56 protein-coding genes are annotated in these 56,392 nt (G+C 67.1%); 17 read left to right on the top strand and 39 right to left on the bottom strand.

The genetic code is table 11. The features are described 5' to 3' along the window. Positions 1-77 precede the first annotated feature (77 nt). From ACFWU5_RS23750 to ACFWU5_RS23740, 3 genes are read right to left on the bottom strand one after another with little or no spacing between them, the layout of a single operon-like run. Complete coding sequence (locus ACFWU5_RS23750) at positions 78-1,106, bottom strand: 2-dehydropantoate 2-reductase (protein WP_379243205.1); 1,029 nt, start codon at positions 1,104-1,106, stop codon at positions 78-80. After that, entirely contained in the window at positions 1,103-2,080 is a 978-nt protein-coding gene (locus tag ACFWU5_RS23745; protein WP_379268927.1) for a helix-turn-helix transcriptional regulator, read from the bottom strand. The genes ACFWU5_RS23750 and ACFWU5_RS23745 overlap by 4 nt, the downstream gene beginning before the upstream one ends. Further along, entirely contained in the window at positions 2,077-3,072 is a 996-nt protein-coding gene (locus ACFWU5_RS23740; RefSeq protein WP_379243209.1) for a helix-turn-helix transcriptional regulator, read from the bottom strand. The genes ACFWU5_RS23745 and ACFWU5_RS23740 overlap by 4 nt, the downstream gene beginning before the upstream one ends. A 98-nt stretch (positions 3,073-3,170) precedes the next feature. Here ACFWU5_RS23740 and ACFWU5_RS23735 point away from each other — a divergent pair, with 98 nt between their 5' ends. The 3 genes from ACFWU5_RS23735 to ACFWU5_RS23725 all read left to right on the top strand — a co-directional run bounded on the left by ACFWU5_RS23735 (position 3,171) and on the right by ACFWU5_RS23725 (position 4,363). Then, positions 3,171-3,473 (top strand): MTH1187 family thiamine-binding protein, encoded by a 303-nt coding sequence (locus tag ACFWU5_RS23735; RefSeq protein ID WP_379268925.1) that lies wholly within the window; start codon positions 3,171-3,173, stop codon positions 3,471-3,473. 70 nt (positions 3,474-3,543) lie between these two features. Further along, positions 3,544-4,029: a hypothetical protein gene (locus ACFWU5_RS23730; RefSeq protein ID WP_379268923.1), complete on the top strand. Its 486-nt coding sequence runs from the start codon at positions 3,544-3,546 to the stop codon at positions 4,027-4,029. Between the two features lie 46 nt (positions 4,030-4,075). Continuing rightward, a complete protein-coding gene (locus ACFWU5_RS23725) occupies positions 4,076-4,363 on the top strand; it encodes a putative quinol monooxygenase (protein ID WP_379268921.1) in 288 nt (95 codons plus the stop codon). A 140-nt stretch (positions 4,364-4,503) separates the two neighbouring features. On the opposite strand, the gene ACFWU5_RS23720 is transcribed toward ACFWU5_RS23725, so the two are convergent. The 8 genes from ACFWU5_RS23720 to ACFWU5_RS23685 form a co-directional block, all read right to left on the bottom strand. After that, positions 4,504-6,909 (bottom strand): hypothetical protein, encoded by a 2,406-nt coding sequence (locus tag ACFWU5_RS23720; RefSeq protein ID WP_379268919.1) that lies wholly within the window; start codon positions 6,907-6,909, stop codon positions 4,504-4,506. A 9-nt stretch (positions 6,910-6,918) separates the two neighbouring features. Beyond that, on the bottom strand, positions 6,919-8,295 hold the full coding sequence (locus ACFWU5_RS23715) for an SWIM zinc finger family protein (RefSeq protein WP_379268918.1): 1,377 nt from the start codon (positions 8,293-8,295) through the stop codon (positions 6,919-6,921). A gap of 125 nt (positions 8,296-8,420) precedes the next feature. Beyond that, a complete protein-coding gene (locus ACFWU5_RS23710; RefSeq protein WP_379268916.1) occupies positions 8,421-8,876 on the bottom strand; it encodes a MaoC family dehydratase in 456 nt (151 codons plus the stop codon). Next, a complete protein-coding gene (locus tag ACFWU5_RS23705) occupies positions 8,873-10,366 on the bottom strand; it encodes a long-chain fatty acid--CoA ligase (protein ID WP_379268914.1) in 1,494 nt (497 codons plus the stop codon). Before ACFWU5_RS23705 ends, ACFWU5_RS23710 begins: the two co-directional genes overlap by 4 nt. Before the next feature lie 99 nt (positions 10,367-10,465). Continuing rightward, positions 10,466-11,665: a 3-oxoadipyl-CoA thiolase gene (gene pcaF, locus ACFWU5_RS23700; protein WP_379243216.1), complete on the bottom strand. Its 1,200-nt coding sequence runs from the start codon at positions 11,663-11,665 to the stop codon at positions 10,466-10,468. Next, the gene (locus ACFWU5_RS23695) at positions 11,662-12,819 is read right to left on the bottom strand and encodes an acyl-CoA dehydrogenase family protein (RefSeq protein ID WP_379268912.1); all 1,158 of its coding nucleotides are present in this window, start codon (positions 12,817-12,819) and stop codon (positions 11,662-11,664) included. Before ACFWU5_RS23695 ends, pcaF begins: the two co-directional genes overlap by 4 nt. 16 nt (positions 12,820-12,835) lie before the next feature. Beyond that, positions 12,836-13,588 (bottom strand): SDR family oxidoreductase, encoded by a 753-nt coding sequence (locus ACFWU5_RS23690; RefSeq protein ID WP_379268910.1) that lies wholly within the window; start codon positions 13,586-13,588, stop codon positions 12,836-12,838. A gap of 16 nt (positions 13,589-13,604) precedes the next feature. Then, positions 13,605-14,756 carry an acyl-CoA dehydrogenase family protein gene (locus ACFWU5_RS23685; RefSeq protein ID WP_379268908.1) on the bottom strand — a complete coding sequence of 384 codons (1,152 nt, stop codon included), beginning with the start codon at positions 14,754-14,756 and terminating at the stop codon, positions 13,605-13,607. Positions 14,757-14,884: 128 nt separating this feature from the next. Here ACFWU5_RS23685 and ACFWU5_RS23680 point away from each other — a divergent pair, with 128 nt between their 5' ends. After that, the gene (locus tag ACFWU5_RS23680; protein WP_379243224.1) at positions 14,885-15,520 is read left to right on the top strand and encodes a TetR/AcrR family transcriptional regulator; all 636 of its coding nucleotides are present in this window, start codon (positions 14,885-14,887) and stop codon (positions 15,518-15,520) included. Between the two features lie 93 nt (positions 15,521-15,613). On the opposite strand, the gene pafA is transcribed toward ACFWU5_RS23680, so the two are convergent. The 5 genes from pafA to dop all read right to left on the bottom strand — a co-directional run bounded on the left by pafA (position 15,614) and on the right by dop (position 20,558). Then, positions 15,614-16,972, bottom strand: a complete 1,359-nt coding sequence (gene pafA, locus ACFWU5_RS23675) for a Pup--protein ligase (RefSeq protein ID WP_379243226.1) — start codon at positions 16,970-16,972, stop codon at positions 15,614-15,616. 165 nt (positions 16,973-17,137) lie between these two features. Continuing rightward, complete coding sequence (prcA, locus tag ACFWU5_RS23670; protein ID WP_379268906.1) at positions 17,138-17,905, bottom strand: proteasome subunit alpha; 768 nt, start codon at positions 17,903-17,905, stop codon at positions 17,138-17,140. Next, the gene (prcB, locus tag ACFWU5_RS23665; protein ID WP_379243230.1) at positions 17,902-18,747 is read right to left on the bottom strand and encodes a proteasome subunit beta; all 846 of its coding nucleotides are present in this window, start codon (positions 18,745-18,747) and stop codon (positions 17,902-17,904) included. Before prcB ends, prcA begins: the two co-directional genes overlap by 4 nt. Further along, entirely contained in the window at positions 18,744-18,938 is a 195-nt protein-coding gene (locus tag ACFWU5_RS23660) for a ubiquitin-like protein Pup (protein WP_019047503.1), read from the bottom strand. The genes prcB and ACFWU5_RS23660 overlap by 4 nt, the downstream gene beginning before the upstream one ends. 120 nt (positions 18,939-19,058) lie before the next feature. Further along, positions 19,059-20,558, bottom strand: a complete 1,500-nt coding sequence (gene dop / locus ACFWU5_RS23655; protein WP_379268904.1) for a depupylase/deamidase Dop — start codon at positions 20,556-20,558, stop codon at positions 19,059-19,061. On the opposite strand from dop, the gene ACFWU5_RS23650 reads away from it, so the two are divergent. Beyond that, positions 20,557-20,706 (top strand): hypothetical protein, encoded by a 150-nt coding sequence (locus ACFWU5_RS23650; RefSeq protein ID WP_379268902.1) that lies wholly within the window; start codon positions 20,557-20,559, stop codon positions 20,704-20,706. The genes dop and ACFWU5_RS23650 overlap by 2 nt on opposite strands. Further along, a complete protein-coding gene (locus ACFWU5_RS23645) occupies positions 20,707-21,894 on the top strand; it encodes a DUF418 domain-containing protein (RefSeq protein ID WP_379268900.1) in 1,188 nt (395 codons plus the stop codon). Positions 21,895-21,897: 3 nt separating this feature from the next. Here the strand turns inward: ACFWU5_RS23645 and ACFWU5_RS23640 are convergent, their stop codons facing one another. Continuing rightward, the gene (locus ACFWU5_RS23640) at positions 21,898-22,626 is read right to left on the bottom strand and encodes a TetR/AcrR family transcriptional regulator (protein WP_379268898.1); all 729 of its coding nucleotides are present in this window, start codon (positions 22,624-22,626) and stop codon (positions 21,898-21,900) included. Between the two features lie 159 nt (positions 22,627-22,785). Here ACFWU5_RS23640 and ACFWU5_RS23635 point away from each other — a divergent pair, with 159 nt between their 5' ends. From ACFWU5_RS23635 to ACFWU5_RS23625, 3 genes are all read left to right on the top strand, one after another. Continuing rightward, positions 22,786-23,085 (top strand): DUF6412 domain-containing protein, encoded by a 300-nt coding sequence (locus ACFWU5_RS23635; protein WP_379268896.1) that lies wholly within the window; start codon positions 22,786-22,788, stop codon positions 23,083-23,085. 94 nt (positions 23,086-23,179) lie between these two features. Next, a complete protein-coding gene (gene yidC, locus ACFWU5_RS23630) occupies positions 23,180-24,058 on the top strand; it encodes a membrane protein insertase YidC (protein WP_379268894.1) in 879 nt (292 codons plus the stop codon). Positions 24,059-24,085: 27 nt separating this feature from the next. Then, positions 24,086-24,637 carry an NUDIX domain-containing protein gene (locus tag ACFWU5_RS23625; RefSeq protein ID WP_379268892.1) on the top strand — a complete coding sequence of 184 codons (552 nt, stop codon included), beginning with the start codon at positions 24,086-24,088 and terminating at the stop codon, positions 24,635-24,637. A 1-nt stretch (position 24,638) separates the two neighbouring features. On the opposite strand, the gene ACFWU5_RS23620 is transcribed toward ACFWU5_RS23625, so the two are convergent. The 9 genes from ACFWU5_RS23620 to ACFWU5_RS23580 all read right to left on the bottom strand — a co-directional run bounded on the left by ACFWU5_RS23620 (position 24,639) and on the right by ACFWU5_RS23580 (position 32,741). Further along, a complete protein-coding gene (locus ACFWU5_RS23620; RefSeq protein ID WP_379243244.1) occupies positions 24,639-24,947 on the bottom strand; it encodes a hypothetical protein in 309 nt (102 codons plus the stop codon). A 166-nt stretch (positions 24,948-25,113) separates the two neighbouring features. After that, on the bottom strand, positions 25,114-25,470 hold the full coding sequence (locus tag ACFWU5_RS23615; RefSeq protein ID WP_379268890.1) for an arsenate reductase family protein: 357 nt from the start codon (positions 25,468-25,470) through the stop codon (positions 25,114-25,116). Between the two features lie 100 nt (positions 25,471-25,570). Beyond that, entirely contained in the window at positions 25,571-26,707 is a 1,137-nt protein-coding gene (locus ACFWU5_RS23610; protein ID WP_379268888.1) for an ABC transporter substrate-binding protein, read from the bottom strand. Between the two features lie 13 nt (positions 26,708-26,720). Continuing rightward, entirely contained in the window at positions 26,721-27,485 is a 765-nt protein-coding gene (locus ACFWU5_RS23605) for an ABC transporter permease (protein ID WP_379268887.1), read from the bottom strand. Then, positions 27,482-28,315 (bottom strand): ABC transporter ATP-binding protein, encoded by an 834-nt coding sequence (locus ACFWU5_RS23600; RefSeq protein ID WP_379268885.1) that lies wholly within the window; start codon positions 28,313-28,315, stop codon positions 27,482-27,484. Before ACFWU5_RS23600 ends, ACFWU5_RS23605 begins: the two co-directional genes overlap by 4 nt. A 44-nt stretch (positions 28,316-28,359) precedes the next feature. Further along, entirely contained in the window at positions 28,360-29,304 is a 945-nt protein-coding gene (locus ACFWU5_RS23595) for an ABC transporter permease (protein ID WP_379268883.1), read from the bottom strand. Between the two features lie 109 nt (positions 29,305-29,413). Then, positions 29,414-30,457, bottom strand: a complete 1,044-nt coding sequence (locus tag ACFWU5_RS23590) for a TIGR03842 family LLM class F420-dependent oxidoreductase (protein ID WP_379268882.1) — start codon at positions 30,455-30,457, stop codon at positions 29,414-29,416. Positions 30,458-30,483: 26 nt separating this feature from the next. Continuing rightward, positions 30,484-31,902, bottom strand: a complete 1,419-nt coding sequence (gene hydA, locus ACFWU5_RS23585) for a dihydropyrimidinase (RefSeq protein ID WP_379268880.1) — start codon at positions 31,900-31,902, stop codon at positions 30,484-30,486. Next, positions 31,902-32,741, bottom strand: a complete 840-nt coding sequence (locus ACFWU5_RS23580; protein WP_379243260.1) for a nitrilase-related carbon-nitrogen hydrolase — start codon at positions 32,739-32,741, stop codon at positions 31,902-31,904. Before ACFWU5_RS23580 ends, hydA begins: the two co-directional genes overlap by 1 nt. Before the next feature lie 123 nt (positions 32,742-32,864). Here ACFWU5_RS23580 and ACFWU5_RS23575 point away from each other — a divergent pair, with 123 nt between their 5' ends. The 3 genes from ACFWU5_RS23575 (at position 32,865) to ACFWU5_RS23565 (ending at position 36,512) form a co-directional block, all read left to right on the top strand. Next, on the top strand, positions 32,865-34,259 hold the full coding sequence (locus tag ACFWU5_RS23575; protein ID WP_379268878.1) for a PLP-dependent aminotransferase family protein: 1,395 nt from the start codon (positions 32,865-32,867) through the stop codon (positions 34,257-34,259). A 551-nt stretch (positions 34,260-34,810) separates the two neighbouring features. After that, positions 34,811-35,566, top strand: a complete 756-nt coding sequence (locus ACFWU5_RS23570; RefSeq protein ID WP_379268877.1) for a methyltransferase — start codon at positions 34,811-34,813, stop codon at positions 35,564-35,566. A 133-nt stretch (positions 35,567-35,699) separates the two neighbouring features. Beyond that, positions 35,700-36,512 (top strand): peptidylprolyl isomerase, encoded by an 813-nt coding sequence (locus tag ACFWU5_RS23565; protein WP_379268875.1) that lies wholly within the window; start codon positions 35,700-35,702, stop codon positions 36,510-36,512. Between the two features lie 310 nt (positions 36,513-36,822). Here the strand turns inward: ACFWU5_RS23565 and arc are convergent, their stop codons facing one another. Beyond that, positions 36,823-38,583 (bottom strand): proteasome ATPase, encoded by a 1,761-nt coding sequence (gene arc, locus ACFWU5_RS23560; protein ID WP_379243268.1) that lies wholly within the window; start codon positions 38,581-38,583, stop codon positions 36,823-36,825. Positions 38,584-38,771: 188 nt separating this feature from the next. On the opposite strand from arc, the gene ACFWU5_RS23555 reads away from it, so the two are divergent. Next, positions 38,772-39,305 carry a hypothetical protein gene (locus ACFWU5_RS23555; RefSeq protein WP_379268873.1) on the top strand — a complete coding sequence of 178 codons (534 nt, stop codon included), beginning with the start codon at positions 38,772-38,774 and terminating at the stop codon, positions 39,303-39,305. 83 nt (positions 39,306-39,388) lie between these two features. Here the strand turns inward: ACFWU5_RS23555 and ACFWU5_RS23550 are convergent, their stop codons facing one another. From ACFWU5_RS23550 to ACFWU5_RS23535, 4 genes are read right to left on the bottom strand one after another with little or no spacing between them, the layout of a single operon-like run. Then, complete coding sequence (locus ACFWU5_RS23550; RefSeq protein WP_379268871.1) at positions 39,389-39,802, bottom strand: hypothetical protein; 414 nt, start codon at positions 39,800-39,802, stop codon at positions 39,389-39,391. Further along, positions 39,799-41,859: a galactose oxidase-like domain-containing protein gene (locus tag ACFWU5_RS23545; RefSeq protein ID WP_379268869.1), complete on the bottom strand. Its 2,061-nt coding sequence runs from the start codon at positions 41,857-41,859 to the stop codon at positions 39,799-39,801. Before ACFWU5_RS23545 ends, ACFWU5_RS23550 begins: the two co-directional genes overlap by 4 nt. After that, on the bottom strand, positions 41,849-43,435 hold the full coding sequence (locus tag ACFWU5_RS23540) for an ArnT family glycosyltransferase (RefSeq protein WP_379268867.1): 1,587 nt from the start codon (positions 43,433-43,435) through the stop codon (positions 41,849-41,851). Before ACFWU5_RS23540 ends, ACFWU5_RS23545 begins: the two co-directional genes overlap by 11 nt. Further along, entirely contained in the window at positions 43,432-44,694 is a 1,263-nt protein-coding gene (locus ACFWU5_RS23535) for a glycosyltransferase (RefSeq protein ID WP_379268865.1), read from the bottom strand. Before ACFWU5_RS23535 ends, ACFWU5_RS23540 begins: the two co-directional genes overlap by 4 nt. Before the next feature lie 272 nt (positions 44,695-44,966). Here ACFWU5_RS23535 and ACFWU5_RS23530 point away from each other — a divergent pair, with 272 nt between their 5' ends. After that, complete coding sequence (locus ACFWU5_RS23530; RefSeq protein ID WP_379268863.1) at positions 44,967-46,289, top strand: acyltransferase; 1,323 nt, start codon at positions 44,967-44,969, stop codon at positions 46,287-46,289. Here ACFWU5_RS23530 and ACFWU5_RS23525 read toward each other — a convergent pair. Both ACFWU5_RS23525 and ACFWU5_RS23520 read right to left on the bottom strand, forming a co-directional pair. Further along, positions 46,252-47,085, bottom strand: a complete 834-nt coding sequence (locus ACFWU5_RS23525; protein WP_379243282.1) for a tRNA (adenine-N1)-methyltransferase — start codon at positions 47,083-47,085, stop codon at positions 46,252-46,254. The genes ACFWU5_RS23530 and ACFWU5_RS23525 overlap by 38 nt on opposite strands. Positions 47,086-47,163: 78 nt before the next feature. Continuing rightward, positions 47,164-48,318 carry a hypothetical protein gene (locus tag ACFWU5_RS23520; protein ID WP_379268861.1) on the bottom strand — a complete coding sequence of 385 codons (1,155 nt, stop codon included), beginning with the start codon at positions 48,316-48,318 and terminating at the stop codon, positions 47,164-47,166. Between the two features lie 88 nt (positions 48,319-48,406). Here ACFWU5_RS23520 and ACFWU5_RS23515 point away from each other — a divergent pair, with 88 nt between their 5' ends. Further along, complete coding sequence (locus ACFWU5_RS23515; protein WP_379268859.1) at positions 48,407-49,306, top strand: RecB family exonuclease; 900 nt, start codon at positions 48,407-48,409, stop codon at positions 49,304-49,306. A 99-nt stretch (positions 49,307-49,405) separates the two neighbouring features. On the opposite strand, the gene ACFWU5_RS23510 is transcribed toward ACFWU5_RS23515, so the two are convergent. Further along, a complete protein-coding gene (locus tag ACFWU5_RS23510) occupies positions 49,406-50,611 on the bottom strand; it encodes a cytochrome P450 (RefSeq protein WP_379268858.1) in 1,206 nt (401 codons plus the stop codon). A 93-nt stretch (positions 50,612-50,704) separates the two neighbouring features. Here ACFWU5_RS23510 and ACFWU5_RS23505 point away from each other — a divergent pair, with 93 nt between their 5' ends. After that, positions 50,705-51,709 carry a helix-turn-helix domain-containing protein gene (locus ACFWU5_RS23505; protein ID WP_379268856.1) on the top strand — a complete coding sequence of 335 codons (1,005 nt, stop codon included), beginning with the start codon at positions 50,705-50,707 and terminating at the stop codon, positions 51,707-51,709. Positions 51,710-51,807: 98 nt separating this feature from the next. On the opposite strand, the gene ACFWU5_RS23500 is transcribed toward ACFWU5_RS23505, so the two are convergent. Beyond that, positions 51,808-52,941, bottom strand: coding sequence for a YeiH family protein (locus tag ACFWU5_RS23500; protein ID WP_379268854.1), 1,134 nt, complete (start codon positions 52,939-52,941; stop codon positions 51,808-51,810). After that, positions 52,941-53,075, bottom strand: coding sequence for a hypothetical protein (locus tag ACFWU5_RS23495; RefSeq protein WP_379243294.1), 135 nt, complete (start codon positions 53,073-53,075; stop codon positions 52,941-52,943). The genes ACFWU5_RS23500 and ACFWU5_RS23495 overlap by 1 nt, the downstream gene beginning before the upstream one ends. Positions 53,076-53,231: 156 nt before the next feature. Between ACFWU5_RS23495 and ACFWU5_RS23490 the strand changes: the two genes are divergently transcribed. Beyond that, entirely contained in the window at positions 53,232-54,173 is a 942-nt protein-coding gene (locus ACFWU5_RS23490; protein WP_379268852.1) for an alpha/beta fold hydrolase, read from the top strand. 2 nt (positions 54,174-54,175) lie between these two features. On the opposite strand, the gene ACFWU5_RS23485 is transcribed toward ACFWU5_RS23490, so the two are convergent. The 3 genes from ACFWU5_RS23485 to ACFWU5_RS23475 all read right to left on the bottom strand — a co-directional run bounded on the left by ACFWU5_RS23485 (position 54,176) and on the right by ACFWU5_RS23475 (position 56,139). Then, positions 54,176-54,829, bottom strand: a complete 654-nt coding sequence (locus ACFWU5_RS23485) for a hypothetical protein (protein ID WP_379268850.1) — start codon at positions 54,827-54,829, stop codon at positions 54,176-54,178. Between the two features lie 119 nt (positions 54,830-54,948). Continuing rightward, positions 54,949-55,800 carry an ATP phosphoribosyltransferase gene (gene hisG / locus ACFWU5_RS23480; protein ID WP_379241998.1) on the bottom strand — a complete coding sequence of 284 codons (852 nt, stop codon included), beginning with the start codon at positions 55,798-55,800 and terminating at the stop codon, positions 54,949-54,951. Between the two features lie 57 nt (positions 55,801-55,857). Beyond that, positions 55,858-56,139, bottom strand: coding sequence for a phosphoribosyl-ATP diphosphatase (locus ACFWU5_RS23475; protein WP_379241999.1), 282 nt, complete (start codon positions 56,137-56,139; stop codon positions 55,858-55,860). Between the last annotated feature and the right edge of the window lie 253 nt (positions 56,140-56,392).

Genomic DNA, 56,392 nt, shown 5'->3' with positions numbered 1-56,392 from the left:
AAAGATGTGGTGATTACCAATCCTACCTGGGATCGAACCCCGGTGACTGTCCGGCCGAAGCGGTGTTCGCCACGCGTTCAACCCCGCGCGGCCGCCATCGCCCCGGTCAGCTCGGCAAACAACCGGCTTCCGGTGAACCGCGCGGTGTCGCCGGATTCGGCGATCCGGATCAGCTCCGTCAGCCGCCGGTTGACCGGTGTCGGACGCCCCACCATCTCGCCCAGGCGCACGATTTCCCCGCACAACCACGCGATTTCGGTGCGGCGACCCAGCGCGAGATCATCGGCCATCGACGAACGCGCGAGCGGGTCGATGGCCAACACCCGACCGAACACCCGCCGGAAAACGGGGTCGGGCACGCGCAGCAGATGCACCATCAACTCGGGGGGCACAGGAGTGAGCGCGGCGGGCCGAATTCGCGCAGTGTTCATCACCGCGAGGGCTTCGGACTGGGCCAGCGCGAGGCAGCGGCGGTAGTCACGTTCGGCGAGTTCCTCGCGCAGCGGCCTGCCCGACAGCGCGTTGATCGGGTTGTTCAGATTCAGCAGTAACTTGGCCCACTGGACCGGGCGCAGGTCGCGGTGGCGACGCAACGGCAGCCCGGCGGCTTCGAAGCGGTCAGCGAACCGGTCGACGATCTGGTCGTCCTGGATCGCCAGCACGCCGTCGCTGGCGCGGTGGAAACATCCGCGGCCGCGATGCACCACGTTGAACATGACCATCCCGGCCAGTGCCACGCTGGTGGGCAGGATCTCCCTGATCAGGCTGGCGTTGCCGATGCCGTTCTGCAGGCTCACCACCGGCGTGCCCGGACGTAATCGGCCCGAGACCGCGCGCACGGCGGCGGCGGTGTCGGCGGATTTCACGGTGACAAGGACCAGGTCGGCCAGTTCGGGTTCGTCGGGTTCCAGGGCCAGGCCGAAGCGGTCGGGTGGGACTTCGGTCGAGCCGCCGTCCAGGTCGGTCAGGCGCAGGCCGTGTTCGGCGATGTCGTCGAGGATCCGCTGACGGCCCACGAAGATCACTTCCATGCCCGCGGCGGCCAGGTGTCCGCCGATGAAAACCCCGACGCTGCCGGCGCCGAGGACCAGTACTCGCTGACTCACGCGGGTTCGGTCTCCCCTACCAGTCCGGCGGCCGCGTAGGCGGCCAGTGCGGCGTCGGCGCGGTCGCGCACCGCGACCACCAGTTCGGGTGGGCCGAGCACGGTCACGCCGGTGCCGAAGCCGAGCAGCAGTCGGGCCATCCAGTCCGGCGACGCGAACCGCATACCCGCGTCGATGCTGCCGTCGGGGCGCGATTGGATGCGGTGCATCGGGTATTGGTCCAGCACCCACGCGTGATCGGCGCGAATCCGCAGTGTGGCCAGTGGCACGTCCGGGTCGTCCTGGAACAGGTCGAGGGCGGCCGCGTCGGCGGCTGCGTGGCTGGGCGGGTGCGCGGGTTCGTCGAGTTCGGTGGCGTCTTCGATCCGGTCGAACCGGAACAGTCGCACGCCTTCGGCTTGCCTGCACCAGGCCTGCAGGTAGCTGTTGTTGTCCACCAGCACCACGCGGATCGGGTCGACGATGCGTTCGGACACCTCGTCGCGGCTGGCCGAGTAGTAGACCAGTCGCAGGGTTCGCGCGTCGGCAAGGGCCGCGCGCACGGTGGCCACCGCGGGCTTCTCGACGGGGATGTGCGCGGGTTCGACCACGGCGTCGGTGCTGGCGATCGCGGATTCGATCTTGGCGATGGCGGCGTGCGCGGCGGTCGGGTCGACCATGCCGGGCATTTCCACGATCGAGCGCAGGGCCACCAGCAGGGCGGTGGCCTCGGTGGAGGTCAGGCGCAGCGGGCGTTCGATGCCGGCGGAGAAGGTGACCTCGATGCTCTCCTCGGAGAACGACAGGTCGATCAGATCGCCGGGACCGTAGCCGGGAAGCCCGCACATCCACAGCTGATTCAGGTCGCTCATCAGCTGTTTGGTGGTCACGCCCAGTTCGGCGGCGGCCTCGGCGGCGCTGATGCCCGGGTGCGCGAGCAGGTACGGCACCATGTTCAACAGGCGCGAAAGACGTAGGGACAGGCGCGAACTCACGAGTTGACCTCCGTGTGGTGCAGTACCGACCGTAGCCGGTTCATCACGTCGGCGCGCAGTTCCGGTGGTTCGAGAACCAGGACATCGGGGCCGAGGCCCGTGATCAGCCGTGCCACCCAGTCGCGGGAGCGCACAGGTACTTCCAGGACCGAGCCGGGGCGTCCGCCCAGGTCGCGGGTGTCGACTTCGGTGCCGATGCGGCGCAGTTCGCGACCGCGGCCCTTGGCGACCCAGACCGTGGCCGAGCCGGTGACCGGGGTGTCGCCGGTGACGCGGTCCACGATCGCGCGCAGGTCGGTGTGGTCGGGTTTGTGCACGACGTTGTGCGGTCCGTAGGCCTGGACCTGGCCGCCGATCCGTGAGAGCCGGAAGGTGCGCACGGCGTCGCGTTCGCGGTCGTGTCCCACCAGGTACCAGCGTCCGTGCCGGGTCACCACGCCCCACGGTTCGACATCGCGGGTCACGAACGGGTCGGTGACGGCGCTGTGATGGCCGAAGCGCACCGCCTGCCCCGCGTCGATGGCCGCCAGCAGTGCCCGCAACACCGGTTCCGAGCCGCGGGTGCGCGCGGGCACGGCGGGCACCGACACTCCGACGTTGTCGGTTTCGACGGTGACCCCGGCGGCGCGCAGCTTCAGCAACGCGCCCTCGGCCGCGCCCGCCAGCTCCGGCGACGCCCACATCTGCACCGCGACAGCGACCGCGGCGGCCTCTTCACTGGACAGGTCGATGTCGGGCAGTTCGTAGGCGTCCCGGTTGATCCGGTACCCCTCCAACGTCGAGAACCGCCCCACCGGACCGACTTCGAGGGGAATGCCCAGATCGCGCAGTTCGTTCTTGTCCCGTTCGAACATCCGGCTGAACGCGTCGTCGGTCCCGGAGTCCTCGTAACCGGCCACGCTGGTGCGAATGCGCTCCGCACTCAGGAACTGCCTGGTCGACAGCAGCGCGATGACCAGATTCATCAGCCGCTCGACCTTGGATATCGCCACCCGATAGAGGGTAATGGTCGCACCCGTTCCCCCGCGCGTCGGCGCACAGTTGAGCCCGCCTGCGCGACCATGGAACCCACCCACCCGAAAGGACCACGATGCTCGTCGCCTTCTCCGTAGCCCCCAGTGGAACCTCCGACGCCGACGGCTCCGTCGGCCACGCCGTAGCCGAAGCCATCCGCGTAGTCCGCGCCTCCGGCCTGCCCCACCGCACCGACGCGATGTTCACCACCATCGAAGGCGAGTGGGACGAAGTCATGGCGGTGATCAAATCCGCCACCGACGCCATCCTCACCACCTCCCCCCGCTGCAGCCTGGTCCTCAAAGCCGACATCCGCCCCGGCGTCACCAACGCCCTCGACACCAAGGTCGAAACCATCGACCGCTACCTGGCCGACTGATAGTCACCGGTTCACAACGCGGAGAGGATCTCGATTGTACGCGACGCGACGAACCTGACATCGTGTCCCCGTGGCCGTACTTCTGGGTGAAAAAGGCAGGTTCGCTGCCGAAGTCGGCGATGGAACCTCGGGGCTGCGTCGAGTGGACCTGTGGGCCGCCGATCAATGGTTGACCTGCGACGACAATATGGTCTTCGTCGAGCAGTTCCGCCACGCTGTACAGCAGACCGCTGCCTCGGTACGTTCCGGACGCATTCCACCGCTGCCCAGTGTCGGGTTGTCCCCCGTCGACACTCATCGTCGGTTCGCCACGGCAACCGACGACGACCCGATTTGCCAAGTGCGCGAGCAGTTCTGGTTCCTTCACTGGGGACCCACGACCGACAACGTGCAGGCCTTCGCCTTCCTCGACGCCGACCACCTGGTGATCACGTGGCAGTTCTGGCGTGAGGCGCACCTGCGCAACCACCCCGACCATGCGGGAAGGGTCTTCGAGATGAAGATCGAGTGTGCGCAATTCGCTGAAATTCTCGAAGGTCTGATTTCAGCCCTGTAGGCGATACCCTGCAACAGACGCGTTCGAACCAGCCTAGGAGCCGAACATGGTCATTGTCGCGGGGCATCTCATGGTCGATCCGCAGCAGCGCGAGGCCTATCTCGCGGACTGTGTGCGTGTTGTCGAGCAGGCCCGCAGCGCACCCGGCTGCTCGGACTTCTCCATCAGCGCGGATCTGCTCGACGCGGGCCGGATCGTCATCTTCGAATGTTGGGAGTCCCGTGCCGACGTCGAGGCGTTTCGGGGCAGCGGCCCCAGCGACGCCCAAAGCACGGCGATACTGGGAGCCTCGGTGTCGGAGTACGACGTCACGGGCGAGCGCTCGCTGACCTGATCGCGCGGGGTCGAGTCCAGCCACCGGTGTTCGAGTTCAGTTGCCCACCAATCGGTTTCGCCGTTACCTACTGAAAGACCGCGACTAGCCGGAAGCGTTCGAGGACCACCGGAGTTCGGTCGTCGACTGTGAATCGGTCATCACCCAGCGCCTGGCGCATTTCTGGACTGTGCCAGAACATCTCGTGTCCTGAGCACGGCATGCAACGCGCGGGCTTCTGCGCGAAGCCGGGTCGCGCTCTTACGTTCGGCGAGGGCGACCAATCCGGGTATCTCGGCTCGGGCGCCACAGCGCTGGGCGCAGTCCCCGGCCGCAGCCAGCACGTCGGCGAGGCCCACGGCCGACGGCGTAGCGACGAACCTGGGCAGCAGTTCGACGAACAGCGGCCACGTGCGATGCGCGCCGAGCGCGGCAGTGGCATCGCGCAGCGTGGCGGCGAACCGTTTCGACACGGCATGTTCGGGAATGGCCGCCGCGATGAGCGCGGTATCGAGTTGGTCGGTGGCAGCGAGTGCGACCAGCGCGTCGACGCCGGCTGCCCGAGTAGCGCCCTCGGTCAGTGCCAGCGCCACACTGCGATGCACCGCAGGACCTTTCGTACCCGGCATCTCGGCCAACACGAGCACATCCTGCTCTGGAAACGGCCATCGAGCGAGGACTTCGGGGACCGGGAAGTTCGACCGCCCCAAGGGAATTCGGCACGCTTCCGCCGCGGGCCCGGCGGCGAGTGCGGCGAACGGCATCGGCAGAGCCAGGTGGTCACCTTCCAGCCAGCTCTCGAGCCGACGCCCCTGTTCGCTGTCCAGGCTCCGTACCGCCGCGCGGATGTCGGCATCGGCGGTCGGTGCCACACGAACCATCGCCTGCGCGAATTCGATCGGCCCTGGATCGACGCCCGCGGCCTGATACGCCCGCAACCGGGCGACGAGTTCGCGGGCGTCGATCTGCCCGTTGTCGCAGGTGGGTGTAGCCAGCGCGAAGGGCGGCAGGGGCGCGTTGTCGATGACCCTGGCACCCCATTCGGCCATGCGCAGCGCCAGCGGATCGGTCTCGTCGAGTCGACCGGGCAGTTGCACCAGTGCCCCAGTGGCGACAGCTGTCAGGGTGAGCGGAGTCCACCCGTGTCTGCGCCCCCACCTGTGCCGCAAGCCGAAGATCCGCCATGCGCCCACGGCGAACAGAGCTGGTTGCAGGAGAGGTGTCATCGTCGCAGTCAGCGCGTCGCGATCCTGAGCGGTGAAGCGGACCACACCGTCGAACAGCAACTCCGCGAGTCCGTGGTCGTAGGACCACTGGCTCTCGGTGAGCCGCGTGAAGAGATCGGCGGTGTCTGCGATGGATGATGGCAGCCCGGTCATCGGTGCGGGCGGCGGCAACTTCGGCAGGGTGAATGGAGCCTCGAGGGCGGGTGCTGTTCGCGCTGTGTCATCCGGTGTCGGCGTGCAGCGAGCCACGATTCGCTCGATTCGTTCGCGAAGGGCGGCATCGTCGATCGTCTCCGCGGCTTCGACCAGCACCTGCGCCACCGAGGGCGCGGACTGTGGGTCGGCCCGCACGATCCGGTCGAGCCACGACAGCTGGGCGCGCAGCAACTTCTTCTCCGGGCGCCGCAGGACTTCGTCCGAGAGCCCTACTACGTCCACGGAGGAGAGCATTCCTTCGCGATGCAGAGTGGTCAGAACGCCCTGCGCATGCCAGGCGGCGGTGGACGTACCCTCTGCCAGCAGCCGCGAATACCCCCGGATCCGGGGCACACACTCGTCCGGTCGGGCTTTCAGGGCGGTCAGTACGCCGAGCCGTTCAGCGGTGTCGGTGGCACGGCCGGTGCCACGAACGAGCGCGTTGAGGGTGTTCGTGTGCAGTTCCTCGCGATCGATGACACCGGCGTCGGCGAGAGTAGCCAGTACGTGCGGCCACGAATTGTCCGGATTGCCAGTGGAATGCAACCCGATCTTGTCGATCTCGACCAGCCGGTGCACCAGCTGCGGCAGGAACGGATCACCGCGCAACTGTGCCAGCAGGTTCGAGCCTGCGGACAGTTGGTGGACATCCCACGGCGGGGGCAGCGGCAGGTCCCCGTGCAGTTTCCGAGCCCAGGTGGTCACGAAGGAATCGGTGGTCGGAGCGGGGCTGCCCGAACTGCGCAGCAGGTGCACGATCAGCGGAAAGTACGGCAGATCGCCCGACTGTTCGACACGAGCCGCCGCCAGACGTTCGGCGAGTTCGCCACGCCACGCATGGTCGCGATCACCGGCTTCCAGACACGCGATGAGCAGGTGCGGCTCCGTCGCCAGATGGCGGGTGGCACCGACAGTGAGCCAGCGGCATACCGCCGCCGGTGTGGCCAGGAAACCCAGACCCCACAGTTGCACCGCGGCATGCCGTTTCGACAGTGTCCAGCTCCCGGGCGGCAGCGCGGACCGTGCTTCGGTCAGTGCGGGCACCAGCGCACGCCGCTGTTCGACGGTGAGCGCGGCGATGCGGGCGGGAATGTGTTCGCGGGCAACAACACTGAAGCCGCGGCGGCTGTGGATCGAGACGGTCACGCGAATTCCTCAGAGTGCGGTGCGGGCGGAGTTGCCGACGATACGAACAGCGAGTGCGTGTTTGCACGGGCCGCGATCACCACGATGCTCGGTCCACCACTGGCAGGTGCAAGCGAAAGCTCCCGCCGGATCGACTGTGACCTGGTAAGTGGCGTCCGCCGTGACGACTCGAGCACGCAGCGGATCAGCGGGATCGACGCGCACACTGCCGTCCGCGACCAGCGCCCGCGCGGACTGCAAGCGCGGATTGTCCCGCTCGGCCCGCCCGGTCCGATACGGCAGTTCGCGGTGATAGAACGTGGCATCGGCGATGTCGTAGCCGACCCTGCCATCGACCCCGAGCCTGGTCAGGGCCGCGCGAACGCGCTCGACGGGCAGACCGGACCGGTGCGCGAGATCCCCGAGTTCGATGCGCCGATCCCACGCCAGCAGCACCGAGAGCAGCTCCGCGTCGGCCTCGGTGTTCGCCCCGGCCAGCTGCGCGAGTGACGCACCCTCGCCGGAGAATCCGCGACCGACACCCGGTGAGAGCATCAGCGTGAGCCGCATACCGGGCAGTCCGACCTCCCAGGCCGACGCCGACGGTCGGCTGTCGCGCTGGGTCGGTGGGCCATACAGTCGAAGTGACTGCGCGTGGCGCAGTACCCGACGCAGCGCGCCGAGTCGGTGCGGGCCCGGCAAGCTCACGACACCGGGGCCCGGCCGCGACGTGATCCGTAGGCGTCCACCCGTCGCGACCACCCACTGCCCACCGATCGAGCCCGGTGTGCGCGAACGCGGCACAGTCCGCAGAAAACGCACCGCCTCTGCGGCGGATACCTGTGCCTGGAGGTCGAAACCGGCGGCGATGACTTGTGTTTCGGCGAATCCGCGCAGCCAGCGGGGTGGTAACGGAACCTTCTTCTCCACTACTCGCTCACCGATAGTGGCAACGGCCAGCTCATCCGGACCGACGGTGAGATGCAACGGATCCTCGGCCATGAATCCCGACAGCGCATCCCTGAGCGGATTGTTGACGTCGACATTGGTTGTCCCATAACCGGTCTCGCCGTCGATCGCCGAGGGCAGCACGTCGAGCCGGGCGTGCACACCGCAGCAACCGGAGAACGCCTCGAACCGCAACCTGTCACCGTTGGCGGTGATCACCGGATCCAGCGATGCCCACCGCTCGCGGTCGAAGTAGTCGGCCGCCGCCACATCAGCGACCGCGAGCAGGCCGGCGGCGGCCACCGCGGGCTGGGTGACGAATCCGCGAAAGAAGGTCGGATTGGCGAGCACACCGGCGCGACCGTCCGCGGTTTGCAGGTCGAGTACGCTGCGCCCCGCCGATTGCTCGAGGCTCGACGGCCTGCGATAGGAAAGCGTCTGCGCCGCTGGGAAACTCATGGTCGCACTCTATGTCGGAGGTCCGACACACTACGGTCGATGCACTCGGCCGACCGAACCGTGAGCACTCACCCGCGGTCGGGTTCGTGGACAGTGTTGCGTGCACTGTCCACGACCGGACGGCCTCAGAACACGCAGCGGGCGATGGAGTCGGCTACGCAGGCTGGGCGGGGGGCGTTTTCCAGTTCTACGGTGACGTGGCGGTGGATTTGGACGCCGGTGGGGACTTCGGTGACCTTGGTGAGGGTGAGGTGGGCTCGGATTCGGCTGTTGACGGGGACGGGGGTGAGGAAGCGGACTTTGTCCAGGCCGTAGTTGATGCCGGCTTTGGCTGCGCTGACGCTCATGATTTCTTGGGTCATGGGCACGATCAGCGACAGGGTGAGGAAGCCGTGGGCGATGGTGGTGCCGTAGGGGCCCGCGGCGGCGCGGAGGGGGTCGACGTGGATCCACTGGTGGTCGCCGGTGGCTTCGGCGAACAGGTCGATGCGGCGTTGGTCGACGGTGATCCAGTCGCTGGGGCCCAGTTCGAGGCCGACGGCGGCGCGCAGGGCGTCGATATCAGGGAAGTCCGTGGTCATGCCGCTCCTCCGAAACGTTGGCGCAGTTCGCGCTTGAGCACCTTGTGGGTGGGGCCGAGGGGTAGTTCGGTGACGAATTCGACTCGGCGCGGGTACTTGTATTTGGCTACTTGCAGTTTGGCGAAGTCGATCACTTCTTGCTCGGTCACCTCGCCGTCGGGCACGACGACCGCCACGATTTCCTCACCGTAGTGCGCGTCGGGCACGCCGATCACCGCGACCTGGGCGATGTTCGGGTGCCGGATCAGGGCGCCTTCGACCTCGGTGGGGTACACGTTGAAGCCGCCGCGCAGGATCATTTCCTTGATCCGGTCCACGATGCGCACGCGGCCGGTCTTGTCGCGGGTGCCCAGATCGCCGGTGCGGAACCAGCCGTCGATCACGGCCGCGGCGGTGGCTTCGGGCCTGCCGGTGTAGCCGCTGAACACGTTGTGTCCGCGCACCACCACCTCACCGACTTCACCGATGGGCAGCATCTCGATGCGGTCGACGACGTTCGGATCGGCGATCTCGACGTCCACACCCCACACCGGATGTCCGACGGTGCCCGCTTCGACGCCGTACACCGGCTGGTTGACCGTGGCGGTCGGCGAGGTTTCCGACAGTCCGTACCCCTCGAGCACCTGCGCACCGTACAGCCGTTCGAAATCCTCTAGCACCGCGACGGGAAGTGCCGCACCACCGCTGATCGCCAGTTTGAGCGGCGGCAGTTCCGGCGCGTTCGCGGCGGCCTCGATCAGCGACAGATACATGGTGGGCACGCCGTGGAAGATGTTGACCCTTTCGGCCACCATCAACGAAACAGCCGTTGCCGCATCGAATCTGGGCATGAGCACCAGCGTGCCGCCCGCGCGCCAGTGCGAGTTCATCGACACCGTCTGCCCGAACACGTGGAACAGCGGCAGCGCGCCGAGGGTGATGTCGTCGCGGTGAATCTCGTTGGCGTCGAACGTGTTCACGGTCGCGCACATGACCATGTTGAGGTGGCTCAGTTCGGCGCCCTTGGGCTGGCCGGTGGTGCCGCTGGTGTAGAAGACAACGGCGGTGTCGAGGGGGCTGCGCGACAGGTAGTTCGAAATCGCTTCGCCGACAAGCTCATCGGGCGCAACCACCCCGATTCCCGCACCGGCGGCGGCTTCGGTGCCGTTCGCCGCGACGATCGGGTGGCAGATCAGCAGTGACGCGCCGCTGTCGCGCAGCACGTATTCCATCTCGGGTGCGGTGAGCAGCAGGTGCACCGGCACCACGGTGGCGCCCGCGGCGAGGATGGCGAAGTAGGCGCGGGGGAAGTCGGCGGTGTTGGGGCACAGCAGTGCCACGCGGTCACCGGGTTTCACGCCGCGGGCGATCAGGGCACCGGCTTGTTCGCGGGCCTGCTGCCACAGATCGGCGAAGGTGATGCGCTGTTCGCCTTCCACGAGCGCGAGGTGGTGGGGGCGTCGGCGGGCGGGTTCGGCGAGGATGCTCGCCAGGGAGAGAGTGGCGTTCACGAGATTCCTAGGGTTTCGACAGCGATGGCGAGACAGTGCCGTTGCGCGGTGAGGCGGTGATCGCGAGCATCGAGGCGATGGTCACGATCACCGCACCGGTCAACGGTGAAGGTGTACGGCGAGTCCCTGGCCGACACCCACGCACAGGGTGGCGACGGCATGGCGGGCGTCGCGTTCTTCCAGTTCCAGCGCGGCGGTCAGCGCCAGGCGCGCCCCGCTGGCTCCCAGCGGATGGCCCAGGGCGATCGCCCCGCCGTTGGGGTTGACGTGGTCGGCGTCATCGGGCAGGCCCAGCCCACGCAACACACCGAGCGCCTGCGCGGCGAAGGCTTCGTTGAGTTCGAACACGTCGATCTCGCCGAGGCCCAAACCTGTTCTGGCGAGCAGTTTTTCGACGGCGGGAACCGGCCCCATGCCCATCGTGCGCGGCGCGACACCGGCAGCGGCGACCGCCCCGATCCGGGCGAGCGGAGTCAGTCCGTACCGGCGAACGGCATCTTCGGAGGCGATCAACAGCGCCGCGGCACCGTCGTTGATCCCCGAGGAGTTACCCGCGGTGACGGACCCACCGGGCACCACCGCCCGCAACGCCGCCAGCGACTCGGCACTGGTCTCGCGCGGATGCTCATCGCGATCCACCAGCACCGGTTCACCTCGACGTTGCGGCACCGGCACCGCGGTGATCTCACGGGCGAGCCTGCCCCGCGCGATCGCGGCCGCCGCGCGCTGCTGCGACCGCAACGCGAACGCGTCTTGATCGGCACGAGCGATGCCGTATTCGTCGGCGATGTTCTGCGCCGTTTCGGGCATGGTGTCGGTGCCGTACTGCGCGTGCATCCGCGGATTCACGAACCGCCACCCGATGGTGGTGTCGACTATCTGCGGCGAACGATCCCATGCCGCACCAGCTTTCGCCATGACATACGGCGACCTGGTCATCGATTCCACCCCACCGGCGATCATCAGATCCGCGTCACCGGCCCGAATCGCCCTGGCCGCGTAACCCACGGCATCGAGACCCGAAGCGCACAGCCGGTTGACCGTCACGCCGGGCACTGTCACGGGAAGCCCCGCCAGCAGCGAGGCCATCCGCGCGACGTTGCGGTTGTCCTCGCCTGCCTGATTCACACAGCCGAACACCACATCATCGACAGCACCGAAGTCCACACCCGGCAGCCGTTTCATCAGATCCGAAATCACGTGCGCGGCAAGATCATCGGGGCGAACACCGGCCAGCGCTCCACCATAGCGGCCGAAGGGCGTGCGAATCCCGTCGACCAGGTACGCGGTGCCCGTCACAAGCCCATGTCCTTGGCGATGATCATCTTCATCACCTCGCTGGTGCCACCGTAGATCCGGTTCACCCGGTTGTCCGCGTACAGCCGCGCCACCGGGTACTCGTTGATGTACCCGTAGCCGCCGTGCAGCTGCAGGCAGCGGTCGATCACCCGTGAGGCCACCTCGGAGCAGAACAGTTTGGCCGAGGCCGCGTCGGCGGCGGTGAGCTCCTCGCGATCGAGGGCTTCCAGGGCCCGGTCCACGACCGCTTCGGCCGCGTCGACCTCGGCCTGACAGGCGGCCAGTTCGAACTTGGTGTTCTGGAACTGCGCGACCGCCTGACCGAAAACGGTACGGCCCCTGGTGTATTCGAGCGTGAAACGGATCGCGGCCTTGGCCTGGGCGTAGGCGCCGATGGCGATGGACAGGCGTTCCTGCGGCAGGTTCTGCCCCAGGTAGCTGAACCCCTTGTTCGCTTCGCCCAGCAGGTCCGCGACCGGGACCCGCACGTCGGTGAAGGACAGTTCGGCGGTGTCGGACACCTTCAGACCCAGCTTGTCCAGCTTGCGACCCACCGCGTAGCCGGGCGACTTGGTGTCGACCACGAGCAGCGAAATGCCGTGGCGGCGATCGGTTTCCGACGGCGGGGCGGTGCGTGCGCACACGATCACCCGGTCGGCGTGCACGCCACCGGTGATGAAGGTCTTGGACCCGTTGAGCACGTAGTGCGTGCCGTCTTCGGAAAGCTTTGCGGTGGTGCGCATTCCGGCCAGGTCCGAGCCGGTGCTCGGCTCGGTCATCGCGATCGCGAACATCATCTCGCCCGAGACGAATCCCGGCAGCCAGCGCTGCTTCTGTTCGTCGGTGGCCAGGTTCTTCAGGTACGGCAGGCACAGACCCACGTGCACACCCGATCCGCCGAAAGACACACCGGCGCGGGTGGTTTCCTCCAGGAGGATTGCCTGGAACTTGAACGATTCGATGCCGGCGCCGCCATATTCCTCGGGCACCTCGATCCCGAACACGCCCAGATCGGCGAGCTTGCTGTAGAACTCGCGCGGCACGATGCCGGCTTCGTACCACTGGTCGTAGACCGGGGTGACCTGCGATTCGATGAACGCGCGCGCGGTCTTGCGGAAAGCTTCGTGCTCTTCGTTGAAAACTGTTCTCTGCATGATGTTTCTCCGAAAATCAGAGACGGCGTCCGCCGTCGACGTACACGGTCTGTCCGGTGACGAACCCGGCGTTGTCAGAGGCGAGAAAGGCCACCACATTGGCGATGTCGGCGGGTTGGCCGACGCGACGCAGCGGGGTGATCTCGGCGGTCTTGGCCTGCATGACCTCGGAGGTGATGCCCATGCGCTCGGCGGTGGCGGCGGTCATCTCGGTGACGATGAAGCCGGGTGCCACGGCATTCACGCGGATGCCGAACGGGCCCAATTCCATAGCGAGAGTTCGGGTCAGGCCCTGGATGCCCGCCTTGGCCGCGGCGTAGTTGGCCTGGCCGCGGTTGCCCAGCGCGGACACACTCGAGGTGTTGACGATGGCGCCGCCGCCGTTATCGACCATGTGCTTCTGCGCGGCTTTGCTGCACAGGAACGCGCCGCGCAGGTGCACCGCCATGACGGTGTCCCAGTCGTCGACCGACATCTTGAACAGCAGGTTGTCGCGCAGCACACCGGCGTTGTTCACCAGTACATCCAGTGAGCCGAGCTCGGCGACGGTGCGCGCCACCGCGGCGTTCACCTGCGCCTCGTCGGCGACATCGCAACCGAGGCCGATCGCGGTGCCGCCGTCGGCGTTGATCTTCTCGGCGGTGGCCACCGCGGCGTCGGCGTCGAGATCTACTACAGCGACGGCGAATCCGTCAGCGGCGAGCTTGGCGGCGGTGGCGGCACCGATGCCGCGCGCACCGCCGGTGACGAAGGCAGTTTTGTGAGTCATAACGTGTACTCCTCTGTCAGACAATGGCATTCACGCCGGTGAGGGCGCGACCGATGAGCAGTTTCTGAATCTGGGTGGTGCCCTCGTACAGAGTCAGCACGCGCGCGTCGCGCAGGTACTTGGCGACGGGGTATTCGTCGATGTAGCCGTACCCGCCGAACACCTGGATCGCGTTGTTGGCGGCCTTGACCGCGGCCTCGGAGGCGAACAGTTTGGCCATCGACGCGGCGGTGCCGAACGATTCACCGCGATCGGCGAGATCGGCTGCGCGCCAAGCCAGTAGGCGCGCGGCGTCGGTTTCCACGGCGATGTCGGACAGCAGTTCCTGGACCAGTTGGTAGCCCGCGATCGGCTTGCCGAACTGTTCGCGTTCACCGGCGTAGCGCACCGACGCCTCGAGGCAGGCACGGGCCACGCCGACGCAGCCGGACGCGACACCGATGCGCCCCTTGTCCAGCGCGCCCATCGCGATCCGGAACCCCTGACCCTCCTCGCCCAAGCGCAAAGAGTCCGGCACGCGCACCTGGTCGAAGACGAGTTCGGCGGTGGCCTGCCCGCGCAGACCGAGCTTGCCCTTGATCTCGGTGCGGCCGAAACCCGGTGTGTCCGTGGGCACCAGGAACGCGGTGACCCCCTTGGGCCCCGGTCCCCCGGTGCGCGCGAACACCAACGCGATGTCGGCCCAGGTGCCGTTGGTGATGAAGATCTTGGTGCCGGAGATGACCCAGTCCGACCCGTCGCGGGTGGCGCGGGTGTCCAGGCTGGCGGCATCCGAACCGGTACCGGGCTCGGTCAACGCGAAGCAACCCAGCAGTTCACCGGCGCAGATCCCGGGCAGGAACCGCATCTTCTGCTCCTCGGTGCCATACGCGGCCACCGACTTGCCGAACAGTCCCAGCGACACCGACACGATGCCGCGCACCGCACTGTCACCGCGCCCCAGTTCCTCGAGCAGCAGGCAGTAGTCGAAGGTGTCGCCGCCGGAACCGCCGTATTCCTCGTCGATCCCGATGCCGAGGAAACCGAGCGCTCCGAGCTTGCCGACGATCGCGGGGTCGACCGACTCGTCGCGATCCCACTGCGCGGCATAGGGCACGACTTCTTTGTCCACCCAGGTGCGGGCGAGTTCGCGCAGGTCAGACTGTGCGGGCGTGAGCTGGAAATCCACGGAACAACTCCTGAACCAAACGGCGTTAGGTTTACTCGGGCACCGTAGCCTAACGCCGTTCGGTTAATCAAGGGTCGTTTTCGCCATCGGTGATACGGTTCGTTTCCCGACGAGAGATGGAGTGGCGCATGGCCAGGCCGCGCGTACCGCTGTTGAGCCGCGAGCGCATTCGCGACGCCGCACTGGTGCTGATCGACCGCGACGGCCTGTCCGAGGTCTCCATGCGCAAGCTGGGCGCCGAACTGGGCGTGCAGGCGGCGTCGCTGTACGGCCACTACCCGAACAAGGACGAACTGTTCGACGAGATCGCCGCGGGCATCATGCGAACGGTCGACACCTCCGCGTTCGGCACCATGAGCTGGGACGCAGCGCTGGCCGACTGGGCGCGCAGCTATCGCACCGCCCTGGCCACCCACCCGAATTTCGTGCCGTATCTGGCGACCGGTCCCGGTCGACGCGCGGAGAACCTGCGCGCGGCCGATGCCGTGCACGGTGGTCTGGTCGGCGCGGGCTGGCCGCCGCGCTACGCGACCATGATCGGTGCGGCCACCCGCTACCTGGTGATGGGTTCCACGGTCGGCTCGTTCGCCGGCGGTTTCGCCGATGACGTGCAGGTCTATCGCGACCGGTACCCGCATCTGAACCAGGCGCACCTGTTGCGCGCGATCGCCGACGAAATCGATGACGACAGTTTCGAATTGGCGTTGAACGCCTTCATCGCGGGCCTGTCCGCCACCTACGCGACCGTGGTCACCGCGGACTGACCCGACCCCACACACGACGGAACCGGTGGCACCTACGCATTCGCTCCCATGCGCCACCGGTTCTGTCGTTGGTCCCCCCGTCTAGGGGTTCGCCTACATCGAGGCGATCAGCCGATCGACGCGTTCGTCGACCGAGCGGAACGGATCCTTGCACAGCACGGTGCGCTGCGCCTGATCGTTGAGCTTGAGGTGCACCCAGTCGACGGTGAAATCGCGGCCCGCGTCCTGGGCGGCGGTGATGAAGTCACCGCGCAGCTTGGCCCGGGTGGTCTGCGGCGGGGTGTCCACGGCGGCGTCGACGGCGTCGTCCTCGGTGATCCGCTTGGCCAGACCCTTGCGCTGCAGCAGGTCGAAGACCCCGCGACCGCGTTTGATGTCGTGGTAGGCCAGATCCAGCTGGGCGATCTTGGGATCGGACATCTCCATGCTGTAGCGGTCCTGGTAGCGCTGGAACAGCTTGCGCTTGATCACCCAGTCGATCTCGGTGTCGACCTTGGCGAAATCCTGCGCCTCGACCGCGTCCAGGGTGCGACCCCACAGGTCCACCACCGCGTCGACCTGCGGGTCGCGGTCGCGGTTGCGCAGGTGTTCCACCGCGCGGGCGTAGTACTCGCGCTGGATTTCCAGGGCGCTGGCCTGACGTCCGCCGGCCAGGCGCACGGGGCGACGGCCGGTGAGGTCGTGGCTGACCTCGCGGATCGCCCGGATCGGGTTGTCCAGGGCGAAGTCGCGGAACGACACCCCGGCTTCGATCATCTCCAGCACCAGCGAGGCCGTGCCCACCTTGAGCATGGTGGACGGTTCGGCCATGTTGGAATCGCCGACGATCACGTGCAGGCGCCGGTACTTCTCGGCGTCGGCGTGCGGTTCGTCGCGGGTGTTGATGATCGGGCGCGAACGGGTGGTCGCCGAGGAGACGCCCTCCCAGATGTGTTCGGCACGCTGCGACAGGCAGAACGTGGCCGCCTTGGGTGTCTGCAGCACCTTTCCGGCCCCGCAGATGAGCTGGCGGGTGACCAGGAACGGCAGCAGCACATCGGAGATCCGGGAGAACTCGCCTGCGCGCACCACCAGGAAGTTCTCGTGGCAGCCGTAGGAGTTGCCCGCGGAGTCGGTGTTGTTCTTGAACAGGTAGATGTCACCGCCGATGCCCTCTTCGGCCAGGCGCTGTTCGGCGTCTATGAGCAGGTCTTCCAGCACCCGCTCGCCTGCTCGATCGTGGGTGACCAACTGCACCAGGCTGTCGCATTCGGCGGTGGCGTACTCCGGATGCGAACCGACATCGAGGTACAACCTGGCACCGTTGCGAAGGAAGACATTGGAGCTGCGGCCCCAGGACACCACCCGGCGGAACAAGTACCGGGCTACCTCGTCGGGGGACAGCCGACGGTGACCGTGGAAGGTGCATGTCACACCGAACTCGGTCTCGATCCCCATGATTCGTCGCTGCACATTATCGACAGTACAGCCATGACCAGTGCTCGCGCGGCGGTGTTGACATCCCATTCGCCTACGTGTTCACAACGATTCGAACAGGCAACGACCGGCGCGCGCACGACGAGATCGGACCTGCGAACCACTATGGTTCGCAGGCCCGATCATGATCGTGACGGTGGGCTACTTCCCCGCGTCGGAATCGGGTTCTGGCAGCTTCGCCTCTTTCACCGGCTTGGGCTTGGTCGCGGCCAGCGCCGACTCCAGGGCCGGGCCCTGCAGTCGACGGAACGCGCGACGCGGCCGCTGCTGTTCCAGCGTGGCCACCTCGAGCGAGGCCTCACCCAGCGACCGTTTGTCCTTGTCGGCTTCGGGCTGGCCGGCCAGCAGGGCGCCGATCGCCACCTTCAGCGCGTCGTCCAGGGACAATCCCGGCTTGTAGCTGGCCTTGAGCTGGGTCAGGATCGGCTCGGTGGTGCCGCCCATGACCACGTACTCGCGTTCGTCGACGATGGACCCGTCGAAGGTGATCCGGTACAGCACCGAGGTCGGTGACTGTTCCGGATACCCCACTTCGGCGACGCAGATCTCCACCTCGTAGGGCTTGAGCTGATCGGTGAAGATCGACCCGAGAGTCTGCGCGTACAGGTTGGCCAGCCCACGCCCGGTGACATCGCGCCGGTCGTACTGGTAACCCTTGAGATCGGCCTGCAGGATGCCGCCGCGGCGCAGGGCCTCGAACTCGTTGTACTTGCCCACCGCGGCGAACCCGACGCGGTCGTAGAGCTCGCTGACCTTGTGCAGCGTCGCCGAGGGGTTCTCGGCGACGAACAGCACGCCGTCGGCGTAGACGAGCACGATCACACTGCGACCGCGACCGATGCCCTTGCGGGCGAGCTCGGTCTTGTCGCGCATGATCTGCTCGGCCGAGGCGTAATACGGCAGCGTCATAGGACGGCGCCCCCTTCTTCGGCGGCTTCCCGGTCGGCGATCACCGCACGGGCGATCTCAGCGAGACGGTCCTCGCCGATCTCGGCCGCGCCGTCGCCGTCGATGACCACCGCGGTCGGGTAGATCCCGCGCAGCATGTCGGGTCCACCGGTGGCGGTGTCGTCGTCGGCGGCGTCGAACAGTGATTCCACCGCGATCCGCAGGGCCCGATCCTGATCGATGCCGCGCTGGTAGAGCTTCTTCAGCGACGACTTCGCGAACATCGAACCCGAACCCACGGCGGTGTAGCCGAACCGTTCCTCGCTGCGCCCGCCGACCACGTCGTAGGACACGATGCGCCCGGACCGGTCCAGGTCCAGGATCTGGTCGTCGAAACCGACCAGCAGCGGGATCGCGGCCAACCCCTGCATGGCAGCGGGCAGGTTGTCGCGAACCATCTTCGACAGCTTGTTGGCTTTACCGTCGAAGGTCAGTGGCACGCCTTCGATTTTCTCGTAGTACTCCAGCTCCACCGCGAACAGTCGAACCATCTCGATCGCGATGCCCGCGGTGCCCGCGATCCCTGCCGCCGAGTAGGTGTCGGTGATGTACACCTTCTCGGTGTCGCGGCTGGCCAGCAGGTTGCCCATGGTGGCCCTGCGGTCGCCCGCGATCAGCACGCCACCGCGGTAGGTGACCGCGACGATGGTGGTGCCGTGCGGCGCCAGGTCCTTCGTCGCGGTCAGATCCGAGGCCGGGAACTTGTTGGCGGGCAACAGGTCCGGTGCGTGCATGCGCAGATGTTCGGTGAACGAGGAGAGAGCCCGCCCCGCGTGGAGGCGCAAGGGGTCACCTGGGGTCACTGGCCGCCCTTCTGCACATATGCCCGCACGAAGTCCTCGGCGTTCTCTTCGAGCACGTCATCGATTTCATCGAGCAAGTCGTCGGTTTCCTCCGCGAGCTTCTCGCGGCGTTCCTGCCCTGCCGCGTCTACGCCCTCGGGGCCCTCGTCCTCGTCGCCACCCCCGGCGCGCTTGGTCTGCTCTTGTGCCATGGCAGCCGACCTCCTCTTCCTCATCACGATGATCGTGTGTGTCCCACAACCCTACCGAGCCGATCCGACAACTTGGTCGAATAGTGGTCGGATTGTCGCGCGGTCGTGCTGCGAAACCGCTTAGTGGGTGAGCTGTTCGACCAGTTCCGCGGCCGTGCGTGAGGCGTCGAGAAGCTTTCCGACGTGCGCTTTCGTGCCTCGACGCGGTTCCAGGGTCGGGATCCGCACCAGCGAATCACCACCCAGATCGAAGATCACCGAATCCCAACTGGCGGCGGCGATATCGGCGCCGAAGCGACGCAGACATTCGCCGCGGAAGTACGCGCGGGTGTCGGTGGGCGGGTTGGTCATCGCGTCGAGCACCTGCTGCTCGGTGACCAGACGCTTCATCGAACCGCGCGCGACCAAGCGGTTGTACAGACCCTTGTCCAGGCGCACATCGGAGTACTGCAGGTCCATCAGGTGCAGTTTCGGCGCGGCCCAGCCCAGGCCCTCGCGGGTGCGCATGCCTTCGAGCAGGCGCAGTTTGGCGGGCCAGTCCAGCAGGTGCGCGGCTTCCATCGGGTCGCGCTCGAGCAGGTCGAGGACCATCGCCCAGTTGTCGAGGATGTCGAGCACGCGCGGGTCGTCGTTGCCTTCGCGGTGCACGAATTTGGCGGCGCGTTCGTGGTAAAGGCGTTGCAGCGCAAGGCCGGTCAGCTCGCGGCCGTCGGCCAGTGCCACGGTGGCGCGCAGGGTGGGGTCGTGGCTGATCTGGTGCACGGCGGTGACCGGGCGGGCCAGTTGGAACTCCGAGAGGTTCTCGCCCGCTTCGATCATGTCCAGCACCAGCGCGGTGGTGCCGACCTTGAGGTAGGTCGACATCTCGGCCAGGTTGGCGTCGCCGATGATCACGTGCAGGCGCCGGTATTTGTCGGCGTCGGCGTGCGGTTCGTCGCGGGTGTTGATGATGCCGCGCTTGAGCGTGGTCTCGAGGCCGACCTCGACCTCGATGTAGTCCGCGCGCTGCGACAGCTGGAAGCCGGCGCGGTCACCGGACTGGCCGATGCCGACCCGGCCCGCGCCGCAGATCACCTGGCGGGAGACGAAGAACGGGGTCAGGCCCGCGATGATGTGGCTGAACGGGGTGTCGCGGCTCATCAGGTAGTTCTCGTGGGTGCCGTAGGAGGCGCCCTTGCCGTCGACGTTGTTCTTGTACAGCTGCAGCCGCGGCGCACCGGGCACGCTCGACGCGTGCCGGGCGGCGGCCTCCATGACGCGTTCGCCCGCTTTGTCCCAGATGACCGCGTCGAGGGGGTCGACGACCTCGGGGGCGGAGTATTCGGGGTGGGCGTGGTCGACGTAGAGCCGGGCGCCGTTGGTGAGGATCATGTTGGCCGCACCGACCTCGTCGGCGTCGATGATCGGGGCGGGCCCGCTCATCCGGCTCAGGTCGAAACCGCGCGCGTCACGCAGGGGCGATTCCACCTCGTAGTCCCAGCGGGTCCGCTTGGCTCGCGGCAACCCCGCCGCGGCCGCGTAGGCGAGAACGGCCTGCGTGGAGGTGAGGATGGGGTTGGCCGTCGGCTCCGTGGGGGTCGAGATGCCGTATTCGACCTCGATTCCGATGATGCGCTGCATGGTGTCGAGCCTAGGCGACGCGCCGGGGGTGCACCGGCATCTCGGCGCAGCGGTGCCGCTGGGGCCCTCGCACGTCCCCCATAAGGCGGACCCCGAGATGGTCCTCGTGGGCGATCCGGTGGGCCGTTCACCCGCCGATACTCGATAGATGACCGATGCCGTCGCACCCACCGCCGAAGCGCCCGCCGCGAGCCGGCCCGCGCGCATGATCGCGCTGGATGTGTTGCGCGGCATCGCGATTCTGGGCACGCTGGGCACCAATATCTGGATCTTCACCAGTCCCGCGAGCATGATCGGGTACCTCGACGAGCTCGGCGCGACACCCGAGAACGCCTGGATGTGGTCCGAGCGGGTGCTGCAGCAGCTGACGCAGGGCAAGTTCCTCGGTCTGCTCACGGTGATGTTCGGGATCGGCCTTGCCATTCAGCAGGGTTCGGCCCAGCGGGCCGGTCGGGTGTGGCCGGGCAAGTACCCGATTCGCGCGGGACTGCTGTTCCTCGACGGGTTGCTGAACTTTCTGTTCGTGGCCGAATTCGATGTGCTGATGGGGTATGCGGTCACCGGCCTTGTCGTGGCCCATGTGCTGGCGACAAGCGAACGAGCACAACGTCGTTGGTTGATCATCGCGGCCTCGGTCCACGTGACGATGTTGACGCTGATCGCGGCAGCGCTGGCCTTCGCGCCGACGCAGGAACGTGCCACCTCGGCAGCGCTTGACCCCAATCCCTATGCGGACGGCTCCTTTTGGGATCTGGTGTTGTTCCGTGTGGACCACGCGTTGATGTTCCGACTCGAAACGATCTTCGTGTTCCCGATGTCGGTCGCGCTGTTCCTGGTCGGTGCGCGAATGTTCCGGGCGGGCGTGTTCGCACCCGGGGGTGCGCGAATTCGCCGGTGGCTCATGGTGATCGGGCTCGGCGTGGCCGCGCCCGTGGATCTGGCGGCGGGTATCGCGATCGGCGGCGATGTCGTGCTGTTCACCCGGTACGGCACCGCTCCGTTGGTCGCCCTGGGCATCTTGGCCGCCGTCGCCGCGTTCTACCTGCGCCGACCCCGCGTCGGTTTCACGGGCGCACGGCTGAGCGAAGTGGGCCGCACGGCGCTGAGCTGCTACATCGGGCAGAACCTGATCGCCGGAATGCTGTGCTACGGCTGGGGTTTCGGGCTCGCCGCCCAGATATCGGAGTCGGCGCGGGTGCCGTTCACCGTCGCGATCTACCTGGTTGTAGCCCTGGCGATCATGACTTTCGCCCACTTGTGGTTGCGCCGTTTCGAGCGCGGCCCCGTGGAGTGGTTGTGGCACAGGACATTTCGCGCGCTGGCCCCGACCGGCTGAGTTTCAGCGCAGTCGCTCGCCCGGCGGCGGTGCGGCATCGGGGGCAACGAGCAGTTCCGAGACCAGCGAATCCCGTTGCAGCGGAACGCCGAGACTGCGGGCATTGCCTTCGAACAGCGACAGCACCGACTCGGTGAGAATGCCCTGCACCTGCTCGGTGGACAGCACCGCCTCGGTTTCCGCACGCCAGCTCGTGACCACACCGTCGACGAGGCCGACCATGCCGAACGCCATCGGACGTCCACGGGCGGGGTCGATGCCGAAGCGGGCCAAACTCGCGGCGAAGATGTCGGCCAGCTGGCCGCTCACCACACGCCCGGCGCCGCCCAGGGTGGTCACCGCGCCCTGCGGGGCGGCGTCGCCGAGGAAGCGGTGCAGGTTCGGATGCTTTTCGATCCAGCCCAGGTAGCTGCCGATCGCGCCGCGCACGGCGTCTTTGAGCGTGCCGTCGGATTGCAGCGCGGGCAGCAGTTCCGCGAGCAGCAGTTCCAGGATCCGCTGACGCGACAGCGCGTCGAGTTCGGCACGGCCACCGACATGGCGGTAGACCACCGGTCGCGGCAGCGACAGGTGTTCGGCGATCAGCTGCACCGAGATCTCGAGCCCGTGCTCCTCGATCACCTCGATGGCGGCATCGATCATCTCCGCACGGCGGCGTTCCTTGTGGCCGTGCCAGCGGGTGGCGCGACCGTCGCTGGTGGTCTGATCGGCGTGCGCGGATGGTGCAGTCACCGCATCAACGATACCCGTGCCGAAATTGGCCGTGACATCGCGTTCCATTAACCTGAACGTTACTTGATGTAACACGTACTTCGCGGTGCTCGGACTGCGCGACCCAGAGTAATCGCTGGTTCGGAACAGCTCGCGGCGGACGTCGGTATGCTCGAACCCATGCAGGCACGGGCGATGGTGATGGCGTACGCGATTCTCGCGTGCGTGCTGCCCGCCTTCGTGCTGGTTGCCGCGCCCGGCGGTGAGTCCGCGCGCATGCTCGCGTTCGGTGCGGTCGCCGCCGCGATGGTGTGCGCGCTGATCGCGATCACCGGGCGCACACACCTGCCGGTCCGGGTCGCGTCGGTGGGTCCACCGCCGTCGGCGCAGCGTCGATTACGCGGTTCCTTTCTGCGACAGAGCAATCCGGATGCCGCGGGTCGGCCACGTCCACGAGCACCGGGGATCGATCACCACTGACAGGTGCGGCGCTTTCGGCGCCGCCTGTCGGTCTTCGTGATCCCACTCCCCCTTTCGTGCGTTCGCGCACGCTGTACGGACAGGTCGTCCCGTCATGCTCGATTTCGTCTATTTCCCCGTCTCCGCGGTGCTGTGGTGCTGGCATCAGCTGTTCGCGATTCCGCTCGGCGCGGCCAGTGGTGTCGCGTGGCTGCTCGCTGTGGTCGCCCTGGTCGTCACCGTCCGCGCACTGCTGGTGCGCACCGCGCTGCGACAGGCTCGCTCCCAGAAAATTCTGCGTTCCCTGCAACCACAGATGGACACCATTCGCCGCACCCACCGCGACGACCCACGCGCGCAGGCCGAGAAGGTTCGGCAACTGCATCGCGACAACGGCGTCAGCATGTTCGCGGGATTCGTCCCGCTGATCGCCCAGGGGCTGGTTTTCCTCGGCCTGTTCCACGTCCTGCGCTCGTTCGATCGCACCGGCACGTATGCGGTGGGCCCGTTCACCGCCACCGATACCCCGCTGTCGATCGAGGCCAACAGTGCCACCGCGAACTACCTGTTCGGCGTGCCCGAGGTCCGCGCGTTCCTCGACGCGACGTTGTTCGGCGCACCGCTGTCGGCGACGCTGTCCGGCGCGGGCGAAGTGTTCGTCGCGGTCGCGGTGCTGGCCGTTCCGCTGGTCGTCATCGCCGCGCTGGCCACGCACTTCACGGCCAGGATCACCCCGCCAACCGGCGACAACAGCACGGCCGCGCTCCTGCGCACCCTGTCGCTGTGGGTGTTCCCGGCGGGTGCGTTGATCGGCGGCGCGATCCTGCCGGTGGTCGTGCTCGTCTACTTCGCCACCAATGCGGTGTGGACGTGCGGCCAGCAGTATCTGATCCGCCGCAAGCTCGACGCCGAAACCGCCGCGGACAAACAGGTGGTCGTGGCCCGCGCCGCCGCGCCGCGACCGGGGGTGAAGCCGCAGCGGCACAAGAGGTGACAGCGCCTCGGCGGTTACCCTCGGGCGGTGTCAGCGAATCCGGAGGACGAACTGCTCGCCGTGTACGACGCCGACGGGCAGGTGATCGGCGCGGCCGATCGAGGCACCGTCTATCGCGAGGGCCTGTGGCACGCCAGTGCCGGCGTGCTCGTTCGATCGGTCGACGGAACCCGCGTGTACGTGCATCGGCGCACCGACAGCAAACTCGTGTTCGCGGGGATGCACGACTGCATGGCGGGTGGCGTGGTCGACGCGGGTGAGGACCCCGCCGACACCGCGATCCGCGAATTACGCGAAGAACTCGGCATCGCCGTTCCCGACGGCACCGTACTTCCGTTGCGCGCCAAGGCTTCCTGGGATGGTGACTGGGCCGGGCGCGCGCTGCGGTGCCACCTGTTCGGTTTCGAGTACCGCTACGACGGTCCGATCGTCCACCAGCCGTCCGAGATCGCGGACGGCTGGTGGTGGACCGATGCCGAACTACGCGCACACCTGAGTGACCCCGCGTGGCCCTTCGTTCCTGATACGCGGACCGTGCTGGACGGCCTGCTCACCGGGTACGGCGGCCCCCGACGCTGATCTACCAGGTGTGAACCTGCCAGGTCTGCATACTGAACGGCAGGTCACACGCGGTTTCCGAGTGGTACCCGCCATGCGCGGGCTGGCCGTAGCGCTCATAGCTGGCACCCCAGTTCCACCAGGCCCAACAGGTCACCCGCACCTGATGCCAGACCGGTGAGCCGCACTGCGAGAAGGCGCCCGTGGCCGCGATGGGGTTCACCGAACAATGGCCCGGCCCCTGCGCCTGAGCGGGCGCGATCAGCAGCGTCGAAGCGCCGATGAGCCCGGCCGCGGTGGCGCCGACTGCGAGTTTACGAAGCGATGTCATGACAACCTCCATGCGTGAAGTGTCCGCATCCAACCCCGCGGCAGTTTCACGCTCGGTCCGATTATTCGCACAGGCACACGGTGTTCCTGTGATGTCAGCTACATCCCTCGATCCGCTGTCTACGTTACGCCCGTGCCGCAATAGTTACCTACGGGCAATCGTCGAATCAGTCCAGCGCACGCAACGATTCCTCATCGCGTGCCACCACCGCGGAACCGTCGGCGAGCAGCACGATCGGCCGCTGGATCAGCTTCGGATTCTCGGCCAGCGCGGTGAGCCACCGCTCCCGGTCCGCCTCGGTCCGCCCCCATTGCGCCATTCCCAGATCCTTGGCGATCTGCTCCCCGGTGCGGGTGATATCCCACGGTTGCGCATCCAACCGCGCCAGCACCGCCCGCAGTTCCGCCACGGTCGGCGGGTCGTCGAGGTACCGCCGCACGGTGTACTCCACCCCGGCCGCGTCCAGGTGCGCGGTGGCATTGCGGCTCTTCGTGCAGCGGGGGTTGTGCCAGATCTCGGTCATGGTCGCAGCGTAGTAGGCGTCCACAACGCCGCGACGGCCCATCGGCGTGCTGCCGATGGGCCGTCGAGTCAGGTGGATCAGGCAGCGATCCCGCGCACTCCTACTTTCCGCCCTCGGTCGGGGTGACCTGTGTGGGCTGATAGCTCGCGCCCGTCACGTCGACGCCGGCGGCCTTCAACTGCTCGAGCGCCTTGGTGACGTACTCCGACGTCGATGCCTGTGCATCGGGGTCCTTGGTGAGAACCGTTGCGCCGTCAGCGTTTTTAGTGCTCTTGGCGATCGACACCGTGCGATCCCATGCGGTTTTGTCGATGGTGCCGATGCCCGCGGGTGAGGGCCAGATCAGCTTGTTCACCTCGTTGATCTGCCATTGCTGGTGTCCCGCACCCAGAGTCGCGCCCGCGGCGACGGTGATGTCGCGGCACTTGTCGAGGTTGTCGCGGCAGAAGGCCCAGCCTTTGAGCGAGGCGACCAGGAACTTGACCGTCTGCTCCTGATACTTGGTGTCCTGCAGTTTCTCGGTGTTGGCCCACAGGGCGTCCTGCAGCATGGAAACGCCCTGGTCGTTCCAGTCGATGGTGCTGAAATCGTCTGCGGTGTACAGCTTTCCGGTGGCCGGGTTCTTGGTTTCCAGCAGCTGGGCGTACTCGTTGTAGGACATGGCCTGGGCGGCGGCGATGTCCTTGGCCAGGAACGCGTTCATGTCGAACTGTTGCTGGACCAGTTTCACGTCCTTGGCCGGGTCGATGCCGGCCTTGGTCATGCCGGCGAACAGCTCGAATTCGTTGCCGTAGCCCCAGTTTCCGACGGTTTTGCCACGCAGGTCGGCGGGCCCGGTGATGTTGTCGGCTTTGAACGACACCTGCTTGGTGCCCGATTTCTGGAAGATCTGCGCGATCTCGGTGATCCCCGCGCCCGCCTCGCGGGAGGCAAGGGCCTTGGGCACCCAGGCGACCGCGTAGTCGGCTTGACCCTGCGCGAGCACGGTCTGCGGGACGATGTCGGTGCCGCCGTCGAGGATCTCGACCGACAGGCCCTGCTCCTTGTAGAAGCCCTGGTCCACCGCGGCCAGGTAGCCCGCGAACTGGCCCTGTTTGAACCACTGCAGCTGCAGGGTCACCTTGGTGAGGCCGTCGGCGGTGGTCTCGGATTCGGTGGTACTACAGCCGGTCAGTGCGGCGGCGGCCACGGCGGCCGCGGCCACCGCGCTGCACAACCGGTATGCGGTCTTGCTCATGGATGGATCTCCCTCATCGGATCGTGGACAGCAGGGGGGTTCGGGGTCGGCGGAGCAGTTGTTCCAGCAGCAGCACTGCTGCCAGGAAGACCAGGCCCACGCACATCGCTCCGACGACGTAGGCCCAGGCGCGTGGGTAGGCGGTGTTGGCGGCGGCGGAGGTGATCCGGCTGCCCAGACCGTTCTGCAGGCCGCCGAAGTACTCGGCGATGATGGCCGCGATGACCGCACCGGGTGCCGCGATCCGCAGCCCGGTGAACAGGTGCGGCAGCGCGGCGGGCAGGCGGACGGTGCGGGTGATCTGCCAGCCCGACGCGGCGTAGGAGGTCATCAGGTCGGCCTGCACCTTGGGCACCTGGCGTAGCCCGCGTGCGGTGCTGACGAACACCGGGAAGAACACGACGATGGTGACGACCAGGCGTCGCGGGGTCTCGGTGGTGGTGGAGTACATCGAGTTCAGCAGCGGCGCCAGCGCCACGATCGGCACGGCGGCAGCGGCGGCGGCAAGGGGAGTGAGTAATCCGTCGATTACGTTGAACCGCACCGCCATTACCGCCGCTACGAGGCCGAGCACGGTTCCCGCGACGAACCCGATCAGCGCGTTGGTGCCGGTCGCCAGTGACGCGTCGAAGATCCGCCCCGCGTTCTCGGCGAACTGGGTGGCGATCGCGCTGGGCGCGGGCAGCAGGAACGACGGCACGCCCGCGACCACGGTGAGCACCTGCCACAGCACCAGGGCGATGACACCGACGAGCAGGGGTGGCAGCCAGGTCTTCATCGCAGATCCCGTCCGGCCACCGCGGTGTCGTCGTGCTCGCCGCGCAGTGCCGCGCGTACTGCGGCCACGGCGGCGAAGAACTCCGTGGAGGCGCGAACGTCGGTGTCGGACTGTCGATCCCAGCCGCCGGTGGTCACGATGTCGCTGATCCGTCCGGGTCGTGCCGACAGCACCACCACCCGGTCCGACAGGTACACCGCTTCGGGAATCGAGTGGGTCACGAACACCACCGCGGCGCCGGTCTCCCCCGCGATCCGCAGCAACTCGCCCTGCATCCGTTCCCTGGTCATCTCGTCCAGCGCACCGAACGGTTCGTCCATCAGCAGCAGCGACGGCTTGCGGGCCAGCGCACGGGCGATCGCGACCCGCTGTTGCATACCCCCCGACAGTTCCGCCGGATACCGATCCGCGAATTCGCTCAGCCCCGCCATGTCCAGGAGTTCGGCACTGCGTGCCTTGCGCTGCGCTTTGGGAACCCGGTGTAGTTCGAGGGGCAGTTCGACATTGGCTGCGACGGTGCGCCATTCGAGCAGACCGGCCTGTTGGAACGCGATGCCGTAGTCCTGGTCGATCCGGGCCTGCCGTGCGGGTTTGCCGTGCACGGTGGCTGTTCCGCTGCTGGGCGTCTCGAGGTCGGCGATGATCCGCAGCAGCGTGGACTTGCCGCACCCCGACGGCCCGATCAGCGAGACGAACTCCCCGGGTGCGACGGTCAGCGAGACGTCGGACAGTGCGGTCACGTCCCCGGCGGCGAAGGTCTTGCCGAGGTTGCTCAGTTCGACCGCGGCGGGCGACACCGGACTGTCGGGTTCCACGACGGAGGTGCTCATAGGTGCTACTTCCTGAAACGTTGTGGCGGAGAGTGTTTCGCTCATCAGCGGTCGTTCGATGCGCTGGTGCCGGGCGGGTGGCTGTACCGGCGCAGGGCCAGTTCCACCAGTCCGACCAGTGCGGTCAGGACCACGCCCAGCAGTGCCGCGGCGAGCACGGCGGCGTAGAGGCGGGAGGCGTCGCCGGTGGCCTGCTGGGAGAACACGATGATCTGTCTGCCGATCCCGCCCGCGGTGCCGGTGGAGATCTCGGCCACGACCGCGCCGATCACCGCCGCCGCGGCAGCCAGTCGCAGTGCGGGGATCAGAGAGGGCACGGCGGCGGGAAAACGCAAGCGCGACAATGTCGCCCACCACCCGGCCGAGCAACTGCGCATCAATTCCACCGAGGCCGCCGACGGCGCCTGCAATCCGCGCAGCATCCCGATCGCGATCGGGAAGAAGGCCAGATATGCCGCGATCACCACGATGCTCATCCACGGCCGCCACGGTTCGCCGCCGATGGACAGCTTCCCGCCCCACGCCGCCACCAGCGGTGCCAGCGCGATCAGCGGAACCGTTTGCGACAGCACCACATACGGCAGCAGTCCCCGTTCGAGCCAGCCGAACCGTTGCATCGCCACGGCCAATGCCACCCCGACCACCGCACCCAACAGCAGGGCCAGCAGCGACAGTCCGAGGGTGAACATCCCTGTGCGCAACAGTGTTTCGCCGACGGTGCCCTTGCCGTCGGCCTCGCCGAGCACGGTGAACACCGACCACACGTGTGGGAGCGCGGCGTCGGTGGTGCGCGGCAGGATGCGAGTGCCCGCGATGCTGACGCCGTCGGCGGGAACCAGCACCTTCACCAGTTCCCAGATCACCGCCACGAGCACGAACGCGCTCACCGCGTAGACCGCACGCAACACCCTGGTCTTCGACGCGGTCGCGGCCCGAATCTGCGGCGGGACAACAGCTGTCGCCGGATCGATGGTTGTCGTGGTCACCACCGAACTACCACCTTGCGGTTCGCTCGCCGATGCCCGTCCAGGGCCGCGGCCATCGCGAACCCACCCAGACCGATCGTGTACAGCGCCCACAGCAGCGCGATGTCGACAGTCATGCCGGACCGGCCTCCTGCGTCGCGGTGACCGGCTGATGCAGGCGCGGCAGAATCTGTTCGCCATAGGCTTCGAGGGTGGCGGTTTTGGCATCGTGCTGCAGATACACCGCGAACTGGTCCACGCCCAGCTTCTCCAGCTCCCACAGCCGCGCCAGTTGCTCGTCGGGGGTGCCGATCAGGCAGAACCGGTCCACGATCTCGTCGGGCACGAAATCGGCGTGCGTATTGCCCGCCCGCCCGTGCTGGTTGTAGTCGTAGCCCTGTCGGCCCGCGATGTAGTCGGTCAGCGCGGCCGGAACATCGCCGCCCGCACCATATTTCGCGACGATGTCGGCCACGTGATTGCCGACCATGCCACCGAACCAGCGGCACTGGTCACGGGCGTGCTCGAGCGCGGCGGCCGACCCGTCGGTGACGTACGCGGGCGCGGCGACACAGATCTTCACCGACGCCGGATCACGCCCCACCGCCTCGGCCGCCGCACGCACCTTCGCGATGGTCCAGGCCGTGATGTCGGGATCGGCCAGCTGCAGGATGAACCCGTCGGCGACCTGACCGGTCAGTTCCAAAGCCTTCGGCCCGTACCCGGCCACCCACACTTCCAAGCGTGAATCCGCAGCCCACGGGAACCGCACCTCGGTATCACCGATCCGAGCGCTGCGGCCATTACCCAGTTCCCTGATCACCTCCACCGATTCACGCAGTGTCGCAAGCGTTGTCGGCTTGCCACCCAGTGTTCGGATGGCCGAATCGCCACGCCCGATGCCGCAGATCGTGCGGTTGCCGAACATGTCGTTGAGCGTGGCGAAGGTCGACGCGGTCACCGTCTGATCGCGGGTGGCCGGGTTGGTCACCATGGGCCCCACGATCACCTTCCTGGTGGCGGCCAGGATCTGGCTGTAGATCACGTAAGGCTCCTGCCACAGCAGGTGCGAGTCGAAGGTCCACACATGCGAGAACCCATGCGTCTCAGCCACTCTGGCCAGTTCGATCACCCGCGACGCGGGTGGTGTGCACTGCAGGACCACACCGATGTCCATGGGTACTCTCCGTTTCGGATCAGGGTCTAGATCAGGTTTTGCGACAGCCCGCGCCGGAGGAACCGGCCGTGCCCGGCGCGCCCGTGATAGGCGCCGTTGTCCACGATCACCGCGCCGCGCGAGAGCACCGTGTCGACGTGACCGTCGATCTCGAAGCCCTCCCAGGACGAGTGATCCATGTTCATGTGATGGGTCTTGCCCACGCCGATGCTGGTGTGCCCGTTGGGGTCGTAGATCACCACGTCGGCGTCGGCACCCGGACTGATCACGCCCTTGCGCGGGTACATGCCGAACATGCGCGCGGGGGTGGTGCAGCAGACCTCCACCCACCGTTCCAGGGAGATCCGCCCGTCCTTGACGCCTTGGAACAGCAGGTCCATCCGGTGCTCGACCCCGCCGATCCCGTTGGGGATCTTGCTGAAATCGCCGACCCCGAGCTCTTTTTGGTCCTTCATGCAGAACGGGCAGTGGTCGGTACTCACGGCGGTGACGTCACCGGTGCGAATGAACCGCCACAGTTCGTCCTGATGCCCTTCCTCCCGCGAGCGCAGCGGTGTCGAGCAGACCCACTTGGCGCCCTCGAAACCCGGTGCGCCCAACTGTTCTTCCAGCGACAGGTACAGGTACTGCGGACAGGTTTCGGCAAAGACGTTCTGCCCCTTGCCCCGTGCCGCGGCGATCTGCTCCATGGCCTGTTTCGCCGACACGTGCACCACGTACAGCGGCGCACCGGTCAACTGCGCCAACATGATCGCGCGATGGGTGGCTTCCTCTTCCATCTGCCACGGGCGCGACGTGCCGTGGAAGTAGGGCGAGGTGTCGCCGCGACCCAGTGCCTGTTCGACCAACACGTCGATGGCGATGCCGTTCTCCGCGTGCATCATCATCAACGCACCGAGGTCACCCGCGGATTGCATGGCGCGCAGGATCTGGCCGTCGTCGGAGTAGAACACCCCCGGATAGGCCATGAACAGTTTGAAGCTGGTCACGCCCTCGTTGACGAGTTCGCTCATCCCCTTGAGGGATTCGTCGTTGACCTCGCCGATGATCTGATGGAACCCGTAGTCGATCGCGCACTGCCCCGCGGCCTTGCCGTGCCATTCCGCGAGGGTGTCCTGCACCCGCTGACCGGGTTTCTGCACCGCGAAGTCCACGATCGTGGTGGTGCCACCCCAGGCCGCGGCCCGGGTGCCGGTTTCGAAGGTGTCGCTGGCCTCGGTGCCGCCGAACGGCAACTGCATGTGCGTGTGCCCGTCGACGCCGCCGGGGATCACGTACTTGCCGGTCGCATCGATCACCGTGTCGGCGTCGGCGATCAGGTCCGCGCCCAGCGCCGTCGAACCCGGTTGCAGCACAGCGACAATGGTCTCGTCTTCGATCAACACATCGAGCAGCTGGGACCCGGTGGCGCTGACCACCGTCCCGCCGTGAATGAACGTGCGCATCAGGGGTTCACCAACGGTCCGTAGGCATCCGGGCGGCGATCGCGATAGAACGCCCATCTCTCGCGCACGGTCTTGATCAGATCCATATCAAGATCACGAACAACCAATTCCGGTGAGGTGTCGGAGGCGACCTCGCCGACGAACTTCCCCTCGGGGTCCACGAAATAGCTGGTGCCGTAGAAGTCGTCGTCTCCGTATTCGCTTTCGATGCCGACCCGGTTGATCGCGCCGATGTAATACTCGTTGGCCACCGCCGAGGCCGGCTGCTCGAGCTTCCACAAATAACTGGAAAGCCCCCTCGACGTTGCCGACGGGTTGAACACGATTTCCGCGCCCGCCAGACCCAACGCTCGCCAGCCCTCCGGGAAATGACGGTCGTAACAGATATAGACGCCCACCTTGCCCACCGCGGTGTCGAACACCGGCCAGCCCGAATTGCCCGGCCGGAAGTAGAACTTCTCCCAGAAACCGGCCACCTGCGGAATGTGGTGTTTACGGTATTTGCCCAGGTAGGAGCCATCGGCGTCGATCACCGCCGCGGTGTTGTAGAGCAGCCCGTCCATTTCGCGCTCATAGACCGGCAGCACGATCACCATGTTCAGTTCCGCGGCGAGCGCGGCGAACCGTTCGGTGGTCGGGCCCGGCACCGATTCGGCGTATTCGTAGAACTTGGTGTCCTGGAGCTGGCAGAAGTACGGACCGTAGAACAATTCCTGGAAGCAGATCACCTGCGCTCCCTGCGCCGCCGCCTCCCGTGCGTAGTCCTCGTGAACTTTGATCATTGATTCTTTGTCGCCGGTCCAACTGGTCTGGACGAGCGCCGCTCTAACGATTCCCATGCTTTGTTATACTGCACCTACAACTGATTCCGTTGTGTTACAAGAGTGCGGAAACAGTTTCGGTGCCGTAAACCTTGGCGGTGCACCCCGGATCGGCCGCGCACAACCCCGCAGAATGAGCCTATGACCGAAGCCTCGCCGACCGCACTGCCCGCGGATTTCGCCGGGGACCTCGACGAACGAACCGCCGCGGGGATCGCCGCGGGGATCGGCCGCCGAATCCGTTCCGGAGCGCTGGCTCCGGGTACCCGTCTGCCGACTGTGCGCGAGATGGCGCGCGAACTGCGGGTGTCGCCCGCCACCGTCAGCCAGGCCTGGCGTGCGCTGGCCGCGACCGGCGCGATCACCGCGCGCGGGCGGGCGGGCACCTTCGTGGGGGAAACGCCGCAGGCGCCGGTCGGGCGGTATCAGCGCCTGCACTCGCACTCCGACAACGCTTTTCGCGTCGATCTGTCGCGCGGCACACCCGATCCGGCTCTGCTGCCCGACCTCGCCGCCGCCCTGCACGCGCTGTCTCGCGACACCGCGCCCGGCGATCTTTCCGCGCACTATCTGGGCGAGGCGGTGCTGCCCGACCTGGCCCAGACCCTGCGCGCGGACTGGCCGTGGGTTTGCGAGCGGCTCACCGTGCTCGACGGTGCCCTGGACGCGGTGGATCGACTGCTGGCCGCGCACGTGGGCTTCGGCGACCCGGTGATCGTGGAGGACCCGTGCTTCCCACCGTTCCTCGACCTGCTGGCTCGACTGGGCGCCCGCCCGATCCCGGTGCCGTTGGACGAATCCGGTTTCCGCCCTGCGGAATTCGCGCGCGCCTTCGACGGACCCACCCCGCGCGCGGTGATCTTGCAGCCGCGCGCCAACAACCCCACCGGCGCATCGCTGGGCGCGGCCAGGGTCCGTGAACTGGCCGCGGTGCTGCACCCGCACCCGACGCTGGTCATCGAGGACGACCACTCCGCGGGCATCGCGACCACCCCGCTGCGATCGCTTGCCTCCCGTTTCCCCGAACGCGGCGTCTACATCCGCTCCTATTCCAAATCGCACGGCGCCGACCTGCGGCTGGCCGTGGCGGGTGGTCCGGCGGCACTGCTGGATCCCGTGGTCGAACGCCGCATGCTCGGACCGGGATGGTCCAGCCGACTGCTGCAGCGGGTGCTGTTGACGATGCTGCACGACGACGACGCGTGCGCCACCGTCGCCGGCGCGCGCCTGGAATACCGCCGACGTGCCACCGTTCTGCGCCGCGCACTGGCCCGCCACGACGTCATCGTGGCCGTCGGCGACGGCATCAACCTGTGGCTGCCGGTCTCCGACGAGAACGCCGCCATGATCAGCCTCGCCGCCGCGGGCATCAAAGCCGCCCCCGGCGGCCCCTTCGAAGCAGGCGACCGCCCCGCCACCGACCACCTACGCCTGACCCTGGGTGCGCTGGGCGACACCGACATCGCCTGGCTGGCCACCGAACTTGCCACCGCGGCCACCGCCATGCCGACCTACCGGCGCATCCGCCGACCCTGATCCCGAGGCGACACACCGACCGCGCCAGACCGCCGCCAGAGAGCGCATCCGCCGCCCTCGATCCGAGCCGGCGTCACCGAGTCGCCGACCTCCGACCCCGTCGACATCCCCTCCGCCGACCCTGACCTGCGTCGTCGCGCACCCGTACGGCAGAATGGACCACTGCCTATCACCGGGAGATACCGCTGTCCACCATTGCTTGGACCGAAGACAACAGTCGGCACACCGCCGTCTGGCATTCGGAGAACGGCGCGCCCGCGCCGCACACCGTCACCACCGCCGACGACGAACTGTCGGCTGATCACGCCTACCGCCGCATCAAGGCGGGCGAGGCGCTGCTGTGGCGCGGTGACTACAACAACGGACGGCAGCTGCTGCAGGCGCTGGGCCGACGCGCGGACCGTAAGCCGGCGAAGAAGCCGACCTCGGGCGGTCTGGGCGCGCTGTACGAGTACGAGCGCGTCAAAAGGCGTACTCGCGCAAGCATTCTCGGCAGTCTGCTGATTCGCCTCGGTCCCGGCTACGAGCTGGACCTGCGCCGCGCGCCCGACGTGGCGGCAGCGTGCACGGCGGCTTATGGACCGGCCAATGCCGAACGCGTGGTCACGTTCACCGAACTGTTGGGCGTGCTCAGCGCCTACCGGTGGCAGCAGCAGGGTGTCGAGGTGCCCGCGTTGGGTGCGCGCGTGTACCCCGGGTACGGCGTATTCTCGCCCACCCGAAGCGAATACGTGGATCTGGTCGCCGACGCGCCCCTTGACCCCGAGATCCGCACCGCCTTCGATCTGGGCACGGGCACCGGAGTGTTGGCCGCCCTGCTCGCCAAGCGTGGCGTGCCGGAGATCGTGGGCACCGACATCAATCCGCGTGCGCTGCGCTGCGCCAAGGACAACGCCGAACGCCTGGGTTTCGGCCGCAAGATCGCGGTCACCGGGCCCGCGCTGTATCCGTTGGGCCGCGCCGATCTGGTGGTGTGCAACCCGCCGTGGCTGCCCGGCGTGCCCACCTCGGACCTGGAACGTGGTGTCTACGACCAGGATCAGTCGATGCTGACCGAGTTCGCCCGCGACCTGCGCGAGCACCTCACCCCGCACGGCGAAGGCTGGCTGGTGCTGTCGGACCTGGCCGAACTACTGGGCCTTCGCCCCGCCGACCACATCCCCCGCCTGCTCGACGACGCGGGCCTGCGCGTGCTGGGCAAACTCACCACCCGCCCCCGCCACCCCCGCGCCACCGACCGCGACGACCCCCTAGCCGCCGCCCGCACCGCGGAAACCACGACCCTGTGGCGATTGCGGGCGCGTTAGCCGAGGCGCTGTGCTCGGCGCCGCACCGGTCGACATCACGCCGGGCACAGCATCGGCGCGCTCGAGCGGACCGCCGCGGGCGGTGTCTCGACCACCTCGAGCGTCATCATGGCGCCTACGGAGTCGGACGAGCGTGCGCACCGCCGAGCCCGAAGGCGCTGCGGGCGCACCGTTCTCCCGGGTCGACACCCACGCGACGGGTCGGACTGGCAGGATGCGCGGTACACCGTCCAGTGCCACCCGTTTTCGAGGAGATCTCACCAAGGTGACCAGCATTTCGCAGCACCGATCCCATATTCGCGCGCTGTTCGGCATCGGCGCCGTCGCGGCCGCCCTGGTGGCGCTCGCGCCCGCCGCGCAGACCGCACCGCAGCACCAGGCGGTCATTCCGGGCTGCACCCCGGCGATGGCGGGTGTGCCCAACGGCAAACAGTGGCCCACCGAACCGGCACTGACCATCGACACCGCCGCGAGCCATACCGCCACCCTCGAAACCACCTGCGGCACAGTCACTGTCGAACTCGACGCCGCCGCCGCGCCGCGCACGGTGAACTCGTTCGCCTTCCTGGCAGGCGAGGGCTACTTCGACCACACTCGCTGCCACCGCCTGACCACCCAGGGCATCTTCGTGCTGCAGTGCGGCGACCCCACCGCCTCGGGAATGGGCGGCCCCGGGTACAAGTTCGGCGACGAGAACCTGGCGGGCGCGGTCTACCCGGCCGGCACCGTGGCCATGGCCAACGCGGGCCCCGGCACCAACGGCAGCCAGTTCTTCCTGGTCTACCGCGACACCCAACTGCCCCCGAACTACACCCCGTTCGGGACGATCACGCAGGGCCTGGACGCGATCACCACTGTCGCGAACGCGGGCGTGGCGGGCGGCGGTGCCGACGGTGCGCCGGTGGCCGACGTGGTCTTCAACGCGGTGACCACCTCACAGAGCTGACCAACGACAAGGGCCGCATCTCCGACACTGGAGACGCGGCCCTTGGCGAAAGCTGGGGGTTTCAGCTGATCAGCCCGCGCTGATCGAGCTGAACAGACCCTGGATGACCTGCAAGATCACGTCGGCGAGAAATTCGGCGGCCGAACCGGACATGGCAACACTCCTAGTTAACGAGTCTTCATCAGGTGAGAACGAACAAGTGAAGCGTGCCTCATTCACTTGTACTCACGGAGCGTTTTGGGTGAAAAAAATCTGAACAAAACCCCGAAGGTCGCGTTCTCGCTCAGAACGCGACCTTCGGTGTGCAGGACTACAGGTACTGACCCGTATTGGACTCGGTGTCGATCGCCCGGCTGGCCGAGGCGTTCTTGCCCGTGACCAGCGTGCGGATGTAGACGATCCGCTCGCCCTTCTTGCCCGAAATGCGTGCCCAGTCATCGGGATTGGTGGTGTTGGGCAGGTCCTCGTTCTCGGCGAACTCGTCCACGATCGAGTCGAACAGGTGCTGGATCCGCAGACCCGGATTGCCCGTGTCGAGAACCGACTTGATCGCGTACTTCTTCGCCCGGTCCACGATGTTCTGGATCATCGCGCCGGAGTTGAAGTCCTTGAAGTACAGGACTTCCTTGTCACCGTTGGCGTAGGTGACCTCGAGGAACCGGTTGTCGTCGCTTTCGGCGTACATCCGCTCGACGACCTTCTCGATCATCGCCTCCACGCACGCCTGCTTGTCGCCGTCGAACTCGCGCAGATCGCTCTCGTGCAGCGGCAGCGTCTCGGTGAGGTACTTGGAGAAGATGTCCTGCGCCGATTCCGCGTCGGGACGCTCGATCTTGATCTTCACGTCCAGTCGACCCGGTCGCAGGATCGCGGGGTCGATCATGTCCTCGCGGTTGGACGCGCCGATCACGATGACGTTCTCGAGCCCTTCCACGCCGTCGATCTCCGAAAGCAGCTGCGGCACAACGGTGGTCTCCACATCGGAGGACACACCCGAACCGCGGGTACGGAAGATCGAGTCCATCTCGTCGAAGAACACGATCACCGGGGTGCCCTCGGACGCCTTCTCGCGTGCCCGCTGGAAGATGATCCGAATGTGCCGTTCGGTCTCGCCGACGAACTTGTTCAGCAGCTCGGGGCCCTTGATGTTGAGGAAGAACGACTTGGCTTCCTTGGCATCCTGCCCGCGCGACTCGGCGATCTTCTTCGCCAGGGAGTTGGCCACCGCCTTGGCGATCAGCGTCTTGCCACATCCGGGCGGGCCGTACAGCAGCACACCCTTGGGCGGGCGAAGTGCGTACTCGCGGAACAGATCCTTGTGCAGGAACGGCAGTTCCACCGCGTCGCGGATCTGCTCGATCTGGCGACCCAGGCCACCGATGTCGGTGTAGTCGACATCGGGAACCTCTTCCAGCACAAGGTCTTCGACCTCGGCCTTGGGCACCCGCTCGAACGCGAAGCCGGCCTTGGAGTCCACCAGCAGCGAATCACCGGGCCGCAGTTTGCGAATGGGCCGATCGGGGTCGGTCATGTCGTCGACTTCGGCGATCTCCGACAGCGGACCCGACAGCCACACCACCCGCTCTTCGTCGGCGTGGCCGACCACCAGGGCGCGGCGGCCGTCGTCGAGAATCTCACGCAGCGTGCCGATTTCGCCGATGGCGTCGAAACTTCCGGCCTCGACCACGGTGAGCGCTTCGTTGAGGCGCACGGTCTGGCCGTACTCCAGTTCGGTGGCGTCGATGTTGGGCGAGCAGGTCAGGCGCATCTTGCGGCCGGAGGTGAACACGTCGACCGTCTGGTCTTCGTACACCTTGATGATGATGCCGTATCCACTGGGCGGCTGGCCCAGGCGATCGACTTCCTCACGCAGGGCGATCAGTTGCTGACGCGCTTCTTTGAGCGTGTCCATCAACTTGCCGTTGCGGATGGTCAGCGAATCGATCCTGGCTTCCAATTCGCGTGCGCGATCCGGCGAGTCGGCGAGTTGCCTGCGGAGTGCAGCCGACTCGGCGCGTACCGCCTCGAGCTCTCGCCAGGCCGCCGAATCCGAATTCTCGTTGGGGCTCATGATGCTGCTCCTCCCAGTCCCGGTCTATCAACGCTACCGGGCGCGGTCCGTTCTCGCTTTCCGACATGGTTTCGTCGTGATCACATCTTGTACGGTCGGTACGACAAGAACCACAAAATCGCACCTGTTAGGCTCCCCTAACAGCCCGTACGGGGCACTCGCCCAACGAGTCGAAAGGTTGCTCTCGCATGCTCCTTGCTCCCCGCACGATCCGTGTCACCGTCGCCTCCGCCGCCGCGGCACTCGCCGTCACCGTCGGACTGACCGGTTGCGGCGACTCCGACGATTCCTCGACGAACGCCACCACGAGCAGTACCAGCATTTCCGCCGCTGGGTCCAGTGTTTCGCCAACTTCGGCCCCTGCCGATGACAACGCCGCACCCCCCACCGCGGATTCCCTGAAGGCCACTTTGGTGCAGTTCGCCGATCCGTCGGTGTCCACCGACGACAAGGCGAAGCTGTTCGTCGACGGCGACAAGCACAAGGCCAGCATCGACCAGATGAACGGCAAACTGGGCGGCTACACCCTGACTTTCGCAGTCGACAACGTCACTACCAGCGACAACAACACCGCCACCGCCGACGTGACGATCACCTCCCCGCACGGCACCGCGCCCTCGTTCCCGATGACCTGGCAGCGCGACGGCGACTCCTGGAAGCTGTCCAACACCAGCGGTTGCCTGCTGCTGGGTTTCGCTCAAGCGCCCTGCACGCCCGCCTGACCGATCGCGGCACCCGGATAGACCTTCGGGATCTGCCAGTCGCGCTGCGGGCCGGCTAGCCCATCAAGATCGCGTGTGAGATCTCAGTCGCCGGTGCCGCAGGCGATCCCGTCGCGGTTGCGGTCCAGCTTCAGCCGGTCGTCGCCGACCACGCGCAATGCCCGCAGTCCGTGCTCGCCCAGCCACGAGCAGTGGTCTTTGTTCTTGACGCCGGCGGGCAGTGTCCACGGCACGCACTGGGCCGCGGTCCCGTAGCGGTGATCGCAGCCGTCGATGCTCGACTCGACCTTCTTGCTGATGTTGCCGTTTCCCGAAGGCCCGTGTTTGGGACCTTTCGGCGTGTCGGCGAACGGCAGGATGTGCGGGGCGGGTGTCGAGGCGGGCGCGGCCGAGGCCGTTTGGTCGGTATCGGCGAACATCGCGAACGCCACCGCGGCGGCTATCACGGCTGAGGCGGTCCCGGTGAGATATCTGCGCGGCACTGTCGGGCCTTTCATCCGAGGTGGATCCACTGGGCCACCGAGGGCACCCCGGCCGCGTTCACGACCGTGAGCATGTACCAGCCCGGCGGCGCGATATTGGGGTTGGAGGTGACGTTGGCGGTGATGGTGCCGCCCGCGACCGTGAGCGGCAGGTCCACGTACCGCTGGTTGGGATCGGAGGAGTGCGTGACCGCGGCGGGCCGGATCAGCGACGCCTTCACCACCGGGCCGTTCACCGTGAGCTGCTGCGCGCTGCCGTAGCTCCACGCCTGGCTGGCCACGGCGGTGATCTGCGGGCGCGCGCCCTTGAACAGGTACGGCGGTGAGTAGATCGACACCCGCTGGTCGAAGGATCCGTCGGCCGGGTTCTCGCCGACCGCCATGACACGTCCGTCGGGCAGCATGAACGCCGAGGAGTGGTAACCGCGCGGCACCGGATCGGTGGCCATGCCCGCGGCGAAGGTGTTGGTGGCGGGATCGAACATCGAGGCCTCGAAGACCGGGTCGGTCCGATTGTGCAGGGCGCCACCGGTTTCCAGGACCATGCCGTCGGGCAGGATCACCGCCGAGGGGTACATCTTGCCCTGGGCGGCGGTTTGCGCGACGCCGCCGGTGAGTGTGCCGGTGGGGATCGGCGGCCCCGCGTGGTAGGTCGGGTTGCCCTGTTTGAGGTCGATCAGGTCGGTCAGGCGGTTGGCGTCGGGGTTGGTGAAGGTGTTGCCGCCGCCCATGGTGAGCACGCGCTGGTCCTGGGCGGGCGGCAGCAGCACGCTCATGGACTGGTCGCGTTCGTCCTTGTTCTGCAGGCCGGGAACGTCGACGATGGTGCCCGCGTCGTAGTCGTAGATCGAGGCGCCGGAGCCGTCGAGGCCGCTGCCGAAAACGTGTGCGCCGGAATAGAACAGGCGGCCGTCCTGCAGCAGGATCATCGCCGGGTACAGACCCCACCAGGCCCAGGTCTGCTTCGTTTCCCCGAATCCCAGCCACCGGTTCTGCGCGGCCGAGAACCGTTCGGTGACCACGGTGCCGCTGGAGTCTTCACCCAGCCCGCCCAGCGACAGGATGTCGCCGTTGCCCATCGTGGTCGCCGAGGGGTACCAGTGCCCGGCGAGCATGTCGTTGGTGCGGGAGTACGACGAGGTGGCCGGGTCGAAGATGTAGGAGTCGCGCAGCCCCTTGTACCCGTGCTCGGGTGCGGTGTAGGCCTGCGTGCCGCCCATGACCAGCAGTTTGCCGTCGGGTAGTTGGGCGTGCCCGGCGCAGAACACATCCCAGGGGGTTGCCAGTTCGGTGAACTGGTTGGTCGCGGGGTCGAACTGGGCGGTTTTGAAGGTGCCCGCGGCGAAAGCGTCGGGGTCGTTGCCCGAACCGGCGATGAGCAGCACCTTGCCGGTCGGCAGCACCGCGGCGTGCACCGCGCGCACCGGCGACGGCATGGCCAGCACCTCCCAGCTGCCCTTGGCGCACTGGACCTGGGTGCCGGTGCAGGTCGGCGGTTCCGGGGTGATCGTGGCGTCGGACATGGCGTAGTCGTCGGTGGTGAGCACGCCTGTGCCGTAAATCGTGACCCCCCAGGAGATCTGGTCGGTGTTGGGCGGGACGACGGGGGTGCGTACCTGCGCGGCGGTATAGGCGCCAGTCACGGGTAGCGACGCCAAGTCGGTCCAGTACTGCCAGCCGTTGGTGATGTCGTGCCGGAACACCGTGAACACCGTGTTCGGCGTCGTGGTGGTGTACCACACGGACAGGTCGTACTGGTGTCCGACGGTGACCGTCGGTGCGCAGGCAGGGCTTTCGAGCATCATCGCCTTGCGGTCACCGGAGGTGTGCGCGCCGATCTCGATCCGCATGGCCGAGGTGCCCGTGTGGGCCTGCGGGGTGACGGTGAAGGTGAAATCGTGGGTGCCCCAACCGGATTTCTCCCAGCATTGCGGAAAGCCGTCGCCGCCAAGGGTTTCCATACCCGCGTTGCTCACCACGTTCGTCGGCTGGGCCGCCACCGGTGGGGCGATGACGACCACCGCGAGCACGGCGACCAGTGCGACACGGCGCAGGATCGAGTTAGTCGGCATGGGTACCGTCCTTGTCCACGGCGCGCACTTCCACGCGGCCCTCCCCCGTGCCGAACACGGCAAGCGGGTACGAATTGTCCAATACCGCACGCAGCGTGGGCAGTTCGGCGGCCGAGCCGCGCACGAACGGACTGGACACGACGTAGTCGACGTCGCGCCAGCCGTTGTCCAGGCGCACCGCGGGGTCGACGTCGAGTTTGTAGAACCAGATGGCGCCCATCCCCGGCGAGAAGCCCAGCTCGACCATGTCCAGCCAGATCACGTCTTCGACCACGATCTTCTTGGTCCCGTTGTCGCGCAGATTCGCGCCCATCCACTGCACGGCGCTGACGTAGGCGTCGGCGCGGCCCTCGGTCATCGCCTGCTCGTTGCCCGCCACCCAGCGCGGCGCGACCACCGAGAGCCCGACCAGTCCCAGGACCGCGAGCACCGCGGCGGTTGCCACCCGCTGCCCCACGTCGACCCGTTCCAGTGCCGCAATGCCTTGTCGCGCACCGATTTCGATCACCCCGGCCAGTGCGAGGGCGAAGAACGGCAGCAGCTGCAACACGTACATGGTCGGCAGGTAGCCGCCGGGGCGCAGGGCAACCGCGATCAGCAACACCCCCGCCAGTGCGATGCCACGCAGTCGCCGAACCGCCAGTGCGACAACAACAGCGACCGCACCGCCGACGAGAATCACCGCATCCACGGTCAACCATTTCGTCAACAGCATGTGCGCCAACGAGTCCGACGCCCACAGCGCGCCGGTCCCCGCGCGACTGTGCAGCTGCCACGCCACCCCGTCCAGCATCGACACGTGGCCGCTACCGGGCAGCAGTTCGTTCTTCAACAGGGCGTACAGCGGGTAGAACGCGATCGCGAGGACGAACGACACGCCCGCGCCGATGACGGTGAACTTGCGGGTGGTCGGATGGCTCGACGTCCACAGGGTGTAGACCAGCGCCGGAATGACCAGCACCATGGTCTCTTTCGACAGCACCGACATCGCCGCGCACAGTCCGGCCGCCATGTGCACACCGAGGCCGCGGCGCGGCGAGGTCGCCAGCACGAACGCGCCCAGCATCCACGGCACCGCGATGCTGTCGAGGTAGATCTGCCGTTGCAGTTCCACCGACAGGGGCGACAGCGCGAACAACACCACGGCCAGCCCCGCCGCCCACGGCCGCATCGACAACCGTCGCGCCAGCACGTACAGCAGGGTCGCCGACACCAGCACCGCACCCAGCATCACGAATCTGCCGTTGGCAGCGGTCATTTCGTACGGCGACAACAATTCCGGCAGCCACGAGAACAGGCTGATCTGGATCCAGCCGATCGGCGGATGGTCGTACCAATAGGTGTAGTGGGTCAGGCCGTGCCCGGTGCCCACCGCCCAGGCCTGCGCGAGGTAGGTGCCCTCGTCGTCGCTGAAGGCCGGGTAGTTGCCGATGTTGGTGCCCTGCACGATCGCGATCAGCGGCAACAGCACCGCCAGCACGACACCGTCGACCTTTCCGCGCAGTCGGGTGGTCGGCTCGGGTGGCGTTGGCGCAGCGACAATTTCAGGAATCGGCCGCAGTTCTGTCAGGGTCATGACGCCACCTCCGCTGTGCGTGTGCCGGTCAGATGCGCGCCCACGTGCGCGGTCAGTTCCCAGTTGTTGCGCCCGGTGTACTCACGCCAGACCGCGCGGGCGGCCGCCGCGGTGAGCACCAGGTTGTAGAACACCGAGCCCACGACCAACTTCACGTAGTGGAGCAACCGCACCTTCACACCGAATTGCCTGCCGAAGTCCTGCAATCCGACGATTTCGAACGCCAGGGTGGCCAGGGTGGGCACCAGCGGAAGGAAGGTGATCATCGCGACGCCGTCGGGCACCTTCACGAACAGGCCCACGAAGATGCCGATCACCATCGCGATGCCCGAAAAGGCTTGCAGGAACGGGCTTGCCAGGGTGTACCGGGCGAGCAGGCGCCGGGTGAAGGTGGGCAGCGCGCGCCATTCCCGCTTGCGATAGACCTGCATGAAGCCCTGGTTCCAGCGGCACCGCTGTTTGAACAGCGCGTACAGCGAACCGGGGGTTTCCTCCCTGGTGACCAGGGCGGAGTTGTAGGCCACGACCGTGCGCGCCCCGCGACTGGACAGGCGGGTGCCCAGTTCGCAGTCCTCGGCCAGGCAGTTCTCGTCCCAGCCGCCGACCGCGCGCAGCAGCGGCAATCGCACGAACACGGTGTTGCCGCCCAGCGGGATGAACCCCTGCGCGGCGTGCAGGTGCAGTCTGCTGCGGAACCAGAAGAAGTACTCCAGACAGTTGCGCAGCGCGTACCAGCTGGAATGGAAGTTCACCAGCTGCACCCCGCCCTGCACCACGTCGGCGTCTTCGCTGCGGAACGCGAAGTCCACGTGGTCGAGCAGGTCCGGGTGCACGTGATCCTCGGCGTCGAACACCCCGACCACGTCGCCGGTGCACACCGCGAGGCCCGTGTTGAGCGCCTTGGGTTTGTTCTTGACCGTGTGATAGTCCACGACCACCCGCAACCGGTCGGGCGCGGTAGCCGCGACCGCTTCGGCGACAGCGGCGGTGTCGGGGTCGTCGTGCCCCACGATGACCACGATCTCGATGTTGGTGTGGTTGGTTTCCAGCAGCCCGCGCAGGGTGTGCCCCAGCACCGCCGATTCGTGCCTGGCAGGCACCAGCAGCGAGAACTTCAGTTCGCCGGGACCGTCGGGATCCGGAAAGCGGGTCGCGGCAAGGTTTTCCGGAGTGCGCCAAGCGTGCAGCATCCAGGTCAGCGTGGCCACGGAGTTGGCGAACAAGGCAAGCGACAGCACAACAAGAACAAGCGAAAGCATCGAGCCCCCAATGGCTTACCCGAACCGGGTGGCGGTGCGACAGTCGCCCCCGACGTCGCGCACTCACCGTAACGTGCCCGACGTCATGCCGCACGTTCGCCCGTGTGAACTCGAGGTTAAGGAATACCTGCATTCAGCAGGCAATTCCCTTGCGTGCCAACAGTTCACGGACCCGCTACGCAAGATTGCAGGCGCGGCCTCGAGTAGTTCCCCCCACGGCCCGGGTAGTTCCGCGCTATGGTGCCGGCGGCGAGTGCGCGATAGTCGATGCCATGAGTTCGCTTCCCAGTGTCGCGGTGGTCGCCGCGAACACCCCGGCCGATCGTGACCGGTTCCTGGATCTGCTGCGCATTGCGTCGCTGGTGGTCGTGGTCGTCGGCCACTGTCTGATGCTGACCGTGCACGTGTCGGGCGGCCAGGTGCATTTCGGCAACATCCTCGCCGATCTGCCGATCTTGCAGCCGCTCACGTGGGTGCTGCAGGTTCTGCCGCTGTTCTTCTTCGCCGGTGTGGCCGCGGGGGCGCGCGGCATCGAGCCCGGAACCTCGTGGGGTGCTTGGCTTTTCCGGCGCGCGCAGCGGCTGGTGCGTCCGCTGGGCTATTTCGTGGCCGCCTCGGCCGTGCTGCTGGCGGTGGCCGATCTCGTGCTCGCGCCGGGGTGGCATCGGCCGCTGGCGGTGACCGGTGTACAGCTGCTGTGGTTTCTGGGGATGTACCTGGCGGTGCTGGCGTGTACGCCGTTGCTCGCGGGCTTTGTCAGCAGTGCGCGACGGATGTTCGGCACTGTGGCAGTGATCGTGGTGGTCGCGGCGATCGTGGACGCGGTGCGGCTCACCGGTGGTCCGGGCGAGCTCGGCTATGCGAATGTGATCGTCTGGCTGATTCCGGCCGTGCTCGGAATCGGTTATCTGCGTGGACTCTTGGCGCGAAGGTCGGCGGCGGTGCTGGCGTGCGTGGTGCTGGTCGTGGATGTGCTGCTGGTGGTGGTCGGTCCGTACGAGGCGAGCCTGGTCACCGTGCCGGGTCAGCGATTGTCGAACCTGGCGCCGCCGTCGCTGTTGCTGGCGGGGCACGCGGTGGTGCTGTGCTGCGCGGCGGTGGCCGTCGCGCCGTGGTTGCGTGCGGTGGCGCAGCGGCCGCGGGTCTGGTGGCTCACGGTCATCGGCAACACCGGCGCGATGACGCTGTACCTGTGGCACATGCCCGCCCTGCTGACCGTGCTGGTGCTCAGCCATGTGGCGGGCATCGACCGCACCGCACCGACCGAACCCGGCTTCTGGTTGCTCACCGTGGTGCAGCTGGTGTCGACCGCCGTGCTGACCGGTTTCCTGTTCCTCGCCCTGCGCGGCCTCGAAAACACCCCGCTGCCCTGGTGGGACGGCCCGGTCGCCGCAGTACACGGTGCCCGGTCCGCCGCGACCGTGCTCGCGGTGATCGCAGCGGGCCTGGCGATCCTGCAGGCCACTCGCTGGGGACTCACCCCCGACGGCTGGACGTGGTTCGCAGGCGCGGCGGCCGCAGTGCTGACCGCCCGCCTGCTCACCCGTGTCGCGAAGGTCAGCCCTTCGACGGACGCCGCTGCGGTTTCGGGGTGACGGTGCCCTCGGCCAGGCGACGCGCGCTCACCAGGAACGCCGTGTGCCCCTGCATCCGATGCTCGGGACGCACCGCCAGACCCACCACATGCCAGCCGCGCACCATCGACTCCCACGAACGCGGTTCGGTCCAGCATTCCTGCTCACGCAGCGCCTCGACCACCTTCGACAGCTGCGTCACCGTGGCGACGTACACCACCAGCACACCGCCGGGAACCAGCGCCTTGGACACCGCGGGCAGCGCGTCCCACGGCGCGAGCATGTCCAGCACGACCCGGTCGACCGGTTCGCCGTCGTAGTTCGCCACGTCGGCGATGGTGATCGACCAGTTCGGTGGACGTTCACCGAAGAACGTCTCCACATTGCGCACCGCGTGCTCGGCGTGGTCGTCGCGGATCTCGTACGAGATCACCTCGCCCTCGGGGCCGACCGCGCGCAGCAGCGAGCAGGTCAGCGCACCCGAACCGGCGCCGGCTTCCAGCACGCGCGCACCGGGGAACACGTCGCCCTCGTGCACGATCTGGGCGGCGTCTTTGGGGTAGATGACAGCGGCGCCGCGCGGCATCGACAGCACATAGTCGGTGAGCAGCGGGCGCAGGGCCAGATACGGGGTCCCGTTGACCGACTTCGCCACGGTGCCCTCGTCCTTGCCGATGAGGTCGTCGTGCTTGATGCCGCCGCGATGGGTATGGAATTCCTTACCCTCCTCGAGCACCACCGTGAAGAGGCGACCTTTGCCATCGGTCAGCTGCACGCGGTCCCCGATCGCGAATGGACCGGTCCGTCTGGCCGTCATGAATCTCCTGTTCATCGAAGTCTCCGAAGGAAGACTCCAGCCTGCCAGGCCCAGGGATCCGCGCGGTCGACGGGTCAGCTATTTCGCGGCGGCCAGCGCTGTGTGTTGCTGGCCGGTCAGCGTGTGCGCCTCGTCCTGGGACTTCGCCCACACCAATGCGAAGTAGGGTCCGCTCGATACCGTGCACGACCACCGGCTGGCATCGGCATCGGTCCAGCACGCCGAGCCGGGCACCGAGGCCGGCGCGGGCGCTTGCTTCCAGTCGGTCTGCCCACCGATCTGCGCGGCGGTGGCGGCCGACAATTTCGCCGCCCCCGCGGCGTCGGAGGTGCGATATACCGCGCTGTCCTTGCGGCCCAGAGCGCTCACCCCCACCTCTCGATACAGCGTCACCGCGGCTTGTTGATCGTCGGCGAACAGCAGCGCGCCGTGCGGTCCGAACGAACCGCTGCTGGCACTGCCGTCACCGACAGCAAGGGCGTGGATGCCGGTGGGGTCGTAGGGCAGATCGGGCAGGTCGGCCACGGGGGTGGCGGTGAACGAATCCAGCGCGGGGCGTTGCAGGGCCAGCGCGGCGCGCACGGTCCGCTCGATCTCGGGCAGACCACCGCCGGCACGAATCTTGGTGAACACCACGAACTCTGCGTGCGGGGTGAACGCCATGCCTTCGAGTTTGCCGCGGTTGTCCATGGTCAGCACGCGCGCGTCGGGTTCGTCGGGCAGGCCGGTGGCGGTCCAGACGCCGGACTGCAGCATTCCGCTCTGGGTCGTGGCGGTGGTGGCCAGCGCCGTGGCCGCCGCCTGCGCGGCGTCGGTGTCGGGGAAACGCAGGATGCCGTGCGTGAGCCAGCTGATGTCACCGCGCATGCTCGCACCGTTGGAGCGTTGGCTGACGAAACCGGTGAGCATCCCGTGCTCGGTCGCCGCGGCGCCCAGGGCGTTGTTGTGGTCGGTCATGATCGTGAGCATCGGTTCGGTGAGCACGCCGGTCTGCCCGGCCCGCACGAACGCGGGGTCGATGTCAGTGGGCAGCGTGAGCACCTCGGCCATCCGCGCGCCTTCGGCGAGCTTGCCCGCGTGCAACCGCTGTTCATCGTTGCGCACCGTGGTCGTCGGTGTCGCCGTGGTCGTGGTGGTGCTCACCGGCGCCGGGACCGGTCGCTGCGGGTCCTCGCACGCGCTCACCATGATCACCGCGGCCATGACCGCCCCCACCCGCAATACCAGTTGCATCCCGCGATCCTGACAGACCTGGCGCGAACCTTCGCCCCCAGGGCCGGATCGGGCAAGGTTGTCAGTGGGTGCGTCTAATCTGCGAACTATGTCAGTGCCCGTGTCTTCACCCCCTGCCGACGCCACCGTCGACGCACCGGTTCGCCGGTCGCGTCCGGCGTTGTCCCCTTCGCGGGCAAGCGATTTCAAGCAGTGTCCGTTGAAATATCGGTTGCGCGCGATCGATCGGGTGCCCGAACCACCGTCACGGGCTGCGGTGCGCGGGACTGTGGTGCACGCGGTGCTCGAGGACTTATTCGGGTTGCCCGCCGACGAACGTCAGCCGGAGCGGGCGGCGGAACTGGTTCCGGCGGCGTGGGAGCGGGTGCGCGCCGAGCGGGATGGCGTGGACGAGCTGGTGGCCGAGAGTGGGCCCGAGGCGCTGTTCGGGGAAGTGCGCAAGCTGGTGGCCAGCTACTACGAACTCGAGGACCCGCGACGGTTCGAACCGCATTCGCTCGAGGAACGGGTCGAGGTGGATCTGGACGGTGATGTGCCGCTGCGCGGATTCGTAGACCGGATCGACGTGGCGTCCAACGGGATGCTGCGCGTGGTGGACTACAAGACCGGGCGCTCCCCCGGCCCGATGCACGAGGCGCGCGCGCTGTTCCAGCTCAAGTTCTATGCCCTGATGATCCTGCGCACCCGCGACATCGTGCCCGCCCAATTGCGCCTGATCTACCTCGCCGACAAGAGCGTGCTCACCTACACGCCTGATCGCGATGAGCTCGACCGTTTCCAGCGCATTCTCACCGCGTTGTGGCAGGCCATCCTCGAGGCCGGCAGCACCGGGGACTTCCCGCCCACCCGCAATTCGATGTGCAAGTTCTGCGACTTCAAACCGCTGTGCCCCGAGTACGGCGGCACGCCCCCGCCTTATCCGGGATGGCCTGTGCAGGCGGCGGTTCCGGCTGATCTTCCGACGGACCGGCTCCCGGAAGACCTGTGAACTCCGGACTCACCTGTCGGCCGGACCCGACAGAGAAGGGAGCCCCCTTGGGTAATGACGCACAGCCGAGGGAACGCGCCGACTCAGGGTGTTCGGGTCTTACGTCCATTCGACGCGTAGTGCGTTCGGGCCGCGCAGTGCCGTACCGACCTGGCTGGTGATCACCGCGTCGTCGTGCGCGTTGTCCGCCAACCGGAGTCCCGGTAGTCGCTGGACCAGGGCTGTCAGGCCGGTGCGGAGTTCGGCCAGTGCCAGCCAACTGCCCAGGCAGCTGTGGGGGCCCTGACCGAACGACAGCATCGTGGTGACGCGGCGGGTGATGTCGAACCGGTGTGGCTCAGGGTATTTCGCGGGGTCGCGGTGGGCGGCGTTGATGGCGAAGATGACCGGGGTCAGCGCGGGGATGTGCAGGCCCTGCCAGTGCACGGCGGTCGGGCACGCGCGCGGGAGCAGGCCCACCGGGGGTTCGAAGCGCAGGCCCTCCCAGATCGCCCACTGCGCTTGCTCCTCCGGGTCAGCGGCGACCGCCGCGAGCTGATCGGGGTGAGTCAGCAACGCCGACAACGTGTTTCCCAGAGCCAGCATCGTCGTGTCGGCGCCTGCCGGGAACAGCAGACGCAGAAACGCCAGCACCTGGTCGTCGGAAAGCGTTGTCCCGTCCACGGATTCGGTGACCAGCTTCGAAATCAGATCATCACCGGGATCACTGCGACGAGCGGCGATGATCGGCACCACGTAGTCGGCGAACTCCTGCGAAGCGCGTTGGGCGGCAGGCGGATCCAGCGGGAAGTAGAACAGATCGTGCGCCCAGCGCAGCACCGTGGATTCGTCCTGTACGGGCAGCCCGAGCAACCTGGTGATCACCAGAACCGGGTAGCGCGTGGTGAATTCGGCAATTAGGTCGACGCTGCCCGCGTCGACGAACCTGTCGATCAACTCGTGCGCGATCGGCTCGAGCAACGGTTCGACCCAGCCGGTGACCAGGCTGCGCCGAAACGGCGGCGAGACGATCGCCCGGTTCACGCGATGCTCGTCACCGGTCATGCACTGCAACGTCCGGCCGAGCACCGGCTCGGTGGTCATCGAGTACACCGCCTGCGCCGGGAAGGTCTGTTCATCCTTGAACGCGGCCGACACCAGATCGTGGGTCAACAACAGCACCGCGCGCACGCCGGCGAAGGGCACGATCGCATACGGTTTGCGTTCGCGCAGGTCAGCGAGCAACTGGTGCAGCTCCGGGGTGTCCTGGAAGGCGAAGTCGATATCGGTGACATCGAGTTGGTCCAGAATCGTCGGCGTCGTCATAAGATCCTCCGGACACGAATATTCGTGTCAGCTATACGAGTTTTCGGCACGCAGACCGTAGGTGAGTGCGCCGGGAAGAACAAGAGGCAATCCATGACCACCTCCCCGCCCACCGATCGGGTCGTCTCGATCGTGGAACTGTTGGCCACCAAGGCGCCGATGAACGCCGCCGCCATCGCCGACGCACTGGACCTGAGCCGCTCCACGGTCGGCGCGATTCTGACAACCCTGCAGTCCCACAACTGGGTTCAGCGTTCCCACGACCTGACCTACCGCCTCGGCCCGGCCTTCCCACACCACAACGCCCGATCCACCAACCCTGCAGCGCTGCCCTCGGGTGCCCAGGACGAACTGCGCGCACTCGCCCAGCGAGTCGGCTGCGGCGCGGCCCTGGCAGCGGTCACCCCGACGGCGATGACCTTCGTCGCCATCGCCACCCCCGATCGGCCCTCGTCCACCACCCACGACGCCAGCTCGTCCGCCGGCCACGGCCGGGCCATCCCGGGCGGAATCTCGTCAGCCATGAACGACGGCCGCGCTTCCGCCCTCGACCGCGCATCCACCGGCGTCGGCGCCGGCCACGGCCGAATCCCGACCGGCATCGAGGTCGGCACCCGACTCCCGCTGCGCGCCCCGGCAGCCGCCGCGGTCGTCGCCTTCTCCCCGCCCGACCAGCAACGCGCCTGGCTCGACACCGCCGACCCCACCCAACGCCGCGAGCTCGCCACGGCCCTCACCGAAATCCAGTCCACCGGCGCGGCCGTCTGGGGCATCGACCCCACCGACCTGGGCACCCTCGACATCCTCGCCGAAGTAGCGGGCCACCTGGCGCACTCCCCCGCCACCGGTCCCCTGCGCCGCCGAGTCCTCGGCCTGCTCGCCGGTCTCAGCGGCTACCCTCACACCACCGCCGACCTGGCCGAAGACCAGCCCCTACCGATCGCGTACCTGGCCGCCCCGGTGTTCGACGCCGACCGCATCCCCCGCTGGGAACTCCAGATCGGTCCCCTGCACCCGGCGGTCTCCCTTTCCGGCCGCGACCACTACCGCACCGAACTGCTCGCTGCGGCAACCCGACTCAGCACGCCACCCTCCTGACCGGCGAGACCGGCGTAATCACACACAACGCACCGAAACAGTCAGAAAACTGACTACAACGCGTCGTTGTGTGCGATTACGCCGGGCATCTCGCCGATTCACACGGCGAAGTCACGGAACAGCAGCACCGAAAGCCCCAAGCCGACAAGCAGGTTGACCACCACCGCCGATCCGAACACCGCGATCGGCCGCCACCCCGCTTCCCGCAATCCGCGCAGCGAGAATTCCAGGCCGATGGCGACGAAGGCCAGGATCAGGAACCAGGTGCGCAGGTCGTTGATGATGGCGATGTGCGCGGCACCGGTCTTCTTGTCCACCGACTGCAGGTACAGCGTGCCGATGATCGACGCCGCGATGAACCCGAGCACGAATTTCGGGAACCTGGCCCAGAATTCGCCGATGCTGGGACGCGCCGCACCCGGCGTGCGATCCACCCGGAACGCGAACCAGGCGGTGAGCGCGATCGCGACCACGCCGATCAGCGCGTTCTGGGTGGTCTTCACGATCGTGGCGATCTGCAACGATTCCTCGCCCGCCAGCGCTCCGGCGGCCGCCACCGCGGCGGTGGTGTCGATATTGCCGCCGATCCACGCACCGGCCACCGCGTCGGACAGCCCGAAAACGTCTGCCAGCCAAGGCAAAAGGAAAATCGAGGGCAGCGCGAAAATGATCACCAGCGAGGCCGCGTAGGCGATCTGTTCCCGTCGCGCCTGCACCGCGCCCGCCGCCGCGATCGCCGCGCTGACCCCGCAGATCGACACCGCGCTGGACAGCAGCGCCCGCAGTTTGTCGTCGAGGCCGAGCTTGCCGCCGAACCACCAGGTGAACCCGAACACCGTGGTGATCAACACCAGCGCCTGAACCAGCGCGGGCACCGCCGCACTGACCAGAATCTTCAGGTTCACCGATGCGCCCAGCAGCACCACCCCGGTCTTGATGAAGAACTCGGTCCGGAACCCCGCCGAAAGTCGGTCGCGCAGACCGATTCTGCCCAACACCACATTGCCGATCAACCCGATCGCGATCGCGTACACCGGATATTCCACCGACTTCGCGACCCGCTTCAACGGCGTATCCGCCGCCCACTGCGGAACATGGGTCTCGAAGTACCGCGTCAACGCCCCCAGTGCGAGCACCAGCGCGATGCCGGCCACGATATCGCCGACCGTGGGCCGCGGATTAGCTTGCAGCGCCGCGGTTTCCGTCGTAGTTGTCGTCGTCGACTCGCTCATCACGGCACCAGCCAACCGGGCACGGCCCCGACCAACACCAGACCGATCAGAACGAGACCGACGACCGTAGCCAACCAGTCTTCATTCCACTTCAACGCGCTACCCGGCCGCGGCTCGGGCGGTGTCTGCGACACAGTGACTCCTTGTGTTCCTCATCGAGCGAGAACCGCAAGGTAACAACGGAAAAGCGCGAAAACACCGATTGCGCTCAGCCTGAACGAATCTCGCCGTCATCCGCACGATAGGCTGCACAATGTTGCAGGGTCGGTCGAGTTCTGGGGTGGGTTCACGTGCACGTTTCCGGGAAGGTGCGCGTAGCCGCACTGGTGTTGATCGCAGTGTTCGGGACGCTGATAGTCAACGCCTACCTTGTCGATCACGACACCCACGCGGCCGCGCCGTTCGGCGGCGGACACGTCCTACACCTACCCGGTCCCGACATCAATGTGCGTGAGTACGGTCCGCCCACTGAGGAACGGGCAGTCGTTCTGCTGCACGGATATCTGGCGTCGATCGAATGGTGGGACCGAGTCGCGCCCGAGTTGGCCACATCCGACACGAGGGTGGTGACGATCGATCTGGTCGGTCACGGCGGTTCCGAAGCGACCAGTGATGACAACGACTACAACGCTGCAGGTCAGGCAACAGCGGTCAGGAGGGCGCTGGATGCGCTTGGCATCCGCAGGGCAACCCTGGTCGCGCACTCGATGGGCGGGCACATAGCCACGTTGGTGGCCGAGCAGGAACCTGGCCGGGTAGACCGGGTCGCGGTGATCGACACTCAGGGCGGCCCTGGGCTTCGGGATATGCCGGTGATGAAGACGCTGAGTTGCTGGCCGTTGCTCGGCGCACTCACCGACCGTTTCCGCAGCATCGACGCGCTCGCCGGGCGCTCTTTACAATCCGGATTCGCGGAAGACTTTCCTGTCCCGTCCCTCGCACACCGGTCCCTCGAGCGATCCACCCATCGCGGTGTGTGCCGCTCAACGGCCGCCGTCGAACTGAATGGTCAACGCGCAGTAGCTGATCGGCTAGCCGCACTGAACAAGCCAGTCTTGGTGATCTGGGGCGAGCGTGACGTGCTGGCCCCGACCTCGGCGAATGTCGAGAAGTTCACCGAGGCCGGCCTGGTACCGCACATCATCGCCGGTTCCGGGCACAGTCCGTTGGTAGAGAATCCCGACGCGGTCATCGCCTTGGTCGCACCATTCGTCGCACGAACCCACGGCTAGAGCTACTGCAGGCGGCGTTCCTCTTCTTCTTCCAGGCGACGGCGCTCTTCCTCACGGTCGACCTGTTCCTTCTCGATCTTCTCTTCGTGTTCGTTCTTGTTCGACATGTTCGCCCCGATCATTGATTGTCCGGACAAATCTGCGGTCCAGCCTACTCGCGGTGGGGTGCCTGTCGGCGTTGGTGGCACGGTGCGCGGTCTGGGGATGCCGGTATACGCGGCCCAGGCACCGAGCATGCACAGCGCGGCGACGGGCATCGACATCAGACCGATGTTGCCCATCTGCCGGAGCCATCCCGGCGTCCCGCTGCCCTCGCCTGCGATGCCGAGCATGACCGATACCGGGGATTGCCAGGCGGCGTTGTCGCCGCCGTCGGGGACGAACCAGCAGAACAGTGTCAGGGTCACCAGGTGGGTCCAGAGCGCGCACACGATGATTCGCCGGCGCACGGGTGAGGCGGACCCGAACCGGTCGTTGGCCACCAGACCCTTGGCAATCCACCACCCAGTGCCCAGGCAGGCCAGCCACACCGGCGCCCCGAAGAAGACGAAGAAGACGAAGATCCACCCGGCGGACGAAGTCGTTCGCGCGATCCAGTCGACGATCGGGATCACTATCAGCGCTATGGCTGTGGTCCATCTGAACCACTGAGACATGGAACAACCCCCTTCATCAACGGCCCGCACCGACTCCCCCGGCGTGGGTCCGTTCGTCGTTCACCCTACCGGCGAGCGCCGACAGCATCGTGCCGTCCGCGCTCGACCGGGTGAACGGCTCAGAATGCTCGGCAGGAGCGGATGTCGGTGGCCAGGATGGCCTTGGCGCCCAGGTCGGCGAGGCGGTCCATGAGTTCGTTGCCCTGTTTGCGGGGGACCAGGGCGCGGACTGCTACCCAGTCGGGGTCGGTCAGGGGGGAGACGGTCGGGGATTCGAGGCCGGGGGTGATGGCGATGGCGGCGTCGAACAGGGACTTGGGGCAGTCGTAGTCCAGCATCAGGTATTGCTGGGCGAAGACCACGCCCTGGATGCGGTTGATGATCTGGTTGCGGGCGCGGTCGTCGGGGTCCGAGCCGGTGCGCTCGATGAGCACGCCCTCGGAGTCGCACAGGGACTCACCGAAGGCGACCAGGTTGTGCTGGCGCAGGGTGCGGCCGGAGCCGACCACGTCGGCGATGGCGTCGGCGACGCCGAGCTGGATCGAGATCTCCACCGCGCCGTCGAGGCGGATCACGTCGGCTTCGATGCCGAAGCGGGCCAGGTCGGCACGGACCAGGTTCGGGTAGGAGGTGGCGATGCGCTTGCCCGCGAGGTCTTCGACTTTCCAGTCCTCGCCCGCGGGGGCGGCGTAGCGGAAGCTCGAGCGGCCGAAGCCAAGCGACAGGCGTTCGCTGACCGGGGAGCCGGAGTCCAGAGCCAGGTCGCGGCCGGTGATGCCGAGGTCGAGCTCACCGGAGCCGACGTAGATGGCGATGTCCTTGGGGCGAAGGAAGAAGAACTCGACCTGGTTGGACAGGTCGAGGACGGTGAGCTCGCGGGAGTCGGTGCGTTTGCGGTAGCCGGCTTCGCTCAGGAAGGAGACGGCGGCTTCGGACAGCGAACCCTTGTTGGGAACTGCGACGCGCAACATGAGAATGGGGACCTTTCGGGGGAAGTGAGCAACGTGTCGATCGCGACGGTGGGGCCGTCACAGATGTCGGTACACGTCCTCGAGCTTCAACCCGCGGCCCAGCATCATCACCTGGACCCAGTACAGCAGCTGCGAGATCTCCTCGGCGAGCGCGTCGTCGCTTTCGTGCTCGGCGGCCAGCCAGATCTCCCCGGCTTCTTCCAGGACCTTCTTGCCCTGGAAATGAACGCCTGCGTCCAGCGCGGCCACGGTGCCAGAGCCCTCAGGGCGGGTCTGGGCACGCTCGGTCAGCTCGGCGAACAGGGATTCGAAGTTCTTCACGAGAACAGATTCTTTCACACCGCCGCCACCACAATTCCGACCCCGCACACCACACCCACCTGAATCCGCCTACCCACCCTCCCAACCCCGCACACCCGACCCACCGGAATCCGCATCACCCGCCCTCCCCGCCCTGCACACCACACACCTGAACCGGCCCTACCAGCACACCCAGCCCCACACACCACACACCTGAACCGGCCCATTTGACCCCAACCCACCCCACCCCCCCCCCCCCACAATTAGGGGACAGTAAAGAAAAAAAGAAAAC

It is taken from the genome of Nocardia sp. NPDC058640, from assembly GCF_042716995.1.
In the GTDB taxonomy this organism is placed as follows: domain Bacteria; phylum Actinomycetota; class Actinomycetes; order Mycobacteriales; family Mycobacteriaceae; genus Nocardia.
Note: the sequence above shows the minus strand (reverse complement) of the source record. Positions and strands in the feature narration are given on the sequence as shown.

Excerpts from the sequence above, each read along its gene's own strand:
- ACFWU5_RS23735 (WP_379268925.1), top strand. The coding sequence starts at position 3,171 with ATGCTCGTCGCCTTCTCCGTAGCCCCCAGTGGAACCTCCGACGCCGAC.
- ACFWU5_RS23725 (WP_379268921.1), top strand. The coding sequence starts at position 4,076 with ATGGTCATTGTCGCGGGGCATCTCATGGTCGATCCGCAGCAGCGCGAG.
- ACFWU5_RS23715 (WP_379268918.1), bottom strand. The coding sequence starts at position 8,295 with ATGAGTTTCCCAGCGGCGCAGACGCTTTCCTATCGCAGGCCGTCGAGC.
- ACFWU5_RS23710 (WP_379268916.1), bottom strand. The coding sequence starts at position 8,876 with ATGACCACGGACTTCCCTGATATCGACGCCCTGCGCGCCGCCGTCGGC.
- ACFWU5_RS23695 (WP_379268912.1), bottom strand. The coding sequence starts at position 12,819 with ATGCAGAGAACAGTTTTCAACGAAGAGCACGAAGCTTTCCGCAAGACC.
- ACFWU5_RS23690 (WP_379268910.1), bottom strand. The coding sequence starts at position 13,588 with ATGACTCACAAAACTGCCTTCGTCACCGGCGGTGCGCGCGGCATCGGT.
- ACFWU5_RS23680 (WP_379243224.1), top strand. The coding sequence starts at position 14,885 with ATGGCCAGGCCGCGCGTACCGCTGTTGAGCCGCGAGCGCATTCGCGAC.
- prcA (WP_379268906.1), bottom strand. The coding sequence starts at position 17,905 with ATGACGCTGCCGTATTACGCCTCGGCCGAGCAGATCATGCGCGACAAG.
- ACFWU5_RS23660 (WP_019047503.1), bottom strand. The coding sequence starts at position 18,938 with ATGGCACAAGAGCAGACCAAGCGCGCCGGGGGTGGCGACGAGGACGAG.
- ACFWU5_RS23650 (WP_379268902.1), top strand. The coding sequence starts at position 20,557 with ATGGTGTCGAGCCTAGGCGACGCGCCGGGGGTGCACCGGCATCTCGGC.
- dop (WP_379268904.1), bottom strand. The coding sequence starts at position 20,558 with ATGCAGCGCATCATCGGAATCGAGGTCGAATACGGCATCTCGACCCCC.
- ACFWU5_RS23645 (WP_379268900.1), top strand. The coding sequence starts at position 20,707 with ATGACCGATGCCGTCGCACCCACCGCCGAAGCGCCCGCCGCGAGCCGG.
- ACFWU5_RS23635 (WP_379268896.1), top strand. The coding sequence starts at position 22,786 with ATGCAGGCACGGGCGATGGTGATGGCGTACGCGATTCTCGCGTGCGTG.
- yidC (WP_379268894.1), top strand. The coding sequence starts at position 23,180 with ATGCTCGATTTCGTCTATTTCCCCGTCTCCGCGGTGCTGTGGTGCTGG.
- ACFWU5_RS23620 (WP_379243244.1), bottom strand. The coding sequence starts at position 24,947 with ATGACATCGCTTCGTAAACTCGCAGTCGGCGCCACCGCGGCCGGGCTC.
- ACFWU5_RS23615 (WP_379268890.1), bottom strand. The coding sequence starts at position 25,470 with ATGACCGAGATCTGGCACAACCCCCGCTGCACGAAGAGCCGCAATGCC.
- ACFWU5_RS23610 (WP_379268888.1), bottom strand. The coding sequence starts at position 26,707 with ATGAGCAAGACCGCATACCGGTTGTGCAGCGCGGTGGCCGCGGCCGCC.
- ACFWU5_RS23605 (WP_379268887.1), bottom strand. The coding sequence starts at position 27,485 with ATGAAGACCTGGCTGCCACCCCTGCTCGTCGGTGTCATCGCCCTGGTG.
- ACFWU5_RS23600 (WP_379268885.1), bottom strand. The coding sequence starts at position 28,315 with ATGAGCACCTCCGTCGTGGAACCCGACAGTCCGGTGTCGCCCGCCGCG.
- ACFWU5_RS23590 (WP_379268882.1), bottom strand. The coding sequence starts at position 30,457 with ATGGACATCGGTGTGGTCCTGCAGTGCACACCACCCGCGTCGCGGGTG.
- hydA (WP_379268880.1), bottom strand. The coding sequence starts at position 31,902 with ATGCGCACGTTCATTCACGGCGGGACGGTGGTCAGCGCCACCGGGTCC.
- ACFWU5_RS23580 (WP_379243260.1), bottom strand. The coding sequence starts at position 32,741 with ATGGGAATCGTTAGAGCGGCGCTCGTCCAGACCAGTTGGACCGGCGAC.
- ACFWU5_RS23575 (WP_379268878.1), top strand. The coding sequence starts at position 32,865 with ATGACCGAAGCCTCGCCGACCGCACTGCCCGCGGATTTCGCCGGGGAC.
- arc (WP_379243268.1), bottom strand. The coding sequence starts at position 38,583 with ATGAGCCCCAACGAGAATTCGGATTCGGCGGCCTGGCGAGAGCTCGAG.
- ACFWU5_RS23555 (WP_379268873.1), top strand. The coding sequence starts at position 38,772 with ATGCTCCTTGCTCCCCGCACGATCCGTGTCACCGTCGCCTCCGCCGCC.
- ACFWU5_RS23550 (WP_379268871.1), bottom strand. The coding sequence starts at position 39,802 with ATGAAAGGCCCGACAGTGCCGCGCAGATATCTCACCGGGACCGCCTCA.
- ACFWU5_RS23545 (WP_379268869.1), bottom strand. The coding sequence starts at position 41,859 with ATGCCGACTAACTCGATCCTGCGCCGTGTCGCACTGGTCGCCGTGCTC.
- ACFWU5_RS23540 (WP_379268867.1), bottom strand. The coding sequence starts at position 43,435 with ATGACCCTGACAGAACTGCGGCCGATTCCTGAAATTGTCGCTGCGCCA.
- ACFWU5_RS23535 (WP_379268865.1), bottom strand. The coding sequence starts at position 44,694 with ATGCTTTCGCTTGTTCTTGTTGTGCTGTCGCTTGCCTTGTTCGCCAAC.
- ACFWU5_RS23530 (WP_379268863.1), top strand. The coding sequence starts at position 44,967 with ATGAGTTCGCTTCCCAGTGTCGCGGTGGTCGCCGCGAACACCCCGGCC.
- ACFWU5_RS23525 (WP_379243282.1), bottom strand. The coding sequence starts at position 47,085 with ATGACGGCCAGACGGACCGGTCCATTCGCGATCGGGGACCGCGTGCAG.
- ACFWU5_RS23520 (WP_379268861.1), bottom strand. The coding sequence starts at position 48,318 with ATGCAACTGGTATTGCGGGTGGGGGCGGTCATGGCCGCGGTGATCATG.
- ACFWU5_RS23515 (WP_379268859.1), top strand. The coding sequence starts at position 48,407 with ATGTCAGTGCCCGTGTCTTCACCCCCTGCCGACGCCACCGTCGACGCA.
- ACFWU5_RS23510 (WP_379268858.1), bottom strand. The coding sequence starts at position 50,611 with ATGACGACGCCGACGATTCTGGACCAACTCGATGTCACCGATATCGAC.
- ACFWU5_RS23505 (WP_379268856.1), top strand. The coding sequence starts at position 50,705 with ATGACCACCTCCCCGCCCACCGATCGGGTCGTCTCGATCGTGGAACTG.
- ACFWU5_RS23500 (WP_379268854.1), bottom strand. The coding sequence starts at position 52,941 with ATGAGCGAGTCGACGACGACAACTACGACGGAAACCGCGGCGCTGCAA.
- ACFWU5_RS23485 (WP_379268850.1), bottom strand. The coding sequence starts at position 54,829 with ATGTCTCAGTGGTTCAGATGGACCACAGCCATAGCGCTGATAGTGATC.
- hisG (WP_379241998.1), bottom strand. The coding sequence starts at position 55,800 with ATGTTGCGCGTCGCAGTTCCCAACAAGGGTTCGCTGTCCGAAGCCGCC.